Consider the following 57,671-nt stretch of genomic DNA (forward strand, 5'->3'; position numbering starts at 1 on the left):
GTGGCCAGCACCGCGACTGTCGTCGCGCTCGACGTGGTGCCCAGCGGCATCGGCGCGAGCAGCGGCGCGGGGTCGACCAGCTGCCCGAGGGCGGCGGATCCGCGCCCGTACGTCAGGTTGCCGTGCGGGTTGGTGAACGGCTTCGCGGGGCCGGTGGTGCCGGAGGTGTAGAGGATGTCGGAGATGTCGTCGGGGGTGACGCCGGTGTCGACAGCGCCGGTGTCGCCCTGGTCGAGGTCCGCGACGACCACCGACCAGCGCCCGGCGTCGTCGCGCCACGGCGGAAGCGCCGCGCCGCGGATCACGCCGGCCACCGCGCACTGGTCGAACCGGCGGCGCAGCTCCACCGCCGGCATCGTGTCGTTCACGTGTACGGCGGTTGCGCCGGCCTTGAGCACGCCGAGGTAGGCGACCGCGTAGTCGATCCAGTCGTCGCCGCCGAACAGCAGCGCCACCCGGGCGCCCCGGCCGGTGCCGCCGAGCCGGTCGAGCACCGCGCGGGCGACGGCGTTCGAGCGCCGGTCCCAGTCGCCGTAGGTGATCGCCGTCTTGCCGCGGACGTTTATCGCCTCCTGCTCGGGCATCAGGCCGGTGCGGTGCCGGAGCAGGTCGGGCACGACGACCGCGGACGTGGGCACACTCATGGGTCCTCCCTCGGATGGCGCGCTCAGCTCCACCGGTACACGCGGTGGAAGTCTTCGATCCGGTCGAGCAGCAGCAGGCCCCGGCCGGCCACGTGGCTGTCCAGCACGGACCGGTAGGGGCCGGTGTCCAGGACGGCGTCGCGGACACCGAAGGCACGGTCGGCGGTGTGCCGGCTCCACTCGTCGAACTCGGCGACGGTGAGCCGGCGGCGCTCCTCGACGGCGCGGGCGAGCGGGCGGGCCGCGAGCCGGCCGGCGGCGCGCTCCGTGACGACCCCGCTGAAGAACTCGGACCCGCAGCCGGAGCCGTAGGAGAACAGGCCGATGCGGCGGGCCACTGTGAAGTCGGCGTGGTCGATCAGCGAGCACAGCGCGAGGTAGAGCGAACCGGAGTAGAGGTTGCCGATCTCGCTGGTGTACGACAGCGACGGGGCCACCCGCGCGGCGAAGTCCCGGTCGATGTCGGCCGGCGCCATGCGCTTGGTCTTGCGCAGCAGCGTGCGGTGGGCGCCCTTGACCATCCCGGCGAAGGGGATGTGGAAGACGAGGTGGTCGAACGTGGTGACGATGTCGGCGCCCTCGACGCGGTCCCGGTAGGCGGCGAAGCACCGTTCCAGGCAGGTGAGGTAGGCGAGCAGGGACAGGTCGGAGTTCACCACGTCGACGTCCGGCCGGGGCCGTAGGGTGTCCATCACCTCCTGGGTGTGGTACCCGCTGGCGCCCAGGTCGAGCCGCAGCACGTCGGGCGTCCGGCTGACCAGCATCGCGACCGCGCCGGCGCCCTCCGACGGCTCGAAGTAGCTGCCGGCCGCCGCGACGCCCGCGATGTCGGTGGCGACCACGAGCGCCCGCGCGTCCGGCGCCGGGCTCGCGGCGATGATCGCCGCCGCGCTCTGCAGGGCCGCGGTGCCGCCGTAGCAGGCGTGCTTGACCTCGAACGACCGGCAGCGCGGCGGCAGGCCGAGGAGGTCGTGGACGTAGGTGCTGATCGGCTTGCCGAAGTCCAGCCCCGACTCGGTGGCCACCACCACCAGTTCGATCGCCTCCCGCTGCTCCGGCGACAGCGCGTCGACCAGCGGCCGGGCGGCGTTGACGGCGTGGGTCACCTGGTCCTCGCAGGGCAGGCTCACCGACCGGCGGCGCATCATCAGGTTCGGCAGCCGCGACGGGTCCAGGCCGCGCGCCTCGAACAGGCCCGGCACGTCGACGTACGCCCGCCCGGGGTAGACGTGGAGATCCTCGATGCCGACCGCCGTGGTGATCATCCTCGGGCCTCTCCTCTTCGTGGATTCCCCACCGTCGCGGTCCCTGACGTTGTACGGCCCCGGGCCGGGCGTGTCTGCTCAGAGTTGAGCGCCCGCGACCGGCCCGGCCGGTTACCATCCCGGGTCATGACGAGATACGTCGCTCTGTTGCGCGCGGTGAACATCGGTGGCGGTAGCTCGATGGTGATGACGGAGTTGAAGGAGGTCTTCGTCTCCTGCGGCTTCGACGGCGTGGCGACGTACATCCAGAGCGGCAACGTCGTGTTCGGCTGCCCCGAGACCGACGAGGTCGCGATCCTGGCCGAGATCGACCGGGGCATCAAGCAGCGGTGGGGCCGTGACGTGCCGGTGCTGCTGCGCAGCCTGGCCGAACTCGACGCGATGATCGCCGCCAACCCGTACCTCGACGTGCAGACCGATCACACGAAGCTGCTCGTCACGATGCTCAGCAGCGATCCCGGCCCGGACAAGCAGGCGGCGCTCGCCGCCCCGCCCGGCGAGACCGGCACGCTGACGCTGCTCGGCCGGGACGTGTTCGTGCACGTTCCCGACGGGTACGGGCGCAGCAAGCTCAGCAACGCCTTCGTGGAGAAGAAGACCGGCGTGGTCGGGACGACCCGCAACTGGCGCTCGGTGCTGAAGCTGCGCGACATGGCGGCGGCCTGACCGCGTGCCCGTCATCGGGGGCTCACCACTGACGGGCCGGACACGGCGCCGGAGGCGCTGTCGCCGGCGTCGGCGCCCTGACCGAACCGGTCCGCCAGCGACAGCAGCGGGCCGGTGAGAAGCGTCGTGACCAGCGCCATGATGAGCAGGGCGAGGAACAGCGGCGGGCTCAGGATGCCGGCCTGGAACGCGACCTGGAGCACGATGAGCTCGGTGAGCCCGCGCGTGTTGAGCAGGATGCCGATCCGCGCGGCCTCCGCGGGCGCGCAGCCGCCGAGCCGGCCGCCGAGATAGCCGCCGCCGATCTTCCCGACCAGGCCGAGGACGAGCACGACGGCCACCAGCGACCACGGCGTGCTGCCGACCGCGCCGGTCAGCGCGGTGAGCCCGGCGCTCACGAAGAAGATCGGCAGCAGCGACCGCCCGAGCCGCGACACGGCGGCGGTCGGCGCGTCCCAGGGCTCGCCGGGCGGCACCGCCAGGCCGACCAGGATCGCGCCGAACACCGCGGTCAGCCCGAGGAGGTGGACGCCGAAGCCGACCACGAGAGCCACCACGCCGAGAACCACGGCACTGGCGGCCGGCCACCGGCCGCACCACAGTGCCGCCCGGCCGCGGCGCAGCACCCATCGGATCCCGCCGGCCAGCAGCAACGCTCCGGCGAGGACCGCCATCGCGCGACCGAAGGTCGCCGGGTCCCCGGCGCCCAGCCCGACAGCCAGGGACAGCAGCAGCCAGCCGATGACGTCGACGACCACGGCGGCGGCCAGCGCGAGCGCCCCGGCCGCCGTCTCCGTCAGGCCCCGCTCGGTCAGCAGCCGCGCCAGCACCGGTACGGCGGTGATGGACAGCGTCACCGCGACGCCGAGCACGAAGGCCGGCATCGGCGCGTCGCCGCGTACAGCCGGTCCGGCGGCGAACTGGACCCACAGCGCGACGAGCACACCGCAGGTCAGCGCCGGGACGAGCGCCCCGGCGGTCACCCAGGCCAGCCTGCGGTCGTCGCGCGCGGGCCCGACCCGTAGCTCACGCGCGAGGCCGACCAGGAAGAGCACCAGCGCGCCCTCGGCGACCATGCGCAGGAGCGCGCGTGCGTCCTCCGGCAGCACCGCCGCCAGCCCGTCGTGACCGGCGAACAGGACGAGGGCCGGGCCGACGAGGAGGCCGGCGACGATCTCCCCGATCACCGGCGGCTGCCGCAGCAGTCGCGCCGCGGCCCGTCCGGTCCCGCCGACGAGCAGGAGCGCCACGAGCAGCGCGGCTCCGTGCAGGGAGACCAGGACGGCGCTCACGCGGACAGCTCCCGTTCGCTGCGCAGCAGGCGCGCGCCGTTCACGGGCCGGATCGGGTCGGCGCCCCACCGGGCGGGCTCGTACTGCCCGCACTCCACGTACCGGGTCAGCGCCGGCTCGTTGATCAGGAGATATCCGCCGGGCAGCTGATCCACCAGCTTCGCCGCGCGGAAGTGCTTGAGGAACAGCCCGACGCGGGACCGGGTGGTGCCGACCATGCTGGCCAGCTCCTCCTGGGTGATTTTCGCGTCGATCTGCATGCCGAGGTTGAGCCGCCGGCCCACCTTGCGGGCCAGTCGCAGCAGGGTCGCGGCCAGCCGGTGTTCGCTGTCCATGGTGACCAGTTGGGTGATGGCCTGCTGCTGGTCGAGCAGCTTGGCCATGAGAAACCGGGTGAAGTGCCAGTTGAGCTGCTCGTCGCTGCTCAGCACGTCGAACAGCTTCACCGAGTTGACTCTCCTGATCACACTGTCGCGCATGGCCCGGGCGGTGTCGTGGCGTGGTCCGCCGAGCAGGCCGAGCTCGCCGAACATGTCGCCCCGCGTGTGGATCGACAGCAGGCACTGCTTGCCGTCGGCGGAGGACGCGATCGTCTTGAACTGCCCGACCTCCACGAGGTACATCCGCAGATCGTGGTCGCCGGAGTTGTACGCGGCCCCGCCTCGGGGGACGTGTGTGCGGACGGCGAAAGTCGGGTCGTCCCGGATCAGCCGATTCAGCTCGTTACGCAAACTGGTGGTGGCGCCGGCGATTCGCAAGGAGGCCTCCTGGCGCCCGATGTCGGTGCTCGGGCGTGTTGTCAGGTTCCTGAACATTCGCTGGTGAAATGCGTGACGCTATCAATCGTTGACAGTGCAGCCGCAGCGTCGGCAAGTAATTTTGTAGCCTGCTGTCGGAATGCTGTCAGAATTGCATTACGGCCCGTGCCGGCCGTTCGTCCCATTCGCCGCCTTCTGTGCGCCGTGTGTCCGGCGTAGGGGCGGCTTCGCCACATATCCGCAGGTGAAAAGCGTCAGGCCGGGTGGAGGCATGGCGCGACCTGCGATGCTCATCGATCCGTCGTGTCTGATTCCTTCCCCGTTCGGGACGCGTTCGTCCAGTGGAGCAAATGCATGCAAAGGGCCTTCCGGAGGGTGCGGGCGACGGTTGCGCATACTGCTCGATCGAGCGGTATTAATGCCCGCCGCCATCGTAACTAATTGGGTGACGGGTGTCTACGCGGAGCAATGACCAGGCATTTTGTGACCTCGGGTCGGTTCGTAGGGGGTGATTGTCAGCGGAATGGGAACCGGCTGGCCTTTTTAAGGATTTAGGTCAATTTGCCTCGCTGAACAGACGCTCGGTGACCAGCTCGGCGTGCCGGGCCCGCCAGTCGGCCAGCGGCTCCGCCGCGACGAGCCGGTTGAACGCCCCGACGTCGGTGGAGGCCGGCACCCGGTAGTTCAGCCGCTGACCCGGCGCGCCGCGCAGGGCCGCGGCCGTGGCCTCCCGGCAGTAGGCGGCGCAGACCGACGCGAGCACACCCCGGTCGTCCCGCCCCGCGACGCCGAGATCGGCGCGCAACTCGTCCAGCGGGCGGCCGAAATGCGTCCGCTCCAGCTCGGCCAGCCGCCGGGGACCGACGTCGGCCAGCCGGTCGTAACGCAGGAACATCCGGTACAGCTCCTCGGCACGGGCGGCGAACAGTGTGCCCCGGTGCGCCACCGGAGACCGCGCGCCGAGCTCGAACAGGTCCGGATCGGGCGCCTCGCGGACGTCGGTGACGTCGAGCGCGGCGAGCAGATCCTTCGCCGCGTCCGAGGTGGCGGCCTCGGCGGTGCACTGGTTCACCGTCGTCGTGACCACGAAGTCGGCACCGAGCGCGAAGGCGGCGGCGACGGCGGCCGGGGTGCCCACCCCGGCCATCCCGATCCGCGCCCCCGGCGCCTCCCGGTCGCGCAGGGCCACCAGGGCCGGCACCAGCGCGTGCGCGTCCCGTTCGACGGCCACGTCGGTGGCGACCGCCTCCCGTGCCGCCGCGCCCGCGGACGCGCTGTCCAGGTGCCCGGCGGCGGCCAGCGCCCGTACCGTCGCCGGGTCGGCGGGGCGCAGGAACCGGACCGCGGTGGCCAGATCCGGGGCGCGGACCAGGACCTGCCGGGGATCGTCGCCGTGCCGGAACCGCACGAGCTGCGGCGACACCACGGCGAGCGGACCGGTGACCTCCACATGGCGCACGTCGTGGGCGAGGTACAGGTCGCACAACGCCCGCTCGTCGCCACCGGGCAGCCAGGCCATGCCGTACCTGCGCACGTCGCGCAGCTCGGCGAGCGCGGCCCGGATCTCCGGCAGGGCCAGGCCCCGGGCGCCGAAGAAGCCGAGCAGCCCGGCCCCCGACAGCCGTCGCAGGAACGCCGGTGACGTGACGCCGAACGGTGACGACCCGGCCAGGCAGGCGTACCGGATGCCGTAGTCGGAGCGCAGCCCGGGCGAGCCCGCCGGGCGCGGACGCGACGCCGCGGCCGGCGGCGGCCCGGAAGCGGGACCGCGCGCCACCGGCACGGCCGGCGCGGACTGCGGCGGCGCGGCCGGGGGAGAGGCCACCGGCGCGGCCACCGGAGGCGCGACCGGCGGGACGGGCGTGGCCGGCGTGGACGGCGGGACGGGCGCGACCCGGGCGAGCGGCCCGCCGGGGGCGGGCGCCGGCAGGCTCCCGGCGGCCCGGCGCCACATCTTGGTCAGCACCTCACCGGGACCGACCTCGACCGGCTCGGTCACCCCCGACCGGGCCAGCAGGCACATCGTGTCCCACCACCGGACCGGCTCGACGAAGTGCCGCAGCAGCGTGCCCGGGATCTCGCCCGGGACGTGGGGCGCCCCGGTCACGTTGCTCACCACCGGGATCGACGGCGGCGCCGGTACGACGTCGCGCAGGGCCACCGCGAACGCCTCCGCGGCGCCGGCCATGAACCGGGAGTGCGCCGGCACGCTGACCGCCAGCGGCACGCACCGGCCGGTACCGTGCCGCCGCACGGCGTCGACGACGGCACGGATGCCCGCCGCGCTGCCGGCCAGCACGAACTGGTCGGGCAGGTTGTGGTTGGCGAGGTCGACGTCCGGGATCTCGGCCAGCAGTTCCGTCACCCGCGACAGCGGCAGGCCGAGCACCGCCACCATGCCGCCGCCGGTCACGCTCTCCATCAACTGTCCACGGCGGACGACCAGACTCAGCGCGCTGTCGAAGTCCAGGCAACCGGCGAGGTGCAGAGCGGCGTACTCGCCGAGGCTGTGCCCGGCCACCACCTCCGGCGGCGGCCGGCCGTCCGCCAGCGCGGCCCGGGCGGCCAGCACGCTGACCAGGAACACAGCGGGCTGCACGTACCGGGTGCGGCCGAGGTACTCGCCCCGGACGTCCCGGCACAGCTGCGCCGGTGGTACGCCGATGATCCGCTCGGCGGTGGCGCACTCGGCGGAGAACCGGTCCAGGAGACCCTCGCCCATGCCGGGGTGCTGCGAGCCCTGCCCCGGGAAGACCCACGCGCGCACGGCGGTCACCGTTCCCAGGGGTAGCGGCCGTGCGCGACGAACTCCGTGATCCGCTGCCGGACCGCGGGCGCCGACATCAGCCGGCCGAACTCGGTCACCGCGTGCTCGCGCAGCCGGTCGTCGACGCCGGAGAACGCCCGGAAGTACCGCTTGGCGTCGCCGACGACAACCGGGTCGAGGCGGTTGAGCCGGAACAGCAGCTGCCGCAGCACCGTCTCGGGACGCTCGGCCACCTCGTCGACGAGATGGATCCGGTACGCCTCGGCCACGGAGATCGTCTGCGTGCTCAACGTCGCGGCGTACGCCTTCTGGAATCCGACCCGCCGCACCAGGAACGGCAGCACGCAGCAGGGCAGCAACCCCCACAGCGCCTCCGGCAGCGCGAACGTGCTGCGGGCGGTGGCGTGCACGAAGTCGCTCGCGGCGGCCAGCCCGACACCACCACCGGCGACCTGCCCGTCCACCTGGGCGACCACCACCCGTGGCACGGTGGTGAAGCGTTCCAGCAGGGCGAAGAACGCCGCACCGCCGTCGGAGGCGCCACCGTCGCCGGCGGCGCTCTGGAAGTCCATGCCGGTGCTGAACACGCCGTCCCGCCCGGCCAGGACCACCGCCCGGCAGGCGGCGTCGCCCTCGGCCTCGTCGAGTGCCGCGTGCAGCTCGCGCAGTGTCTCGTCGTCGATGCCGTTGCGCCGCTCCGGCCGGGCCAGCGTGACGCGCAACAGCCCGGGCTCGCGCCGGAGCTCGATCGTGCGGTACGCCATCGGTGCTCAGGCCGCGCCGCTCGGCACCTGCGGCAGCAGCAGCGTGTCGCGGATGCTGCCCTCGATGAACAGCCGGTCCCAGGTGCCGCCGCCCTTGGACTCGTGCAGCCGGCGCCGGCCGAACACCTCGGTGGCCATCTCCTTGCTCCGCTCCAGGTCGGCCAGCTCGTGGTAGTCGTCGACGCTGCGCAGGTGGATCAGCTGGAACAGGTGGTCCTGCTGGCCCCAGGTCTGCTCGTACAGCGTCGCGGTGACCCGGCCGGCGAGCCGCTCGTTGACGAAGTGCTGCCAGTGGGCCGCGTACATCCGGCCCTCCTCGCGGAACTCGTACTTGACGTCCGAGGTCCGCATGACGATCGCGCCCGCGGTCGCGGAGTTGATCTGCTGCTCCGGCGGCTGGTTGAGCTGGGACGACGCGGGCGGTACGAAGGTCGCCGGCTCCGCGTCGTCGCCGTCGTGGTCCATCCCGTGCTGCGGTACGAGCACGTCCTCGTGCAGGCTGCGGTGGACGAAGATGCGGTCCCAGTTGCCGCCGCCCTTGTGCGGCAGCCGGTCCTCGTCGGAGATCCGGCGGAACTCCAGGTCGTGGTCGACCATGTTGAGCAGGATCCGGTAGTCCTGCGGGGACTTCAGGTGGATGAACCAGTGCATCCGGTCCCGGCCGCCGAACACCTCCTCGAAGGCGAACGAGGTCGCCACGCCCTCCTGCGAGGTGTTGATGTACTGCAGCAGGTCCACGCTGAACTGGCGCCCCTCGGCGGCGAACCCGTAGGCCATCTGGCCGACCCGGTGCAGGATGAAGCCGGAGTTGAGCGTGTGCAGCACCCGCTCCAACGGCAGCGACGATTGGTTCAGCGCGCGGTACGGCTCGACCGTCGTGGTCATCGGTTCGCTCCTCAGGTGAGATCGCCGGTTCCGGCCCGTTTCTACGGGGACGGCCGACGGCGTGTCTGCTCACGGTTGAGCGGGCGCCGCAAGCAACCGGCCTGCTCAACGTTGAGCAGGCGAAGCCGGTACGACTGCCTAGCGTGATGTCTCGGCCGGGATCCACGGCCGTCGACCCTTCCCAGGCGGGCAGGTGCCGTGACGCAACAGACCGATCCAGCCCACGCCGTTGTCCTCTCCGCCGCCGATCCGGAGCGGCTACGCCGGTCCGCGCACCGGCTGCGCGTGCACGTCTCCACCACGGAGCCGACGCTCGACCTCGCCGACGTGGCGTACACCACGCAGGTCGGCCGGATGCCGTTGCCGCACCGGCTCGCCGTGCGGTGCGCGAGCGTCGCGGAGCTGGTCGGCGGACTCGACGCCTATCTGCGGGGCGAGTCCCGCGACGGGGTGCTGCACGGCGTCGCCGGGGCGCCGTTCGCGCCGGCCGCCGCGCCGACCGCCGCCGACGCCGCGGCGGACTGGGTCGGCGGCGGCCTGGTCGACTGGCGGCGGTACTGGCCGGGACCACGCCCGCGGGTGCCGCTGCCCGGCTACCCCTTCGGTGCGCCGCCGCCGTCCCCGCCCGCCGCACGTCCGCGCGACCCGGCCGGGTCGCTGCGGGCCTACCTGGTCGAGGTGTACGCCGAGGTGTCCGGCCTGCCCGCCGAGTCCGTCGACCCGCTCCTGCCGCTGGCCGAGCTGGGCCTGTCGTCGTTCCTCGTCACGCGGCTGACCGCCCGGCTGGAGAGCGACCTGGGCGAACGGTCACGGACGCTGTTCTTCGAGCACGCCACGCTCGCCGAGGTCGCCGCGGCGCTGGCGGCGGCCGGCCGCACGGCGCCCGCCGGCGCGGTTCCCGCCGAGCCTGCCGAACCCGCCGCCGCACCCGCGGCACCCACCGATTCCGCCGCACCCGCCACACCGCCCGCCCCGGCAGTCGTGCCGGCCCCGGCCCTCGCCGTGGAGCGAAAGCCGGGGGAGGAGCGCGAGACGGAGATCGCGGTGATCGGAGTCGCGGGACGCTACCCGCGCTCGCCCGACCTCGACGCGTTCTGGGACAACCTCGCCGGCGGCCGCGACTGCGTCACCCCGCACCCGCCGGAGCGCGCGCGACCGGGATGGCCGACCCACCTCATGGACGGCGGGTACCTCGACGACGTCGACCGGTTCGACCCGCTGCTGTTCGGCATCACCCCCCGCGACGCCGCCCTGATGGATCCGCAGGAGCGGCTGTTCCTCGAAGTGACCTGGGCCGCGCTGGAGAGCGCCGGGTACACCCGCGCCCGGCTCCGGGAGCGGCACCACTCCTCGGTCGCCGTGTACGCCGGCGCGATGTGGAACGAGTACCCGCTGTTCGGGGCGGAGCGGACCCTGCGCGGCGTCCCGCAGGACTCCGGCGCGACGCTCGGCGGCATCGCGAACCGGGTGTCGTACTGCTTCGACCTGCACGGCCCCAGCCTGACCGTGGACACGATGTGCTCCTCCGCGCTCGTCGCGCTCGACCTCGCCGTGCAGAGCCTGCGGCGCGGCGACGCCGAACTGGCGGTGGCCGGCGCCGTCAGCCTGTCGCTGCACCCGAACAAGTTCATCCAGCAGCACCGGATGAAGCTCACCGCGAGCGACAGGCGCAGCCGGACCTTCGGCGCCGGCGGCGACGGGTTCGTACCGGCCGAGGGGGTCGGCGCGCTGATCCTCAAGCCGCTGCGGCGGGCGCTCGACGACGGCGACCCGGTGCACGCCGTGATCCGCGGCACCGCGGTCGTCCACGCCGGACGGACGAACGGCTACATCGTGCCCAGCCCGGTCGCGCAGGCCGACGTGGTACGGCGGGCGCTGCGCGACGCCCGCACCGGACCCGCCGAGATCGGCTACGTGGAGGCGCACGGCGCCGGCACGGCACTCGGTGACCCGGTCGAGATCGACGGCCTGACCCGGGCGTACCGGGACGCGGCCGGGACCGACCTGCCGCCGGGCGGCATCCCGATCGGCTCGGTGAAGTCGACGATCGGGCACACCGAGGCCGCCGCCGGGCTCGCCGGTCTCACCAAGGTCATCCTGCAACTGCGGCACGGCGTGCTCGCGCCGTCGCTGCACGCCGACGAACTCAACCCGAACATCCCCTGGGACGCCGTGCCGTTCCGGGTGCAGCGGCAGCGGGGCGAGTGGACCGGCCCCCGGGTCGCGGGCGTCAGCTCGTTCGGCGCCGGGGGCACCATCGCCCACGCGATCGTCGCCGCGCCACCCGCCCGTACCCGGCCGGTCGCGCCGCCCGGACCGCAGCTCGTCGTCCTGTCCGCCTACGACGAGGAGCGCCTCGACGAGATGGTGCGGCGGCTCCTCGCGTACCTGCGCCAGGACCGCGGACCGAGCACTGCGGACCTCGTCGCGGCGGTCCGGCGGATCGCCGCCGGGGAGCATGCCGGCTCGGCCGCCGACCACGCCGCCGCGCTGCTGGCGCACGAGGGGCCGGCCCTCGCCGACATCGCGTACACGCTCCAGGTGGGCCGGGAGCCGCTGCGGCAGCGGCTGGCGGTCGTGGTCGAGGACGTCGCGACGCTGTGCGAACGCCTCACCGCCTACCGCACCGACCCCGCCGTGCTGCGCGGGCGCGCCCCCGCGGCGCCCGACCCGGACGCCGCGCCGCCGGCCGGCGCGAGCCTGACCGACCTCGCCCGGCACTGGGTGAACGGCGGAGCCGTCGACTGGGCCGCGCTCCACGAGCCGGGCCGCACCGTCGTGGACCTGCCGGCGTACCCGTTCGCCCGCATGCGCTGCTGGGTGCCCGAGGACGTACCGGCCGGTGCCGGGCCCTCCGGCACGCAGACGCCGATTGCCGGGCCGTCGCCGGACGCCGTGCCGACGCCGGCAGCCGGGGCGTCGCCGGACGCCGCGGCGACGTCGATCGTCGAGCCCGCGCCGGCCGCCGACGTGCCGCTCTACGCCAAGGGGTGGGAACCGGACCCCGATCCCGGACCGGCCGAGGCGCCGGTGGCCGGGGTGATGCTGTGCGTCGGCGGCAGTCCCGATCTCGTCGCCCGCCTCGGCGGCCTGGCCGTGCACGACGTGGCGGACCTCGCCGCCGTGCTGTCCCGCGTGCCCGGCGTCGGCGGACTGGTCGGCCTGCCCGGCGGACCCGGCTGGGAGACCCGGGTACGGATGGTGCAGCGGCTGCTGGCCGAGCGTCCCACCACGCCGTTGCGGATCCTGGAGACGGCCGTCGACGACGTCCGCACGGCCGGCTTCGTCAAGGTCCTCGGCGCCGAGTACGCCCGCGTCACCGCCACCGTGCTGCACACCGACCGTCCCGGCGACGACACCGACCTCGCCGCCCGGGTCCTGGCCGAATGGGTACGGGCCGACGCCTACGGGGAGGTCCGGTACGCCGGCGGCCGGCGCTACCGGCCGCGCCTGGACCTCGTACCGGCGCCCCATGCGCCGCTGCGGTGCGACCCGGCCGGGGCGTACCTGGTGACCGGCGGCACCCGGGGCGTCGGCGCGCTCGTCGCCCGGCACCTGGCCGCGCGCGGCGCCCGGTCGATCGCCCTGGTCGGCGTCCACGCGGACACCGGGGTCGCGGACGACCTGCGCGCCCGCGGTGTGCGCGTGCTCCAGCACGCCGGCGGGTTCCCCGGTGTCGAGGAGTTCCTGCGGCAGGTCCGCGCCGAACTCGGCCCGCTGCGGGGCGTCGTGCACTGCGCCGGTGTGGAGAGCCGCGGCAACCCGGCGTTCCTGCACAAGGACCTGGCGGACGTACGTGCGGTGATGGCGCCCAAACTGGACGGGTTCGAGACCCTGGCGCCGCTGTGCGCCGCCGACCCGCTCGACTTCTTCCTGGTTTTCTCCTCGGTGTGCGCCACGGTGACCGGGCTGGCCGCCGGAGTCTCCGACTACGCCGCCGCGAACATCGCCGTCGACGAGCTGGTCCGCGCGCGGATCGCCGCCGGCCGTACCGAGTTCCGGTCGGTCGACTGGCCGCAGTGGGCACAGACCGGGTCCACGAGCGGACGCCCCAACCCGTGCGCTCCGGCCGGGCTCGCCCCGCTGGACGACGCCGCCGGACTACGCGTCGTCGACCGCGTGCTCGCCCTGCCGGCCGGCGCGGTGGTGCTGCCGTGCCCCCCGCTCGGCGACGCCCCCGACCCGGACGCCCTGCTGCGGCTGCGCCCGCGTCGTCCGGCGCCGGCGTCATCCGCCGCCGTGACCGGCGCTCCGCCTGCCGGCACGCCCGCCCCGGGCTCGACCCCGACCCCGACCTTGATCCCAGTCTCTCCCTCGGCCTCAGTCCTGCCCTCGGCGCCGGCCTTGCCTACGGACACTGCCGCGGCGGCGTCGGGCGGGCCGGCGGCTCCGCCGGGATGGCTCGTGGGCATCTTCTCGGCGGCGCTGGGCATCCCGGAGCGCGACCTCGACCCGACCGTCGAGTTCGGCGACCTGGGCGTGGACTCGGTGCTGCTCGGCGAGCTGCTGGTCCGCATCGAGGAACGGCTCGGCAACCACCTCGACCCGGCGACGCTGCTGCTGCACCCCACGTTGGAGCGGCTCACCGCCCATCTCGGCGTGCAGGCCGCGACTCCCGAGCCCGAGCCGGTGACCGCGCCCGTACCCGTGACTCCGCCCGAGGCGGTGGCCTCACCCGAAGCGGTGACGGCGTCGGTACCCGTGCCTGCGCCCGTACCCGTCGATGAGCCTGCGCCGACGGCGGCGCAGGCGGCGGGCGGCCGGACGCGGGCGGACCTGGACGGACGGGTGGCCGTGATCGGCATGGCCTGCCGGTTCCCGGGGGCGACCGACGTCGCGACGCTGTGGGACAACCTGTTGCACGGGCGCTGCGCGGTCACCGAGGTGCCGGCCGAGCGCTGGGACCACCGCCGCTGGTACTCGCCGGAGCCCGGCCTCGGGCGGTCGATCAGCAAGTGGGGCGGCTTCGTCGAGGGCATCGAGTGGTTCGACCCCGGCTACTTCGACATGGGCGACGACGAGGCCCGCTGTCTGGACCCGGCGATCCGGATGTTCCTGGAGGGCACCGCGGAGTGCCTCGCGGAGGCCGGGTACGCCCCGGACGAACTGCGCGGCCGGCGCGTCGCCGTCGTGGCCGGAGCGCGGCTGTCCGACTACGGCCGGCGCGTCCCCATCCGCACCGACGTCCTGCGCTCCGACCAGAACTTCATCGCCGCCCGCGTCGCCCACCACTTCGACCTGCGCGGCCCGAACCTGGTCGTCGACAGCGCCTGCTCGTCGTCGCTCGTCGCGGTGCAGGTGGCCTGCCGCAGCCTGCTCGCGGGGGAGTCGGAGCTGGCGGTCGTCGGCGGCGTCGAGGTGCTGCTGGACCCCGAGACGTACCTCGATCTGAGCGCCGCCCGGGCGCTGTCCCCGACCGGCCGGTGCCGGACGTTCGACGAACGCGCCGACGGCTTCGTACCCGGCGAGGGCTGCGGCGTGGTGCTGCTCAAACCGCTGGCGGCCGCGCTCGCCGACGGCGACCGCGTCCACGCCGTGATCGACGGCGTCGCGGTGAACAACGACGGGCACACCATGGGCGTCACCACCCCCAGCCCCGCCGCCCAGGCCGACGTGGTCCGCCAGGCGCTGGCCGCCGCCGGTCGCCGTCCCGCCGACATCGCGATGCTGGAGGCCCACGGCACCGGCACGCTCATCGGCGACCCGATCGAGCTGCGTGCCCTCAACGACGTCTTCGGCGACCGGCCCGGCGGCCGGATCGAGATCGGCAGCGTGAAGTCGAACCTGGGCCACCTGCTCAGCGCCGCCGGCATGGCCGGGCTGTTCAAGGTGGCGCTCGCCCTGGAACACGGCACGATCCCGCCGACGCTGTTCTGCGACACCCCGAACCCGCGGTTCGACTTCGACCGCTCGCCGCTGCACCCCACCACGGAACCGGTCGGCTGGCCCGCCGGATCCGAACGCGTCGCCGGGGTCAGCTCGTTCGGTCTCGGCGGCACCAACGCCCACCTCGTGCTCAGTGGCGCGCCACCCGGTCCGGTCCGCCGGGCGCCGCTGCCCCGGCCGGTGTTCCGGCGCCGGCGGCTGTGGCTCGACGGCGACGCGCCGGCCGGGGCGCCACCCCCGGCCCGGCCGGACGCGGACGAGCCGCTCACGGCGTCCCTGCTGCGACTGCAACTCGTCACCACCGACTGACCAGCGAACCGGAGGCAGGTTCCCGATGGCCGACGTCCAGAGCCGGTTCCGGCTCACCCACGACGACTTCGTCATGCGGAACCACCGGCTGCACGAGGTGTCGGTGCTTCCCGGCGTCGTCTTCTTCGACCTCGTCTACCGCACCGCCGTCGCGGCCGGCTGGGACCACCGCCGGCTCTGCGTCCGGGACACCGTGCTCGCCGAGGCGATCGTCACCAGCGACGGCTTCGACCGCGAAGTGGTGCTCACCATCGGCGAGCCGCAGGACGCCGGGCGCCCGTTCACCGTACGCAGCCGCTGGCTGCGCGGTGACGACCCGGTGTCCGGCTGGCACGACAACGCGCACGGGCTGGTCTGCTTCACCGACGAGCCGGTCCCGCCGCCGCTCGACCTGGCCGCGGTGCGGGCCGCCGCGGACCGGCACGACGACGTGGACGTGCTCTACCAGCGGGCGGTACGGGAGAACATCCGCCACGGCCCGGCGATGCGCTGCCGCGGCACCCTGCACATCGGCGGCGGCGCGCTCCTGGCCGACCTGACCCGCGAGCAGCACCCGGCGGCCAGAGCCGTCGGGTTCCACCTGCACCCGGCCTCGCTGGACGCCTCGACGCTGGCCGGGTTCGGGCAGGTCGAGATGCCGACCGACGACCCGTTCGTGCCGATGTTCGTCCGGGAGTTCCGCGCACCCGAGCCGCTGCCGCCGACGTGTCACGTCCACGTACCGACCCCGGAACGGCTCGCGCCGTCCGGCGACGTGATCACCACCGACTACACGATCCGCGACGAGCACGGCCGGTTCGTGGCCGGGTTCACCGGTCTCACCTGCAAGCGCATTCGCGAATCCGGGCTGGTACGCCGGCTGCTCGCCGACGTGTCGGCCGACGCCGCACCGGTCCGGCCCGCCGCCGGGTCGTCGGCGGCGACGCCCGGACGGCCCGCGGCGTCCTCGCCCGGTGCCGCGAACGGCTTCACCGACACGCTGCGCGCCGCCGTCGCGGACATGCTCGGCCGCCCGCCCGCCGAGGTGGCGACCGGGGCCGGGTTCTACGACCTCGGCTTCGACTCGGTCGCGCTGCTCCGGCTCACCGAGCGGGTCGAGCACCTCGTGGGCCGCAAGCTCTACCCGACGCTGCTGTTCGAGCACACCACCATCGACGCGCTCGCCGCGCACCTGTCCACCGGGCCCGCCCCGGCCGTCCCTCCGCCGTCCGACGCGCCGGTGGCCGGCGCGGCCCCGGCTCCGGCCGCCCCCGATCCGGCGGTGCTGTCCTTCGTCGACGCCTGGGTGCCCGCGGACCCGGTGCCGCCGGCCGCCCGTACCCCGGAGGCCCTGGTCGTGGGCGGCGTGCTCCCCGCCGGGCTCGCCGCCGCCCACGTCGACTCCGTCGACCGGCTCCGCGACACCAGTGACCTGCCGCCCGCCGTCGTCCTGCTGACCGGCGACCCGGCCGCCGACCTGTGGCGCGCCGCCACCGCCCTCGTCGACGCCGGACCGCGCGACCTGCTCGTCGTGCACGCCGGCGAAGCCACAGCCGAGCAGGCGGCGACCGCGGCGCTGGCCCGCACCGTGACCGCCGAGGTCCCCGGCCTGCGCTGCCGGTTCGTCCAGGTCGAGCACGCCCGCGACCTCGCCACCGCGGTACGCGCGGAGCTGCGCGCGGCCGACGCCGAGCCGGAGGTCCGCTACGTCGGCGGCCGGCGTCTCGTGCGGCGCTGGCACGAGGTGGACCTGTCCGTCGAGGCCACCGGCGGGGAGCCGTTCCGCGACGGCGGCGTCTACCTCGTCACCGGTGGATCCGGCGGTCTCGCCGCCGTCCTCGCGACGCACCTGGCGCGCCGGCACCGGGCCCGGATCGCGCTGCTGTCGCGCACCGCGCCCGCGGCGGCGCTCGTCGACCGGTGCCGCGCCGCGGGTGCCGAGGTGCACGTCGCGATCGCCGACGTCACCGACGCCGCCGCCGTGGACGCGGCGGTGGCCGGCGTACGGGAGCGGTTCGGCCGGATCGACGGTGTCCTGCACTGCGCCGGCGTCACCCGGGACGGGCTGTTCTTCCGCGGCGACCCGGGTGACCTCGCCGCCGTCGCCGCCCCCAAACTCGACGGCCTCCGCCACGTCGACGCCGCCACCGCCGGTGACGCGCTCGACTTCCTGGTCGTGTTCTCCTCCGCGTCGGCCGACGTGGCCAACCCCGGCCAGGCCGCCTACGCGTACGCCAACGCCGGCCTGCGGCACGTCGAACGCCGGGGCCGCGGCCGGACCGTCGTCATCGGCTGGCCGTACTGGGCCGAGGGCGGCATGCGTGCACCCGCCGACGCCCTGCGCCGCTCGACGGAGCGCACCGGCCAGGAGCCGATGCCGACCGGGACCGCGCTCGGCGTCCTGCGGGACGTGCTGCGCGGTCCGTACGACGCGGTCCTGGTCCTGCACGGGCAGGCGGACCGGTTGCGGGAACTCGTGCCGGCCGCGGGTGAGGCTGCCACCGAAGCCGCCACCGTCCCGGGCCCGGCCGTCCTGTCCGACCGCGGACCTGCCGTCGGTGAGTCGGCCATGGGCGATCCGACCGACGACCCGGTCGCGGTGGTCGGCATGGCCGGGCGCTACCCCGGCGCGGACGACCTGGACGCGTTCTGGCGCAACCTCGCCGGCGGGGTCGACGCGATCACCGAGGTGCCCGCCGGCCGCTGGGACCACGCGGCGCTGTTCGACCCGGAGAAGGGCACCCCGGGACGCACGTACGGCCGGTGGGGCGGCTTCCTCGACGGCGTCGACCGCTTCGCGCCGGCCTTCTTCGGGGTGTCCCGGCGTGACGCCGAGCGGATGGACCCCCAGGAACGGCTGTTCCTCACCACCTGCTGGCACGCGCTGGAGAACGCCGGGCATCCGCCCGAGAGCCTGCGCGGCGAGGTCGTCGGCGTCTACGCGGGCGTCATGTGGAACCACTACCAGCTCGTCGGCGGGGCCACCGACGGCGTCGCCCCGACCGCCATGCACTGCGCGATCGCCAACCGCGTCTCGCACACCTTCGACCTGACCGGGCCGAGCCTGGCCGTCGACACCGCCTGCTCCTCGTCGCTGACGGCCGTGCACCTCGCGGTGGAGAGCATCCGGCGGGGCGAGTGCACGCTCGCGTTGGCCGGCGGGGTGAACGTGACAGTGCACCCGCAGAAGTACCTCCAGCTCGCGCAGGGTCAGTGGCTGTCCACCGACGGCCGGTGCCGGGCGTTCGGCGCCGACGGCACCGGCTACGTGCCCGGCGAGGGGGTGGGCGCGGTGCTGCTCAAACCGTTGTCGCGCGCGCTCGCCGACGGCGACCACGTGTACGGCGTCATCCGCGCGACGTCGGTGAACCACACCGGACGTACCGCCGGGGCGACGGTGCCGAGCCCCGGTTCGCAGGCCGCGCTCGTCCGCGCCGCCCTCGAATCGGCCGGCTGGGCCCCCGCCACAGTGGGCTACGTCGAGGCCCACGGCACCGGCACCGCGCTCGGCGACCCGATCGAGGTCGAGGGCCTCCGGCAGGCGTTCGACGGTGCGGACCTGCCGGCCGGGGCGTGCGCCATCGGGTCGGTCAAGTCGAACATCGGGCACCTGGAGGGCGCCGCCGGCATAGCCGGGCTCACGAAGGTGCTGCTGCAACTGCGGCACCGCGCGCTCGTGCCGTCGCTGCACGCCGAGGAACTCAACCCGCACATCGACTTCGCCGCCTTGCCGCTGCGGGTCCAGCGCACGCTGGAGCCGTGGACCCCGCCGCCCGGCGTCCCACGGCGGGCCGGCGTCAGCGCGTTCGGCGCCGGGGGCACCAACGCGCACGTGCTGGTCGAGGAGTTCGCCCCCGCCGCCGCACCCGCGCCGGACGGGCCGGCGCTCGTGGTGCTCTCCGCGCCGACCGCCGGGACACTGCGGGCGTACGCGGGCGCGATGGCGGCCGGCCTGCCGGCGTCGACCGGCCCGACCGCGGCGGTGGCCGACCTTCTCGGCGTACCCGAGGAGGCGCTGGAACCGTCGGCGACCCTCGGCGACCTCGGGCTCGACCCGGCGCGGCTGGCCGACCTGGTCGGGGTGGAGGCGATCGGCCGGCTGAGCGTGGCCACGCGCCTCGACGAACTCGCCGGGGACCGCGGCGTCCGCGACATCGCCTACACGACGCAGGTGGGACGGGCGCCGCAGGCGGTCCGCATCGCCGTCGTGACGTCCGGCACCGACGCGCTGCGCACCGCGCTGGAACGCTTCGCCCGCGACGAGGACACCGGGGACGTGGTGACCACCGGCGCGCCCGCCACCGGTGATCCGGTGGCGGCGTTCCGGGCCGGTGACCTGCACGAGGTGGCCCGGCACTGGGTCGGTGGCGGCGCTGTCGACTGGTCCGCCTGCTACCCGCACGGGCATCCCCGTCGCGTCCCGCTGCCGACCTGCCCACTGCCCGAGGAACCGTGCTGGCTCGGCGGCTGGGACGCCGCCCGCGCCGGCTCGGTCGACGCGGTCCGAGCCGGGACCGGCGACGACGTCGCGTCGGCGGCGGGCCCGCCACCGGCCGTCGACGGCGACGTGGTCGTCCCGGACGGGCCGGAACTGGAGTTCCGCGTCCTGGACCAGGGCGTCGCGCTGGTGTCGATGCGCGCGCCGATGTTCACCGACGGGCTGCTCGCGGCACTGGGGGACACGTTCGCGGAGATCGAGCGGCGCGACGACGTACGCGCCGTGGTGATCACCGGCCACGGCTCGGTCTTCAGCATGGGCGGCACGCCCGAGGCCCTGCGGGCGCTGGCCGAGGGCGAGGGCACGTTCACCGACGCCGCGCTCGTGTACGAGGGGATCCTGCGCTGCACCCGGCCGGTCGTCACCGCCGCCGCCGGGCACGCCTCCGGCGGGGGACTGGCGTTCGCCTGCTACGGCGACGTGGTCGTCCTCGGCGACACGTCGGTGTACAGCGCGAACTTCACCCGCTACGGCTTCACCCCGGGCATGGGCGCCACCTACATCCTGGAGCAACGCCTCGGCCCGGCCCTGGCCGCCGAGATGATGCTGACCGGGCGGTCGATGACCGGCGCCGAGCTGAGCCGGCGCGGAGCCGGCGTGACCGTGCTGCCGCCGCACGAGGTCGTTCCGGCCGCGCTGGACCTGGCCCGGTCCATGGCGGACAAGCCACCGGCGGTGATCCGGTCGCTCAAGAACGAACTCGCCGGCCGCATCCTCGACCGGCTGCCCGACGTCATCGCCAGCGAGGTCCGCATGCACGGCAACGTCCTCGGCGCGGAGTCCGCCGCCCTGGTGCGGGAGCACTTCACCAAGGTCGACGAGTTCCGCAGCCGGGCGACGCCGGCCGCGCAGCCGGCGCCCGGCCCGGACGACGGGACGGTGAGCGACGCGGTGACGGAGATCGTGGGCGCCCTGCTGTACCTGCGCCCGGACGAGGTGCTGCCGTCGCGTACCTTCGCCGACCTGGGACTGGACTCGATCGGCGCCGTCGAGCTGGTGCGGGACCTCAACCGCCGGTTCGGCACCGACCTGGACTCGGCCGCCGTGTACGACCACCCCACGGTGCCCGACCTCGCCCAGGCGGTGCGGCGCAACCTGGCCGAGTCCGCCTCGCTGCGCGCCCAGGCCACCGCGCCCCCGGCACCGTCCGGCGTGGACGAACCGGCCCCGGCCGCCGCGGGCCCGCCGCCACTGGTCCTGACCGCGGCCACCGCGGCGCCCGCTACTGCCCCGACGCCCGCGACCGTGCCCGCCACGGCGTTCGAGCCGCCGCCGCTGACGTTCGCCGTCCGCCCGCCGTCGGTGCCGCCTTCCCACGCGGAGCCGGCGCCGACCGGGACACCGGCACCGATCGGGACAGCAACACCCTCTGCGGCAGCGACGACCGGGACACCGGCTGCTGCGGCGCCGGCACCGGACACGGCGCCGGCCTCGGACGCGCCCACCGCGATCGCGGTGATCGGCATGGCCGGGCGGTTCCCGGACGCCCCGGACCTCGACACGTTCTGGGACAACCTCGCCGCCGGCCGGTCCGCCATCCGGGAGGTTCCGCCCGGCCGCTGGGACCTGACGGAGCTCTACGACCCGGACCCCGCCGTACCCGGCCGTACCCGCAGCCGGTGGGCGGCACTGCTTGACGACGTGGACGCCTTCGACGCCGGGCTGTTCCGCGTCTCGCCGCTCGAGGCCGAGGCGATGGACCCGCAGCAGCGGATCTTCCTGGAACAGGCGTGGGCCGCCCTGGAGGACGCCGGGTACGCCGGGCGGCCGATGCGGTGCGGCGTCTTCGTCGGCTGCGGCGCGGGCGACTACCCCCGGCTGCTGGAACGGCACGGCCGCGGCGACACCAGCGAGGCGTTCCTCGGTGGGGCCAGCTCGATCCTGCCCGCCCGGATCGCGTACCTGCTCGACCTGACCGGCCCCACGATGGCGATCGACACCGCGTGCTCGTCGTCGCTGACGGCGGTGCACCTGGCCTGCGAGAGCCTGCGCTCCGGCGACTGCGAGACGGCGCTGGCCGGCGGCGTCGCAGTCATGTGCACGCCGCAGATGCAGGTCTGGACCAGCCAGACGGGGATGCTGTCGCCGACCGGCCGGTGCCTGCCGTTCGACGCCGCCGCCGACGGCATCGTGCTCGGCGAGGGCGTCGGCGTGGTCGTCCTCAAGCGGCTGGACCGGGCGCTCGCCGACGGCGACCACGTCCACGGGGTCATCCTCGCCGGCGGCGTGAACGGCGACGGCCGTACCAACGGCATCACCGCGCCGAGCGCGGTCTCCCAGGCCCGTCTGCTGCGTGAGGTCCACGCCCGGGCGGGCGTCGAGGTCGGGTACGTCGAGACGCACGGCACCGGCACCGCGCTCGGTGACCCGATCGAGGTCAAGGCGCTGGCCCAGGTCGTCGGCCCGCACTGCCGGATCGGCTCGGTCAAGGCGAACATCGGCCACACCACGATGGCCGCCGGTGTGGCCGGCCTGATCAAGGTGCTGCTCAGCCTGGGGCACCGGCAGTTGCCACCGACCCCGCACGCCACCGAGCCGATCCCCGGGTTGCCGGTGGTGCGGGAACTCACCGCCTGGCACGACGACCGGCTGGTCGCCGGCGTCAGCTCGTTCGGCTTCAGCGGCACCAACTGCCACCTCGTGGTCGCCGAGGCACCGGCCGCGACGGGCGGCACCGGCACCGGGCCGGTGGTGGTGCCGGTCTCGGCCCGGACCGCGTCCGCACTGCGTGACCTGACGGACCGGCTGGCCGAGCGCCTGCGTACCGAACCGGCCGACGTCCACGACGTCGCCGTCACCCTCGCGCGGGGCCGGGCGCACCTGGCGGTCCGGGCCGCGTTCGTCGCCGCCGACACCGCCGACCTGGTCCGGCAGCTGGCCGGCGGGCCGCCCCCGCCCGACGCGCCGGCCGAGCTGGTCGCGCTCGCCGAGCGCTGGGTGGCCGGCGCGGACGTGGACTGGACGGCGATGCCGGCCGGGCGTCGCGTCCCGCTGCCGACGTACCCGTTCGCCCGCGACCGCTTCTGGACCGGCCGCGACCGGCGGGAGACGGCCCTCACGCCGGCCGACCCGCTCGTGGCCGACCACACGCTGCACGGCGTCCCGGTCCTGCCCGGCGCGGCGTTCCTGCGCCAGGCCACCGCCGGTGGGTCGGCCGGCGCCGCCGACGTGACCTGGCTGCGGCCCGTCGTGGTCACCGGGCCGGTGACGGCGGTCGTCACCCGGGACGACCGGATCACCCTCACCGTCGGCGGGACGCCGCACGCCGTCGCCACCCGCCGCGCCGCCGACCCGGCCCCGCCGGGCCGGGTGGACCTGCCGTCGGTCGAGGCCCGCTGCCCCGGCCGCCGTCCGGTCGACGACCTGTACGCGGGGTTCGCCCGGGCCGGTCTGCGCTACGGGCCGTCCTTCCGGGTGCTGACGGAGCTGCGGCTGGGCGCCGGTGAGGCGCTCGGCACGCTCAGCGCGGACGGCGACGTCCAGCTGCTCGACGGGGCGTTGCAGGCGATCGCCGGGGTGGTCGATCCTGCGGACCGGATGCTCGTCCCGTTCGCCGTCGAGTCGGCCGTCGTCGCGGACCGGCTGCCCACGACCGCCCGCGTCCACGTGGTACGCCGGGACGGCGGACGGTTCGACGTGGTGGTCACCGACCTGACCGGCGACGTCCGGGCCCGGCTCGACGGTGTGGCGCTGCGCCCCTACGACCCGTCCGGCACCACGCCCTCCGTCGCCGAGAGCCCGCCGGTCGGGCCGGTGCCACCGGCCGCCGGGGAACCGGACCTGCTGTACGTGCCGGCCTGGCGGCCGGCCGCCGCCCCCTCCGGAGCACCGCCGGCCGGGCGGGTCCTCGCCGTGCACACCCCTGGCGACGCCGCGCTGGCGGCCGCCCTCGGCGCCGACGACACGCTGCCGCTCGGCGAGCTGCCCACCGGCCGGTACGACACCGTGTACGTGCTCGCCCGCACGGCCGATCCGGCCGCCCCGCCGCACCACGACACCGCGACGCTCGACGCGTTCCGCCTGCTGCGCCGGCTGCTCGACCTGGGCGCGGACCGGGGGCCGCTGACGCTCACCCTCGTCGTGTCCGGGGTGGCCGGTCTGCCCGGCGAGCCGGTCCACCCGCACGCCGCCGGCCTGGCCGGCCTGGCCAGCGCGATCGCCGCCGAGTACCCGCAGTGGCGGGTCACCTGTGTCGACGCCGGTCCCGGCGACCTCACCCCGGCCGACGCGATCCGCCGCGAACGCGGCACCGACCGGTTCGTCGCGCTGCGCGGTGACCGCCGCCTGGTCCGGCGTTTGGAGCCGGTGGCCGGGCCCGCGGGCCCGGCGCCGCTGCGCGACGGCGGTGTCTACCTCGTCGTCGGCGGCACCGGCGGCATCGGGTTCGAAGTCAGCCGTCACCTCGCCCGGACCCGCCGTGCCCGGCTCGTGTGGCTCGGCCGGTCCCCGGAGGACGAGCGCATCCGGTCCCTGGTGACGCAGATCGAGGCGCTCGGCGGGCAGGCCGTCTACCTGCGCGCCGACGTCACCGACGCGGTCGCGGTCCGCCGCGCGGTGGCCGAGGCGCGGCAGCGGTTCGGGCCGGTCGACGGCGCGTTCCACGCCGCGCTCGTGCTCCGTGACCGTGCCCTGTCCGCGATGGACGAGACGGCGTTCACCGAGGTGCTGCGACCGAAGGTCGCCGGCGTCGGCGTGCTCGCGGACGCGCTGGCCGGCGAACCGCTGGACTTCCTCGCGCTGTTCTCCTCGGCGCTGTCGTTCGCCCCGGCCCCGGGGCAGGCCAACTACGCCGCGGCGAGCACGTTCGAGGACGCGTACGGGCTGGCGCTGCACCGCCGCGGACAACCGGTACGCGTGGTCAACTGGGGCTGGTGGGGCAGCGTCGGCGTGGTCGCCGACCCCGGATACGCGGCCCGGTTCGCGGCGCTGGGCATCGGCTCCATCGAGCCGGCCGAGGGCGTCGCCGCGCTGGAACGGATCCTCGCCGGCCCGCACCCGCAGGTGGCAGTCCTCAAGGGCACCAGGGACGGGCTCGCCGCGCTCGGCGTCCACCCGCCCGCGCCCGCCGCCGACGCCGCCGTGGCGCCGCCCGCACCGGGAGGCGCCGCCGGGGAAACGGACCCGTCGCTGGACCTGTCCAGCGCGGCCTTCCGTACCCTCGACGGGCTGGCCCGCGACCTGCTGCGCGACCGGCTCCGGGACCGCCGCCCCGCGCCGGCCTCCGGGCCGCTGGCGGCCGCCGTCGCCGCCGCCGTGTCCGCGCCCCCGGCCGGTCTGTCCACCGCCGGCGTGCTCGCCCGGCATCCCGACCTCGCCCCGCACGTGGCGTTGCTGGCCCGGTGCGTCGACGCCCTGCCCGGCGTCCTGGACGGGCGGACCGCACCGACCGAGGTGCTCTTTCCCGGCGGCAGCACCGACCTGGTCGCCGCCGTCTACCGGGGACAGCGGGCCGCCGACTTCTACCACCGGCTGGTGGCGGCCGAGGCCGCCGCCGTGCTGGACCGGACGGGCGGGCCGGGCCGCGTGCTGGAGATCGGCGCCGGCACCGGCGCCGGCTCGGCCTTCGTCCTCGACGCCTGCCCGGGCGTACGGTACGACTTCACCGACCTCTCGACCGCGTTCCTCCGCGAGGCCGAGGACCGCTTCGGCGGACGCCACCCGGGCCTGCGGTTCGGTGTCCTCGACATCGAACGGGAACCGGCCGGGCAGGGCTTCGCGGCCGGCTCGTACGACGTCGTGCTCGCCACGAACGTGCTGCACGCCACCGAGGACGTGGTCCGCAGCCTGCGCCACGCCCGGTCCCTGCTGCGTCCCGGCGGTGTGCTGCTGCTCAACGAGGTCACCCGTGCCTCCGACTTCCTCACCGCGACGTTCGGCCTGCTGCCGGGCTGGTGGCGGTTCACCGACGCCCACCGGCGGCTGCCGCACTCCCCGCTGCTGTCACCGGCCGGGTGGCGCGCGGCGCTCGCCGAGGCGGGCCTGACCGGCCGGATCCTCGGCATGCCCGGTGTCCCCGGCGACGAGCAGGAGCAGTGCGTGCTCGTGGCGACGGCCGGTGCGCCGCCGGTGGGCCGGGTGCCGGCCCGCGCCGCCCGGGACTACGTCCGCGCGGTCTTCGCGGAGGTCCTCAAGTACCGCCCCGACCAGCTCGACGACGACGTCACGTTCGACAACTTCGGCGTCGACTCGCTGGTCGGCCAGCACCTCGTACGCCGGCTCTCGGCCGACCTCGGCGACCTGCCGGCCACCCTGCTGTTCGAGCACCTGACGATCGAGCAGCTCGCCGACCACCTGGCCCGGGAGCGGCCCGGACCGCTCGCCGCCACGCTCGGCGCCGCAGCGGTGGAGGCTGTGCCGGCGCCCGTGCACCCGGCGGAACCGGAGCGACCGGCAGCCCCGGTCGCCCCTGCCGTCCCGGCCCTCGCCGCCCGGGGCGACGCGGACGCGATCGCGGTCGTCGGCCTGGCCGGCCGCTACCCGGGCGCGCCGGACCTGGAACGGTTCTGGCAGAACCTGGTCACCGGCACCACCTCGATCACCGAGGTGCCGCCGGAGCGGTGGGACTGGCGCGAACACTTCGACCCGCGCCGTGGCCGGCCGGGGCACACGTACAGCCGGTGGGCCGGGTTCCTCACCGACGTCGACCGGTTCGACCCCGGCTTCTTCGGCATCCTGCCGAAGGACGCGGCCGCGATGGACCCGCAGGAGCGGCTGTTCCTGGAGACCGTCTGGCTGATGCTGGAGGACGCGGGCGCTCTCGGGGGAGTGCTGCCGCGCGACACCGGTGTCTTCGTCGGCACCATGTACGGCTCGTACGGCCGCATCGCCGCCGCGCAGGGCTGGCCGGAGGGCCGCTACACCGACGGGCACTCGGCGTACTGGTCGATCGCCAACCGGGTGTCGTATACGCTCGACCTGACCGGGCCGAGCTTCGCCGTCGACTCGGCCTGCTCCTCGTCGCTGACTGCGGTCCACCTGGCCTGCGAGAGCCTGCGCCGCGGTGAGTGCTCGGCGGCCGTCGCCGGTGGCGTCAACCTGGTCCTGCACCCGGCGCACCTGATCGCGCTGTCGTCGATGACCATGTTGTCGGCCGACGGCGCCTGCAAGGTGTTCGACGAGCGCGCGGACGGGTTCGTGCCCGGCGAGGGCGTCGGTGCGGTGCTGCTCAAACCCCTGTCCGCGGCCCTGCGCGACGGCGACCGGATCTGGGGCGTCATCGAGGGCGGCTTCGTCAACGCGGGCGGCCGGACCGCCGGCTACACCGTGCCCAACCCCACCGCCCAGGCCGACCTGGTGGTCCGGGCGCTCGCCGCGGCCGGTGTGACACCCGGTGACGTCGGCTATCTGGAGGCGCACGGCACCGGCACGGCACTCGGCGACCCGATCGAGATCGCCGGCCTCGGCCGGGCGCTCGGCGCCGCGCTGCCGGACGGCCGGCGCATCCCGGTCGGCTCGGTCAAGGCCAACATCGGTCACCTCGAAGGCGCCGCCGGCATCGCCGGACTGACGAAGGTGCTGCTGCAACTCGCGCACGGCACGATCGCGCCCTGCGCGAACCTGTCCACTGTCAACTCCCGCATCGACCTGTCCGGGTCGTTCCTGCTGCCGACGAGCGCGCAGCCGTGGACCGCGCCGCGCCGCGCCGGGGTCAGCTCGTTCGGGGCGGGCGGCGCGAACGCGCACCTCGTGGTCCGGGAGCATCCCGCGCCGGCGCCCACGACCGTCCAGCCGGGGCCGCACGTCGTCGTGCTGTCGGCGCGGACGCCGGAGCAGCTGCGGACGCTCACGGCCGCCGTGGCGGACCTGGCCGAGCGGACGCGCCCGCGCCTCGACCAGCTCGCGTACAGCACCCAGGTCGGGCGGGCGGAGTTCGACCACCGGCTCGCCGTCGTCGTGTCCGACGTCGACGAGCTGGTCCGCCGCCTGCGAGCCGGCGAGGTCACCACCGGCACCGCCGGCACCGATCCGCTGTTCGACGGCGACGGCGGCGCCGAGATCGCCGCCGACCTGCTGCGCCGAGGCCGGCTCGACCAGTCGGCGAAGCTGTGGGTACGCGGTGTCCCGGTCGACTGGGCGGGCCGCTGGCCGGTCCCGCCGGGACGGGTGTCGCTGCCGCCGTACCCGTTCGACAGGCAGCGGCTGTGGCTGCCCGAGCCCGCCGGTGCCACACGGCCACCGGCGCCGTCGTCCGTACCGGTCGATGACCGGACCGCCGACCGCCGAGACGCCGTGTCGCCGAGCCGGGCGTTCCCCGAGGCGGTGGCGCGGGCGAACGCCGTGCCCGAGGCGGCGGTGCCGGAGAACGCCGTGCCCGTGAGGACCGTGCCGGGGAGCGTCGTGCCGGAGACGGCGGCGCCGGAGTCCGACGTGCCCGGGACCGGTGCACCGGAGAGCGACCCGTGCGTGTACCTGCGGCCGCAGTGGCGGGCCGAGCCGCCCCCGCAGGGCGGGCGACCGCCGGCCCGCATCCGGGTCGTCGGCGAGGGCCCGACGTTCGGCGGCCGCCACGACCAGGCCGACCCGGACGTGGTCGTGGTGCACCTGCCCGCTCGTGCCGGCGGGCTCGCCGACGAGGTGCGCGAGAGCCTGCACACGGTCCTGCGGACCGCCGTCGAGGTGCTCGCCCCGGATCCGGCCGCGCCGCTGCGGATCGTCGTCGGCTGCCCGGACGAGCGGCCCGCGTACACCGCCGTGGCGGCGGCGCTGCGCACGCTCGCGCTGGAGCACAGCGGCTTCTCCGGCGCGGTGGTCCGGGGTGGCGTGACCGCCGAGGCGGACCTGTGGCACGTCTCCGGACCGCCGGAGCAGCGGGTGGACGAGGTCCGCTGGAGCGGCGGCGTCCGTGAGGTACGCCGGATGGTGCCGTTCCGGCCCGGCCCGGCCGTCCGGCGCACCGGCGGCGTGTACGTCGTGGTCGGCGGCACCGGCGCGGTCGGCCGGCACCTCGCCGTGCACCTCGCCGCGACCCGCGCGCCGTCGGCGGTGGTGCTGGTCGGCCGGACCGCGCCGGCCGACGACGCCTTCGCGTTCGTCCGCGCGGACGTGACTGTCGAGTCCGACGTGCGCGGTGCCGTGGCCGAGATCCGCCGGCGCTACGGGCGCATCGACGGGGTGGTCCACGCCGCGGGCGTGCACGACGACGCCCGCGCCCTGACGAAGCCGGCCGCCGCCGTCGACGCGGTGCTGGCCCCGAAGGTGTTCGGCCTGCGGCACCTGGTGGACGCGCTCGGCACGGAACCGCTGGAGTTCCTCGCGCTGTGCTCGTCGATCGCCGGGCGGACCGGCAACCTCGGGCAGGTCGACTACGCCTACGCCAACGCGTTCCTGGACGAGTTCGCCGCCGGCCGGCCCGGCACGGTGTCCGTCTGCTGGCCGCTGTGGGCCGACGGTGGCATGGCCGTCGACGACGCCACCCGGCGGTTGTTCGCGCGGCGCTGGGGGAGTGCCCCGCTGCCGACCGCCGAGGCGGTACGGGCGTTCGACCGCGTCGTCTCAGGCACCGAACCGGTGGTGGCGGTGCAGCGCCCCGCCGACGTGGCGCCGGAGGTACCGGAGAGCGGCCCGGACCCGGAGCTGGACCTGGACGCGGAGCTGCGTGCGCTCGCCGCCGGGTTCCTGCTCGTCGAACCGGACGAGGTCGACCCGGACATCCAACTGCTCGACCTGGGCTTCGACTCCATCTCGCTGACCGGCCTGGTGAACGAGACGAACGAGCGCTTCGGCGTCGACCTGCTGCCCACAGTCCTCTACGAGCACCCCACGCTCGCCGCCTTCGGCGCGTACCTGCGCACCGTACTCCCGGCCCGGCCGGCACCGGTCACAGTGGATGCCGGGCTCGCGGCGGACCGGCCCGGGGCGGACGCCGCCGAGCCCCCGGCGGACCTGCCGGCCGACGCGGTCGCCGTGGTGGGAATGGCCGGGGTGCTGCCCGGCTCGCCGGACCTCGACGCCTTCTGGCGGCACCTCGCCGCCGGGGACGACCTCGTCCGCGCGGTCCCGGCCGACCGCACCGACCTGCTCGGCGACCCCGCCACCGCGGGCGTCCGCGCCGGCTTCCTCGACGACGTACGCTCGTTCGACGCCGACCTGTTCGGCATCGCGCCGCGCGAGGCCGCGCTGATGGACCCCCAGCAGCGGCTGTTCCTCCAGACCGCCTGGCAGGCCGTCGCCGACGCGGGCTACCGGCCGGCCGACCTCGCCGGCACCGACACCGGGATCTTCGTCGGCGTGTCCGCCTGCGACTACGACGACCTGCTCCGCGCGCACGACGTGCCGGTCGAGGCCCACACCGCGAGCGGCCTCGCCGACTGCATCCTGGCCAACCGGGTCTCCTACCTGCTGGACCTGCGCGGCCCCAGCGAGGCCGTCGACACCGCCTGCTCCAGCTCGCTCGTCGCGGTGCACCGCGCGGTACGGGCGCTGCTGGCCGGCGAGTGCTCCACGGCGCTCGCCGGTGGGGTGAACGTGCTGCTGAGCCCCGGCCTGTTCGTGGCGTTCCAGTCCTCGGGCATGCTCAGCGCCGACGGCCGGTGCAAGACGTTCGACGCGTCCGCCGACGGGTACGGGCGTGGCGAGGGCTGCGGCGTCGTGCTGCTCAAGCCGCTGCGCGCGGCGCTCGCCGACGGGGACCAGGTGATCGCCGTCATCCGGGGCAGCGCGGTCAACCACGCCGGCCGCGGGCCGTCGCTGACCGCGCCGAACCCGCAGGCGCAGGCACAGGTCGTCAGCCGGGCGTACCGGGCCGGCGGCGTCGACCCGGCCGACGTCAGCTACATCGAGGCCCACGGCACCGGCACCCGGCTCGGCGACCCGATCGAGATCGAAGGGCTGAAGAAGGCCTTCGAGGGCGTGGACGCCACGATCGCGGTCGGGACGGTGAAGACGAACATCGGCCACCTGGAGGCCGCGGCCGGCATCGCCGGGCTGCTCAAGGTGCTGCTGAGCCTGCGGCACGGACGGCTGCCGCGCACGCTGCACCAGCACCGGCGCAACCCGTACCTGCGGCTGGACGGCACCCCGTTCACCGTGCTGGACCGCGACGTGCCCTGGACCGGCGACCGGGTCGCCGGGGTCAGCTCGTTCGGGTTCGGCGGCACCAACGCCCACGTGGTCGTGCAGTCGCCGCCGCCGCTGCCGGCGTCCCCGGCGCCGGGCCCCTGGCGCCTGGTGCTGTCCGCGTCCGGTCCCGCGGCCCTGGCCGAGTACCGGCACCGGGTCGCGGACCGCCTCGCGCAGGGCGCCGACCTGGCCCGTGCCACGTACACGCTCCAGGTGGGACGCGACGCCCTGGCCCACCGGTTCGCCGCCGTGGTCGCCGACGCCGCCGAGGCGGTGGCGGTACTGCGCGGCGAGGCGCCGCCCCGCCTCGACGCGGAGACCGAGACCTGGCTGGCCGGCGGTGACGTCGACTGGGCGGCGACCTGGGAGCACCGGCCGGCCCGGATCTCCGTGCCCGCGCCGCCGCTGGCGGCACGGCCGTTCTGGTTCGACGAGGGCCCGGTCCGAGCCGCCGCGGCGTCCCGGCCCGTCCCGGCCGAGCCGCCCGCCCCGCGTGTCCCGGCGGAGCTGCCCGCCCCGGTCCGGCGCACCGCCGCCGACCGGATCGTGCTGCGCGATCCGTCGGCGTTGCGCCGCAACGGCGCGGGCCGGCGCGCGACCGCCGGCGCGGAAGCGGTGAACGGCGGGCACACGCCGAACGGCGCGGCCCCGGTGGGCGTCCTCGCCCGCCCGGCCCCCCGCCCGGCCGGAGCCGGTCCGGCCGCTACGGCGCCACCCGCCGCCGCTGCGCCACCGGCCGCACCCGCGCGGACCAGCCCCGCGCAACCGCACGACCGCGTCGACCGGCCGGCCGCCACCGTCGCCCAGGAGCCCGCCGGTACGGTCCCGGCCGCGCCGGCGGACGTGGCCGAGGCGGTACGGGACTGCGTGGCGCGGGTGCTCGGCGCGGACCGTACGGAGATCACGGCCGACCGGGCGTTCGCCGACCTCGGCCTCGACTCGATCTTCCGGATGGAACTGGCCCGGCTGGTGGTGGCCACGTTCGACGTGGAGATCACCGCCGCCGACCTGTACGAGCACGACACGGTCGAGGCGGTGGCGGCGCTCGTGGCCGCCGGCACGCGGGCACCACGCCCGGCCACACCCGGCGACGGCGTCGAGGAGATCGTGGCCGGGGTGCTGGAGCGTCCCGTCGAGCCCGGGCGGACGTTCGCCGACAGCGGCCTCACCTCGTTCGACATGCTGCGGGTCGTCGGCGCCCTGGAACAGCGCTACGGCGCGCTGCCCAAGACCCTGCTGTTCGACCACCCGACGATGGCCGACCTCACCGCGTTCCTGGCCGGGCGGTCCGCCGGGACCGGCGCCCGGACCGACCCGGGCAACGGTCCGCGGGCCACCGGCCGGACGATCGAGAGCGGCGCCGAGGTCGACGGCGAGCCCGTCGTCGTCCGCAAGCGGGCCCTGCCCGGCCGCCCGGCGCTGCGTGACCTCCTGGCCGACCTCGACCGCCGCCACGCCAAGGAGGGCGGGCTGGCCGGCCGGGACATCGCCCCGTACGCGTTCGTCGACTCGGCGCGGGCCGGCTACGTCAACTTCTCGGTCCGCGGCGACGACGTGTTCGCCTGGAGCTTCGTCGGGCACCACGACCACTTCCACGACCTCGTCGCGGAGTGGATCGCCTGGGCGCGGCGCCACGGCCTGCGGCCCAACTTCCTGTCCCTGGCCCACCTGACCGAGGTCGCCGGGGAACCGGTCACCGCGACCCCGTTCGGGGCGGTGCAGCGCCTGACGGACCTGGCCTCGTTCACCGTACGGGGCGGCCGGATGCAGCGGCTGCGCAGCCTCCTGCACCGGTTCGAGCGCGCCGGTGACTGCCGGATCGAGGAGTACCGGGCCGGCGCGTCGCCGGAGACCGACCGGCAGATCGTCGGCCTGATCGACTCCTGGGGGCGCCGCAAGCAGATGGTGAACCCGTACGTCGGCGTGGTCCGCGAGGAGATCGGCGGCGGCACGCTCGACCCCCGGCACCGGGTCTTCCTCACCCGGGTGGACGACGTCCTCGTCAACGCGGTCATCGTGACCCGGATCCCGTCCGAGCGGGGATACCTGCTCGACCTGGAGTTCTACGCCGACGAGATGCCCGCCGGGGGTCTGGAGTGGGCGATCGTCCGGATCATCGAGCTGACCGCCGCCGAGGGATGCACGTCGTTCAGTTTCGGGGCGAGCTTCGGTGTCGCCATCACCGAGTCGCCGAACGCCGACCCGGCGGTGGCGGACGCGCTGGCGGAGCTGCACTCGGTGGGCGTGTTCGGGCCCGGCAACTTCCAGTTCAAGAACAAGTTCCGGCCCGAGAACACGCCGATCTACCTGTGCCAGCCGGCGACCGGTGACCGTACGTCGGTCACCGACATCATCCTGATGATCGCCAACCCGGACCTCGTGGACGGCGCCCCCGCCGGTCCCGCACGGCCGGACGGCCCCGCGCGGCCGTCGGACGCCGCCGCGACGCCGCCGCGCGCCACGGTGGCGCCGGAGAGTGCCCCGCCGTCGCCGCCGGAGGACGCGGGACCGCCGCCGGACCCGGCGCTGCGGCCGGGACGTGCCGGCCTGCTGGCCGCGCACGGGTACAACGCGCTGGCCGTGCCGACCGAGCTGGTCCCGTTCGACCTGCTCACCGACTCCTGGGCGGAGCGGGCGGACGGCTTCGTCGCGGCCCGGGCGCGGCTGCTCGCCGAGCGGCCCGCCCCGCCCGAGCTCACCGCGCACGACTGGCTGCCCATGCCCGAGGTGGTGCCGACCCGGTCCGGGCGGGCGGCCGAGGAACTGCTCTGCCGCTGCCGCCCCGGCCCGCGCGGTGTCGTGCTGCACGCCGCGGCCTTCCCGACCTGGCTGTCCACGCTCGCCGACCTCGGCTACGAACCGGTGGCCGTCGGAATCGGCCGGCTCGACCCGGAGACGATCGAGGCGTTCGCGGCGGAGCTGACCCGCCGGACCCCCGGATCGGTGTCGTTCGTGGTGGTGGAGGCGGCCAGCAACGCCGCCGGTGGCGTACCCGTCGAACCCGCCGCCCTCCGGGAGTTGCGCCGCGTCACCGCCGCGCACGGGGCGCCGCTCGTCCTGGACGCCAGCCGCGTCGTCGACAACGCCGTCCAGCTCGCCGGCCCCGGCGTTGATCCCTGGACCGTGGTGCGGGACATGCTCGCCGTCGCCGACACGGCGACGCTCAGCCTGTCCAAGGACTTCGGCGTCACCGCCGGCGGGCTGGTCGCCACCCGCGACCCGGAGCTGGCGGCGCGGCTGCGCGAGCACGTGGCGCGGCGCGGCGCCGAGGTGGACCGGGCCACCCGGATGACGCTGCGGGCCGCGCTCGCGGACCGCGACGGCGTCACGGAACTGGTCCGGCGGCGCGTCGCCGCCGTCGCGGTGCTCCGCGACGGCCTGCGGGCGGCCGGCCTGCCGGTCGTGGACGTCGACGGCGCCCACTGTGTCCTGCTCGACCTCGCCCGGATGCCCGGACTGGCCGGTCAGGAACACCCCACGATGTCCGGGCTGGCCTGGCTCTACGCCGGCGCCGGCGTCCGGGGCGGCCCGCACCTGGCCGTCGGCGGGCCGCTCGCCGGCACCGTCCGGCTCGCCGTGCCGGTCGGCTTCGGGCCCGACGACGCCGAGGCGGTGGTGGCCGCCGTCGCCGCGCTCGCCGCCGCACCGGGCGAGGTTCCCGAACTGGTCACCGGCGGGATCCGCACGCCGGGGGAGGCGGCCCGGGCGGTCTACCAGCCCGCCGACCGGGTGCCCGAGGACGTCCGGCAGGCGCTGCGCGACCAGGCTCCGGCCGACGACAACGGCACCGTGCTGCGGGAACACCAGCCGGCCGTACGCCGGCGGGTGGTGCCGGCGGCCGGCGCCCAGGTGGAGGTCTTCACCGCCGGCGACGGCCCGCCACTGCTGCTCGCCCACCCGTTCAACATCGGCGCCGGCGTCTTCGCGCGGCAGTTCGAGGCGCTGGCCGGGCGGTACCGGGTGATCAGCGTCCACCACCCCGGCGTCGGGGCGAGCACCGCACCGGCCGACCTCACCCTCGACGGGATCGCCGCCCTCCAACGGCGGGTGCTGCGGGAGATCGGGGTCGACGGGCCGGTCCACGTCGCCGGCGCGTCGTTCGGCGGGCTGGTCGCGCTCACGTTCGCCCTCAACCACCCGGAGGACACCGCGTCGCTGATCCTGCTCGGCAGCTCCTACAAGATCGGCAACCGGGTCGGTGAGATCAACCGGCTGGCCGTGGTGGCGGCCCAGGACCTCGACCGCACGATCGAGGGGTCCGGCGCCGACCGGCTGCGGCACGAGCGGGCCGCAGTGGAGGCGCTGCTGCTGCGCTGCGAGAGCATGGACCCCCAGACGGGGCTGCGCTACCTCGACGTCTTCGCGGCCCGGCCGGACCTCCGCGACCGGCTCGCCGAGCTGGACCTGCCGGCGCTCGTGGTGCAGGGCCGGCACGACACGGTCATCCCGTCGGAGACGGCGCGGCTGCTGCACCAGGGCATCCGGGGCGCCCGCTACGAGGAGATCGCCGACGCCGGCCACTTCCCGTATCTGACCAGCCCGCAGGAGTGCAACCGGATCCTGACCGACTTCCTGCGCGGCGCCGGAGGGGAGGGGTCGTGACCGTCCTGACTCCCGAGCTGGAACTGCTCGGTCCCGACGCGACGACGCGGACGACTGTGGTGCGGCCCGGCATGTGCGGCCCGGGGTCGCTGTTCGTCGGCCAGGTCGGCGACTGGACCTGGGACACCGTCAGCGCGCTCTGCGACACCAACGTCTACACCGCCCGCGACGCCGACGGGATGCCGACCTACCTGGCGTTCCACTACATCCACCTGCGCGGCGGCGCGGACCTGCACGTACGCGGCATGACCTTCGGCGACGTGCTGCGGGTCGACTCGCGGTCCTTCGCGTCCGGCAGCGAGTCGGTGCTGACGCTGCACGAGATCCGGCGCGGCGACCGGCCCGGACGGGTCGTCGACCCGGACGTGTTCTACGCCCACCCCGACCCGGCATGCCTGTACGCGCAGAACTTCAACCGCTGGGTGGTCCGGGGCCCGTCCGGCGGCAACGGCGACCTGCGCAGCGCGTCCCCACCGGGGTTCCGCCACGCGCACCTGCCCGTGCTGCCCGCGCAGCACTCGCCCCGGCGCGCGTACGCCGAACTGCGCGCCCTCGGCGCCGAGCCCGACCCGCCCGACCCGCTGGACCGGCTGACGCTGGACTACCCGGTCGACCCGAGCCGGGACCTCAACGGCGTGGGGCTGCTCTACTTCGCGTCCTACTTCTCCATCGTGGACTGGGCGTCGCTGCGGCTGTGGCGGCACCGCGGCGGCACCGACGCCGGTTTCCTGCGGCGGATCGTGCTGGACCAGCGGATGAGCTACCTCGGCAACGCCGACGTGGGCGCCGTGCTGCGGGTGCGGGTGTCCCGGCGGCCGGGCGGCGACGTGACCGGCGCCGACGAGACGGTCCGGGTGGTGCTCGCCGACCGCGACACCGGACGGCCGCTCGCGGTGGCCCTTGCCCAGACCCGGACGGAGGCGACGACGTGAGCGCGAACGACGAAGCGGTCCGGCGGGTGGTCCACGAGGTGATCACCGAGATCCTGCCGGCGGTCCCCGGCGACCGCATCCCGGGCGGCGCGCACCTGCGCGACCTGGGCGCCGACTCGATCGACCGGGTCGAGATCATCCTGGCCCTCCGGGAGCGGCTCGGCGTCGACGAGCCGCTCGGCAGCTTCAGTGACCTGCCCGACATCGACCACCTGGTCGCGTACCTCTGCGAGGTGACGGCATGAACGTGGGCATCGAGGCCCTGAACGTGTACTGCGGGGTGGCCTCCGTCGCGGTGCCGGTCCTGTTCGAGGGGCGCGGTCTGGACGCGACCCGCCTGGGCAACCTGATGATGACCGCGAAGTCGGTCGCGCTGCCGTTCGAGGATCCGGTCACGCACGCGGTGAACGCCGCCAAGCCGATCCTCGACGCGATGGACGAGGCCGACCGCGACCGGATCGAACTGCTGGTGACCTCCAGCGAGTCCGGCCTGGACCTGAGCAAGTCGATCGCCTCGTACGTGCACCGGCACCTCGGGCTGAGCCGCCGCTGCCGGATGCTGGAGGTGAAGCAGGCCTGCTACGCCGCGACCGGGGCGCTCCAGCTCGCGTGCGGCTACCTCGCCGCCGGCCTGTCGCCGGGCGCCAAGGCGCTGGTGATCGCCACGGACGTGTCACTGGTGAACGAGAACGCCTCGTACACCGAGCCGGCCATGGGCACCGGCGCCGCCGCGGTGCTGCTCGGCGACGACCCGCGGGTGCTGGACGTGGACCTCGGGGCGTTCGGGACGCACAGCTACGAGACGTTCGACTCGGCCCGGCCGGGCCCGACGTTCGACGTCGCCGACGCCGACCGCTCGCTGTTCGCCTACCTGGACTGCCTGACGAACGCCTACGCCCACTACGCGGAGAAGGTGGCGGACGTCGACTTCGGCGCCACCTTCGGCGGGCTGGCCATGCACACGCCGTTCGCCGGCATCGTCCGCGCGGCGCACCGCAAGCTCGCCCGCGAGCACCGGCTGCCCGATGCCGACGCGGACTTCGCCCGCCGCGTCGCGCCCGGGCTGGAGTACCCGCGGCTGGTCGGCAACCTCTGCTCCGGCTCGGTCTACCTGGCCCTGGCCAGCCTGATCGACCACCTGCGGCCCGACGAACCGGTACGGGTCGGGATGTACTCGTACGGCTCCGGCTGCGCCGCCGAGTTCTACAGCGGCCTGGTCGACGCGCGATCCACCGCCGAGGTGGGCCGGATGCGCATCGGCGAGCACCTCGCCGGCCGGTGCGAGCTGACGTTCGACGAGTACAAGCGGATCCTCGCCGACAACGCCGACTGCCTCGTGCCGGTGGCGGACAAGCGGATCGACCCGGGGCGGTACGCCGAGGTGCTGGACCGGGTGGCCGGCCCGCGCACGCTGCTCGCCTGCACCGGCGCCCGCGCCTACCACCGCGCCTACGAGTGGATCGGGGCGGGCGCGTGACGTCGGGGCTGGACACGGCCGCCGCGCTGCTGGCGGCGGGCCCGCTGCTGCGGGTGCTGCCGCCACCGGTGCGGGTGCGGTGCGCCGACCCGGCCACCGCCGCCACGCTGGTCCGGCTGTGCGAACGGCTGGACGTGCCGGCGCCGACTCCGGTGACCGACGCCGCCGATCTCGGCCCGTTCGAGCGGGTGCTGAGTGACCTGCTGGACCTCGACGCGAACCCGGCACCGCCGGCGGTGGACGAGCCGCGGGTGGTCGCCGAGGCGCGCGAGCGGGACTTCACCTGCCGCTTCCGGCGCACCGACGTGCGTACCGGCGACGGGGCGGTGCTGCCGACGTACGCCGGCGGCGACCCGGACCGGCCGCCGGTGCTGCTGGTGTCCGCGTGCGGGATGCCCGCCCGGCTCGCCGAGGGCTGGGCCGACCGGCTGTCCCGCGACTTCCACGTGCTCGTCCCCGAGACCCGGGGCCTGTTCGCCGACGTGGACGGGTTCACCGGCGACACCGGCGTGGTGGCCCAGGCCGACGACCTCCTCGCGGTGCTGGACCGGTTCGGGCTGCGCCGCGCGCACCTGATCGGCCTGTGCGGCGGCGCGGTGCTCGCGGTCGTGGCGGCCGCTCGGGCGCCGGAGCGGGTGTCGTCGCTGAGCCTCTGGCACGGCGACTTCGACCTCGGCGGCGAGAGCCCGAAGACCGACCACCAGCAGAACCTGCAGGCCCTGATGGCGATGGCCGCCCGCAGCCCGCAGCAGGCCGCGGCGGTGCACGCGGTGCTCACCAACACCATGCTCGGCGTCGCCCCGCCACGGCTGGCGCACCTGGTCACCTACCCGTACGCGACGCCCGAGCTGCTGCGCCGGTACTGCCGCCTCAACGGCGCCATCATGGGCACGGACCTGCGCCCGTACCTCGCCGGTCTGGCCACGCGCGCGCTCGTCGTCACCAGCGAGGACGACCACACGGCGCATCCCGCCGGGTCGCGGGCCGTGGCCGCCCGGATCGCCGGGTCCGTCCTGCACGTCGCCCCGCACGGCGACCACCTGGCGCTGTTCCACGCCGAGGACAGCCTCGTCGACCTCGCCGCGCGATTCGTCGCCGGCGACGACGCCCTCGGCACACGATCTCCCGCCGAAGCCGGCCGGCGGGTGCCCCCCGTCCCGACGAGAGGTGGAGAGGAGGTGTTCCCATGACCAAGGAGACCGCGCCCAAGAAGTCGCTCCCGGTGCGCAAGCTGGAGTCCATCAAGGCCAGCACCGTCGCCCCGTGCGCGCCCGCGCTGAACTGAACCCGGTGACACGGGGGCGGGGGTCCGGCTGCCGGACCCCCGCCCCTGCGCCCAGTCCCGCACCTCAGAGGAGAGGTCCCACAGTGACCGAGTTCGCCCTCGACGCACCGGTCCTGGTCCGGCCGTACACCGCCCGCAGGGACGGTGACTTCGCCGTGATCGGTGACGACAGTCGTCAGGTCTACCTGTCCATCCCGGCCGAGGGCCTCGACCTGCTGGAGTGGCTGCGCGACGGCGCCACGGTCGGTGAGGCCGTCCGCCGCTTCGAGGCGACGCACGCGGCCTCACCGGACGCCGACGCGTTCCTCCAGGCGCTGGCCGACGAGGGGTTCCTCGCCCCGGCCGGCGCGCACGACCCGCCGCCGGACGCCGAACCGGCCCGGCCGCCGCGCGCCGGGCATCTGGAGTGGCTGTCCCCGCACGCCGCACGGCGCCTGCTGAGCCGGCCCGTGCTCGCCGTCTGCGGCGTGGTCGTCGGAGTCGCGGTCGCAATGGCCGTCGACCGGCCCGGGCTGGTGCCCGGACCGTCCAGCCTCATGTTCCACTCCCACTTCTGGGCCTACCTGCTGGTCGTCCTCGGCATCGCGGTGATCGGCGTGTGGCTGCACGAGCTGGCCCACGTCGTGGGTGCGCGCGCCGCCGGCACGTCGGCCCGCATGACTGTCGGCAACCAGATGTACGCCATCGTCGCGCAGACCGACCTGTCCGGCATGTGGATGGCGTCCAAGCGGGAGCGTTTCGTCGCGGTGCTGGTCGGGCCGCTCGTCGACGTGATCGGCGCGGCGCTGCTGTTCATCACGCTGTGGCTGAACGACGTCGGCGTACTCGGGCTGCCGGAGCCGGTGCGGCTGGTGGTGGCCGGCGTGCTGTTCACGTCGTTCATCCGGCTGCTCTGGCAGACGTTCCTGTTCCTGCGTACCGACTTCTACTACCTGATCACGACGGCGCTGGACACCCGGAGCCTGATGGCCGACACCGGCGCCTACCTGCGCAACCTCGTCCGGCGGGTGCTGCGCCGCCGGCTCATCGACCAGTCCGGGGTCGGGCGCGGCGAGATGCGCACCATCCGGATCTACGCGGTCGTCTGGGTCCTGGGCCGCGTCGTGGCCCTGGCCGTCCTGTTCACCGCGACCATCCCGCTGCTGTGGTTCTACCTGGTCCGGGTCGTCGCCTTCTTCCGCGGCGACGAGATGACCGGCCAGTTCACCTGGGCCGACGTGCTCGCGCTGGCGATGCTGTCGTTCCTGCTCGACGGCGGCGGCACCCTGATGTGGCTGCGATCGCTGCGACGTTCCAGCCGGCTGCGCCGCCGCGCGCCGGACCGCGTCCTGGTGGAGTAGGCCCCCCACGGACGACGACTCCGCCCGACGGCACGGGCGGAGCCGTCGTCCGGCTGGCGTCTCAGCGCCCGGCGGACCTGCGGAACTGGGCGATCGCCAGCGGGATCGACAGGGCCAGCAGAGCGCCGATCCACAGCGCTGAGGCGGCGACCGGGTGTTGCAGCGGCCAGACGTCCGGCGCGGTGGACGGGTCGACGTTGCCGAACTGGACCCGGACCGCCTGGACGATCGCCGAGACCGGGTTCCACTCGGCGACCGGTTGCAGGACGCCCGGCATGGAGCCGATCGGCACGTAGGCGTTGGACAGGAAGCCCAGCGGGATGGCGATGGTGAAGCCGGTGCTGCTGACCGCCTCCGGCGCCCGGGACGCCAGCCCCACCACGGCCATCAGCCACGACAGCGCGTACGCGAACGCCAGCAGGATCAGGAATCCCAGCGCCGCCTCGGTCACCGACGTGCGGCTGCGCCACCCGACGACCAGGCCGAGCAGCGCGGTGACGGTGATGACCACACCGCTGTTCACCAGGTCGCTCGTGGTGCGGCCGACGAGCACCGCCGACCGGGAGATGGGCATCGACATCAGCCGGTCGACGATGCCGTTGCGCAGGTCGGCGGCGATCGCGGTGCCGGTGTTGACGGCGCCGAAGAGGACCGCCTGCACGAAGATGCCGCCGAGCAGGTACTCGCGGTACGGCACCCCCTGTGCGTCGATCGCGCCGCCGACGACGAAGCCGAACAGCAGCGTCATCATCGCCGGCGCGATGGCCGCGTTGAGCAGCATCTCCGGTACGCGCAGGATCATCCTCAGGTTGCGCTTCGCGACGACGACGCCCTCACCGAAGGCCAGTACGACGGCGTTCACTGCTTCTCCTCCACGGTCTCCTTGGCGGGCTCGTCGCCGGTCCGCCGGCCGGGGCCGGTGAGGGCGAGGAAGACGTCGTCCAGCGTCGCCGTGCGCAGCGCGGCGTCCCGGACCGGGATGCCGGCCTGGCGCAGCAGCCGCGCGCCGGCCAGGAGCGTGTCCACGCCGTCGCCGGCCGGCACGGAGATCCGGCCGGCGGCCTCGTCCACGCTGGCCGGTCCGGTGCCGAGCGAGGTGAGCACCGCCTGTGCGGCGGTCAGGTCCGCGTCCGGCCCGAGGGTGATCTCCAGGCTGGTGCCGGAGACCCGCCGCTTCAGCTCGTCCGGCGTGCCGCCGGCGACCACCCGGCCGTGGTCGATCACCACGATCTGGTCGGCCAGCCGGTCGGCCTCCTCGAGGTACTGGGTGGTCAGCAGCAGCGTCATGCCGCCGGAGACCAGCTCACCGATGGTGTCCCACAGCGCCGTCCGGCTCCGGGTGTCCAGGCCGGTGGTCGGCTCGTCCAGGAACAGCACCCGCGGCGTACGGATCAGCGCGGCGGCCAGGTCGAGGCGCCGCCGCATGCCGCCGGAGTACTCCTTCGCCCGGCGGCCCGCGGCGTCCACGAGGTCGAAGCGTTGCAGCAGCTCGTCGGCCCGCTGCCGGCTCTGCCGGGAGCCCAGGTGCAGCAGCCGGCCCAGCATCTCCAGGTTCTCGAACCCGGAGAGGTTCTCGTCGACGGCGGCGTGCTGCCCGGACAGGCTGATCACCCGGCGTACCTCGGCGGCCTGGGTGACCACGTCGAACCCGGCCACCTCGGCCCGGCCGCCGGTCGGGGCGAGCAGTGTGGTGAGCAGCCGGACGGCGGTGCTCTTGCCCGCGCCGTTCGGCCCGAGGATCCCGGTGATGGTGCCCTCCGGCACCACCAGGTCCAGGCCGTCCAGCGCGGTCACCTTGTCGAACTGTCTGCGTAGCCCGTCAGCGACGATGGCGTTCGCCACGTCGTCTCCTCCCTCTGCGGTTCGGTCGGGATGCTCACCGGCCGGCCGGCCGAACCGCAGTGGGAGCCGGTCGCGCCGGCCCGGTCAGAACTCGACCGTGAGCGCGGTCAGCCCGCGCAGCGTGAGCCCGGGCCGCCAGGGCGTCTCGTCGAGGCTCTCCGCCGGGCGCAGGTCGGGCATCCGGGCGAGCAGCGTGGTGATGGCGACCTGCCCCTCGACGCGGGCCAGCGGCGCGCCCAGGCACATGTGGGCGCCCCGGCCGAAGGCGAGGTGCCGGTTCGCGGTCCGCTCGATGTCGAGCCGGTCCGGCTCGGAGTAGCGGCCCGGATCGCGGTCGGCGGCCGCGAGGACCCCGATCACCATCTCGCCGCGGCTGATCGGCACGCCGCCGATCTCGGTGTCCTCGGCGGCGAAACGCGGGAAGCTGATCTCGATCGGGCCGTGGTAGCGCAGCATCTCCTCGACGGCGCCCGGCGCCAGCTCGGGCTTGTCGCGCAGCAGCCGCAGCTGGTCGGGGTTGCGGAACAGCGCCAGGACCATGTTGCCGATCAGGTGCTGCGTGGTGCCGAGGCCGCCGACCACGAGCAGCGCCACCATCTTCAGCAGCTCGTCGTCGCTCATCCGCTCGCCGTCGGCCTCGGCCAGGGCCATCCCGGAGATCAGGTCGTCGCCGGGCTCGGCGCGCTTGCGCTGGATCAGCGCGTCCAGGTAGCGCACGAACTCCTCGATCTCCGCCATCACCTGGGCCGGGTCCATGCCCTGCGGCGCGGACTGCGCGGAGGTCGGGTCCAGCGACAGCAGCAGCTCGGACCAGAGCCGGAACCGGTCCCGGTCGGCGCGGGGGATGCCCAGCATGTCCGACATGACGGTGAGCGGCAGCGGCACCGCGAAGTCCTCGACCAGGTCGAAGGTCCGCCCCTCGCGTTCGAGCAGCCCGTCGACGAGCTGGTCGGTGATCTGCTGGACGCCGGGCCGCAGCCGCTCGACGTACTGCGGCGTGAACGCCTGCTGCACCAGCCGGCGCTGCCGGGTGTGCTCGGGCGGGTCGACGCTGCCCATGCTGCCGCCGAGCAGCCGCACCACCGCCTCGGGCAGCGCCGGCGCCTCCATGCCCTCGGGCGTCACGGTCGGGCTGGTCTTGAACCGGTGGTAGTCGGTGAGGAAGCTGGTGCACTCGTCGTAGCCGGTGACCAGCCAGACGTCCTGGCCGGTGGGCATCCGGACCCGGGAGACCGGGTTGGCGTCGCGGAGGGCGGCGTAGGTGTCGTAGGCCGTCTCCCGTGCGGCGGGCGACATCAGGTCCGGTTGTTCGGAGGTCGTCACGTCGGCGTCCCCTCTCCAGCGTTCGGCCGCACCGGTCGGCGCCGGCTCCGGATGAGCATTTCCGGGCCCTGGCGACACCTCTGCTCAGAGTTGAGCACCGGCCACCCTGCGCACTACTGCGCAGACGTCACCGGCCCTCTTCCGGTGGACTGCGTGCTGTTGTCCTGGTTCCCTTCGATGACGGAGCGCCGACGCATGGACCTCGAAACCACGGAGACCGAACGCCTGCGCACGCTGGACCAGCAGCGCGTGTGGCACCCGTACACCCCCACCGACGCCTACCTCAACGCCAAGCCTCTGGTGATCACCCACGGCGAGGGTGTCTACCTGGTCGACAGCGACGGCAACCGCTATCTCGACGCGGGTTCCTCGCTGGGCGTGAACATCCACGGCCACCAACGTCGGGAACTGAACGAGGCGCTGGCCGCGCAGGCGGCGAAGATCGCGCACACCACGCTGTACGGCATGACCCACCCGGGCGCCGCGGAACTCGCCGACCGGCTGGTCCGGCTCGCCCCGGAGGGCATCGACAAGGTGCTGTTCCTGGAGTCCGGCTCCAGCGCCGTGGAGACGGCGATGAAGATGGCGTACTCCTACTGGGTCTTCAAGGGATCGCCGCAGCGCAACAAGTTCGTGTCCATGGGCGGGGCCTTCCACGGCGACACCATCGGCGCGCTGTCGGTGGGCCAGATGACGATCCTGAAGAACTTCTACCAGCCGCTGCTGCGCGAGACCAGCTCGTTCGCCCAGCCGTACGCGTACCGCTGCGGGTTGTGCAACAACAACTGCAATCTGGCCTGCGCGGACACGCTGGAGGAGGTGCTGGAGCGTGAGGGCGACGAGGTCGCCGCCGTGCTCGTGGAGCCGCGCGTGCAGAACGTCAGCGGCATGATCGTGGCGCGCGACGGTCACCTGGCCCGGGTCGCCGAGATCGCCCGCCGTTACGGCGTCCTGCTCATCGCCGACGAGCTGGGTGTGGGCTTCGGCCGTACCGGCCCGATGTTCGCCTGCCAGGCCGACGGCGTGTCGCCCGACATCCTCTGCGTCGGCAAGGGCCTGACCGGCGGGTACATGCCGTTGACGGCGACGATGGCGTCCGCGGAGGTGTTCGACGCGTTCCGCGGCGACGGCAAGATGCTGCTGTCCGGGCACACGTTCTCCGGCAACCCGCTCGCCGTCGCCGTGGCGCTGGCGAGCCTGGACCTGTTCGAGAAGGACGACCTGATCCGGCACGGCCAGGCGCAGGCCGTGGTCCTGGCCGAGGAGCTGGACAAGTTCCGCAGCGTCCCGCACGTCGGCGACGTCCGCCAGTGCGGCCTGCTGGCCGCCGTCGAGCTGGTGGCCGACGTGGAGACGCGCGAGCCGTTCCCGATGGAGCTGGGCGTCGCGACCCGCATCACCGAGCGGTGCCGCGAGCTCGGCATGATCATCCACTCGGCGCCGAGCGACACCATCGTCATCGTGCCGCCGCTGGTGATGACCGAGGAGGAGCTGCGCACGATGTCGCGGATCCTGCTCCAGGCGACGCAGGAGGTCGTGGCCTCGCTGTCCGCCTGAGCGCGGGAGAACGGGAACGGGAACGGGACGGGCGCGGGCCCGTCCCGTTCCGTCGTCTTCAGGACCGGCTCAGGACCGCACGGCGAGATCGGCCAGGAGCGCCTCGGCCAGCTCGGCGGGCGGGCCGGCCAGATAGAAGTGACCGCCGCTGAACACCCGCAGGCTGAAGCCGGCCGACGTGACCTCGGCCCAGGAGCGCATCTCCATCACGTCGACCTCCGGATCGGCGTCGCCGGTGAACGCCGACACGGGACAGCGCAGCGGCGGGCCGGGCAACTGCCGGTACGTCTCGTTGACCGCGAAGTCGGCGCGCAGCCCCGGCAGGAACAACGCCATCAGGTCGTGCCGTCGCAGCACCTCGTCCGGCGTGCCGCCCAGCGCCGCGACGGCCGGCAGGAACTCGTCCGCGCCGAGCGTGTGGCGGTCCGGCCGGCGGGCGGGCAGGTGCGGCGCGCGCCGGCCGGAGACGAACAGCCGCGCCGGGCCGTTCGGCCCGGCCGACAGCCGCCGGGCGGTCTCGTACGCGACCACCGCGCCCATGCTGTGGCCGAACAACGCGTACGGGCGGTCCGCGTGCGCCCCGATCGCGGCGGCCAGCGGCGGCACGACGTGCTCGATGCTGGTGTACGGCGGCTCCGACAGCCGGGACTCCCGGCCGGGCAGCACAACCGGGCAGACGCCCAGGTGCGGCTCCAGCGCGGCGCGCCACGGGCGGAAGAACGAGCCACCGCCCCCCGCGTGCGGGACGCAGTACAGCAGCATCGGGGCGTCCGGGTCGGCCGGGCCCTTGATCCACCGGTTGCTCATCGTTCCTCCTCGTCGGACCGCAGCACCACGTGGCCCACGGTGCCGGTCGCGCCGACCGCTGTGACGAGCGCGCGCAGCGGGACGCCGGTCCACGGCTCGGATCGGCGGACGAACCGCACCGGCAGCGCGCCGAGGTCGACGAGCGGGTGGGGCGTCTCCGCCACCAGGGTCGGTACGAGCCGGCGGTGCCGCAGCTGGAGGAGCACCTTGGTCAGCTGCGCGAGCCCGGACGCGGCCTCCGCGTGGCCCAGGTTCGGCTTGAGGGTGCCGATCGGCACGCGTACCCCCTCGGGACCGGGCACGGCGGCGGCCAGGAACCGGCCCACGGCCTCGATCTCGGCGGCGTCGGACAGGGCGGCCCCGGAGGCCGCGCACTCGACGTACCCGATGTCGGCGGGGGTGAGCCCGGCCCGGCCCACCGCCTCGGCGAGCGAGCCGGCCAGGGTGGCCGCGTCGGGCGTGCCGAACCGGCTCGTCGCGCCGCTGTGCCCCACCCAGGTGCTCTCCACCACGGCGTCGACGCGGTCGCGGTCCCGGCGCGCGTCGCCGAGCCGGCGCAGCAGCAGCGCGCCGGCGCCCTCGCCGGGCGACCAGCCGCCGGCGGCGGCGTCCAGCGCCCGGTGCGGCGTCTCGGCGAGCAGGCCCAGCCCGCGCAGCACCGCCACGTGGTACGGATGCGCCAGCAGGTTCACCGCGCCGACCACAGCGGCGTCGCAGTCGCCCCGGTCGAGGCTCTCGGCCGCCTGACGCAGGGCGGTCAGCGCGGAGGAACAGGAGGTGTCCACGGCGACGCTCGGGCCGCGGAAGTCGAAGGTGTGGGAGATCCGGTTGGCGATCTCCGAGCCGGTGCCGGAGATCCGGGCCGGGTCGCCGTCGCGCCACCGGTCGGTGCCGGCCAGGCGGTGGTCGTGCCACATCACCCCGACGAAGACACCGACCCGGCCGAGGGACGCCGGGGTGTGGCCGGCGTCCTCCAGGCACGCCCACACCACTTCGAGCAGGACGCGTACCTGCGGGTCGAGGACGGCCGCCTCGGCCGGTGCGATGCCGAAGACCATGCTGTCGAACGTCTCCAGGCCGGACAGGTAGCCGCCGGCCGGTCCGGCGCCCCGCCCGGGCGGGGGTGGCGTGATCGCGCAGTGGCCGGCGTCGAGGTTGCGCCAGAGCGCCCCGACGTCGTCCGCGCCGGGGTAGCGGCCGGCCACCCCGACGACGGCGATCTCGTGCGGCCCCGCGGTGGGCGGTGGACCGGCGGCGGGCGTCTCGGTCTCGTCGTCGCGCGTCACCGGACCGCACAGGAACGCCTGCTGGAACACGTGGTCGTCGTCCAGCCGCAACGCGGCCCGCACCGGCGCCTCGGCGACCGCGCCGACCGGGCACAGCCCGAGGCCGTGGTCGGCCTGGGCGCCCAGCAGCACCTGGCCGAGGTAGCCGGCCTCCAGGGCGAGGTACCGCTCGGCGTCGTCGCCGTAGAGCGGGCGGATCGCCCGCGTCTGCCCGACGAGCAGGATCTGGAACGACGCCCGGTCGTACACCGGCCGGTTGTAGACGAAGTGGGCGGTGCGTTCCAGGGCGGCGCCGTCGCCGATGCGGCGCAGCGTGTGCTCGTCGGGGTGGTGGTAGTAGACGCCGGCCGGCAGCCCGGTGACCCGGTCGCCGGGCACGTGGACGTAGACCTGCACGCCGTAGGTGTCGCCGGCCGACGGGTACAGCCGCCGCGTCCGGTCGCCGTCGGGCAGCGGGCGCAGCAGGCCCAGCAGACCCGCCACCGTGGACAGCGGCACCGGCCGGTCGAGGAAGTCGCGGCGCGAGGCCCGCCGCCGGTACCGCCGCCGCGCGGGGCGCTCCCCGGACAGGGGCACCGCCTCGCCGTCGTCGCGCAGGTCCAGCCGGGCCGCGGCGAAGGCGGACCGTTCGGTGGGGGAGAGCACGTCGACCGTCCGCGGCGACGGCGCGGCGGCCGGGGGCGGGTCCGCGGGTACGGGTCCCGGCGGGCCGGACGACAGGTGCGCGGCGATGCCGTCGATCGTCGGGTTCTCCAGCAGCGCCGCCACCGGCACCCGGGTGCCGAGACGCTCGTGCAGCCGGGCCGATACCTGGACCATGGTGAACGACGTGGCGCCCTGGTCCCACAGGTCGGCCACCGGGTCGACGGTCTCGCCGAGCAGGTCGGCGAACAGTTCCGTGAGCACCTGGCGGACGCCCGGCTCGCGCGGGGCGTCCGCCGGTTCCGGCGGCGCGACCGGTGTGTGTGCAGCGGGCGGCGTGACCGGCGGCAGCGGCCACGGCAGGGCGGCGCGGTCCAGCTTGCCGTTGTCGGTGGCGGGGAACTGCTCCAGCACGGCCAGGTGGCTCGGCACCATGTAGTCGGGCAGCGTCTCGGCGGCGAAGGCCCGCAGGTCGCGTACGGCCGGGGCGGTCCCGCCGGAGGACAGCAGGTACGCCACCAGCTTGCGCTCGCCGCCCTCCTCGCGGGCGACCACCACCGCGTCCTTGACGCCCGGATGGCCGCGCAGCCGGTGCTCGATCTCGCCGAGTTCCACCCGGAACCCGCGGATCTTCACCTGGTGGTCGGCCCGGCCCAGGAAGGTCAGGTTGCCGTCCGGCAGGAACGCCGCCCGGTCGCCGGTGCGGTACATCCGGTCGCCGGGCGGCCCGAACGGGCACGGCACGAACCGGTCCTCGGTGAGGTCCGGCCGGTTGTGGTAGCCGACGGCGAGCACCTCCCCGGCGATGTGGAGGTCTCCCTCGACGCCGGGCCGGCAGGGGCGCCGGTCGTCGTCCAGGACGTAGTAGCGGGCGTTGTCGATCGGCCGGCCGTAGGGGATGCTGCGCCACCCGGGGTCGACCGTCCCGACCCGGTAGAAGTTCGACCACACGGTGGCCTCGGTCGCCCCGCCGAGGTTGACGATCTCGGCGGCGGTGAAGCAGGCCCGCAGCTCGTCGGGCAGGGACAGCGGCGTGTGGTCGCCGCTGAGGAACACCAGTCGCAGGCCGGTGGTGCCGGGCCCGCCGCGGTGCGCGGCGGTCAGCGGTACGACGTGCGCCAGGGTGGTCGGCGCGGAGTTCCAGAACGTGACCGGCTCCCGCAGCAGGACGTCCAGCAGCAGCGCCGGGTCCTTCTGCTGCTCGGAGTCGGCCACGTAGATCGAGGCGCCGTAGCCGAGCAGCCCGAGGATGTCGAACACGGACAGGTCGAAGCCGAGCGACGTCACGCACAGCCCGGTGTCCTCCGGTCCGAAGCGGAACGTCCGGCGCGCCCAGTGCAGGAGGTTGTGCACGGCCCGGTGGGTGACGGCTACCCCCTTGGGCCGGCCGGTGCTGCCGGAGGTGAAGATGACGTACGCGAGGTCGTCCTCGCCGGTGCACGGCTCCGGGTCCGGTACGTCGGCCGCACCGACCCGGTCGGCGTGGACCACGGCGATCCCGTCCGGCCGGCCCGGCGCGGGCAGGTCCAGGTCACCGGTCGTGACGAGCGCGATCGCGCCCGCGTCGGCGAGCATCAGCGCGGCCCGCGCCGGCGGCAGTGACGGCTCCACCGGCAGGTAGGCGCCACCGGCCTTGAGCACGCCGTACACGGCGGCGACCATGAGCGGCCCCCGGGCGACGCTGATCCCGACCACGGATCCGGCGCCGACGCCCGCGGCGCGCAGCCGGACCGCGATCCGGTTCGCCACCGCGTTCAGCTCACCGAAGGACGTGGTCCCGCCGCGCCCGCGTACGGCGACCGCCTCGGGCCGGGCCCGGGCCTGGGCCTCGAACAGCAGGTGCACCGGGCCGGCGTGCGGGAACTCGACGGCGGTGTCGTTCCACCCGTACAGGACGTCGCCGAGGTCCGCCAGCTCGGCCAGCGCCGACCGGTACGCGTCGAAGATCCGGTCCAGGTCGTCGTCGCCGATCGCGTCCTCGGTGGCGTCCCAGAACAGCCGCAGCGTGTCGTCGCCCTCGTCGATCGCGATGCAGTCCAGCGCCACGTCGGGCGTGCACGTCAGCCACGGGCCGGCTGTCACACCGTCCGGCAGCGGCACGTCGCCGAGTTCGAGCAGCCCGGTGCACACGACCGGGTACCCGGCGCCGCCGTCGCGCATCCGCCGCAGCACCAGCCGCCGCAGCTCGGCCAGGCCCGAGGCGCCGTCCGCCGCCGCGTCGGCGGTGATCTGCCGGTCGTAGCGCTCGGCGAGGTCGAGCAGGCCCTCGCCCGGCTCGCCCGCGGCCAGCCAGCTCAGCGCGGTCAGCTCGGCGGGCCGGAACGGCTCGGACCGCGGCGTCCACCGCACCAGCGGCACCGCGAAGCGGTCGTGGTGGCAGGTGCCGAGCGCTGTGGTGAGCGCGGCCATGAGCAGCGCGTTGAGCGCGAGACCGCGTTCCCGCGCCAGCCGGCGGATCCGCGTCCAGCCCGGCACCCGGGCGGTACGCCGCCGCCGCGGACCGGTCCGCGCCTCGATCGGCGGGCCGGGCGGAAGGTCGGCCAGGCGGTCCTGCCAGTACCGGCGGGCGTGCGGGTCCGGCGGTGCCTGCGGCGCGCGGGGCGGCCCGGCCACCGGCGTGCCCGGGTCGGCGTAGCGGCGCATCAGCTCGCGCAGCAGCAGGTGGATGCTGCGGCCGTCGGCCACCAGCAGGTCCAGCGCCACGTGCACGGTCGCCGCGCCGGCCTCGTCCACCTGGACGCGCAGCTCACCCTGGGGGAGCCGGCCGAGCGGGAAGGCCCGCCCCACCATGTCCCGCTGCACCGCGTCGGACGGCGGCCCGCCGGGTCCGGTCACCGGGATGTGCCACCGGTCCGGCACGTCGTCGCGGGTGACCAGCCGGCCGTCCGGGGTGACGACGGTCCGCAGCGGCTCGTGCGCGGCGAGCAGGTCCAGCCACGCCGACTCCAGCCGGGACAGGTCGAGCCGGTCGACGGCGAAGGCGTGCACCACCTGGCAGCCGCTCCACGGCCCGGTGCCGCCCGTGGTCCGGGCCACGAAGTACGCCTGCTGGAGGTCGTTGAGGGGGCGGCCGGCGTCGTCGGGGACGGGCCGCAGCCAGCGCAGCGTGTTGACGAACCAGGCGAAGGTCGCGGCGACCACGCCCGGGGCGAAGGCGTCCTCCGCGACGTCCCACCGCACGCGCAGCTCCCCGTCGCGCTCGCCGATCTGCGCGTCGAGCGTGACGCCCGTGGTCTGGCTGACCGCGTACCGGCCGTCGGCGCCGGTCCCGCCCACGTCGAGCAGGCTGGTGAACACCACCGGCAGCTGCGCCGGGACCGGCAGCCGGCGCGACCGCAGCTCACGGAGCGCGGCCACGCCGGGCACGTCGGCGTGTTCGAGGTCGCGGCGCAGCCGGTCGTGGACCGCCCGGGCGGCCTCGGCGAACGGTCGCCCGGCCGCCGGCTCGGCGACGAACACGGTGGTCGAGGTGAACGGCCCGGGCACACCGGCGGCGTCGACGGGCAGCCACAGCCGGTTGCTGGTGGTGAGCACGAGCGAGAACGCCGCGTCGGCGCCGGCCCGCCGCAACGCCTCGGTGAAGGCGGTGAGCACCACAGCGGTCGGGGACACGCCGAGACCGCCCGCGTACGCGGCCACCGCGGCCCACTCGCGCCGCGTCAGCGCCGCCGTGTACGGCACCCGGACCGGGCCGGGCTCGGCGCCGGAGGTGGGCAGCGCGGGTCCGGGCGGCAGGTGTCGCAGCGCGTCGGCCCAGTACTCCAGGCCGGCGCGGTACCCGTCGCCGTCGCGGTGGGCGGCGAGCGCCACGCCGAGGTCCCGCAGCGAGGCGCCGGGGGCGGGCAGCTCACGCCCGGGGTCGTCGTAGAGCGTCCGGAGCTGCTCGACGAGCAGCTCCAGCCCGGCGCCGTCGACGATCGCCGCGTCGACGCTGAGGTGCAGCACGCCGCCGCCGTCCGGGGCACGGGTCACCTCGACCGTCCACAGCGGCTCGTCGCCCGGGCCGTAGGAGTGGTGGGAGAGGCGCCGGCGTACCTCCTCGGCGTCGGTGCCGACCGGCATGGTCCAGTCCGGCGGCCGCTCGGCCACCCGCTGACGCCCGTCCGCGGTCAGCACGAGCCGCAGCGCCTCGTGGTGCCCCACGAGCCGCCCCCACGCCGTGCGCAGGCGGTCCACGTCCAGGTCGGCGACGTCGTACTCGCGGTAGAGGTGGCAGCCGGGCCCGCCGGTCGCCTTGGCCAGCAGGTAGCCCTCCTGGAGCGGGGTGAGCGGGAACGGCTCGTGCCGCCGCCCGGGCTCGGCGCGTACGTCGGGACGCAGCCCCGCGCCGGCGGGCGCAGCCCGGGCGGCCAGCTCGGCCAGTTCCCGGGCGGTGGCACAGCGGCGCAGCGCGTCGGTCGGCAGCTCGGTGCCGAACGCGGCGCCGACCTCCAGCAGCACCCGCGCGGCGGCGAGGGAACCGAGTCCCAGGTCGCCCAGGTCCGTGTCGGCGTCCGCCGTGACTCCGGCCGGCAGCACGCCCGACAGGACGTTCAGGACGATCTCCACGCGGTCCGGGATGGCGGTCTGCTCGTTCATGCGCTCCCCGCTCCGAAGGCCGGCCCTGTCGCCGCAACCTAAGCGGCGCCGGACCGGGCGTGCTGCTCAACTCTGGGCAGCCGGTGCGTCCGCCGGGCCGGACAGTCCAAGTCGTGTCCACCAGACCGAAGTCCGCCTGGGTGTTCCCGGGGCAGGGCGCGCAGCGCCGGGGCATGGGCGGTGACCTGTTCGACCGCTTCCCGGCCGAGTGCGCCGCGGCCGACCGGATCATCGGCGTACCGGTGGCCCGGCTGTGCCGCGACGACGCCCTGCTCGGCGACACCCGGTACGCGCAGCCGGCGCTGTTCGTGGTCGGCGCGCTCGCCTACCTGACGGCACGCGACCAGGAGCCGCCGCCGGACTACCTCGCCGGGCACAGCCTCGGCGAGTACGCGGCGCTGTTCGCGGCCGGCTGCCTGGACTTCGAGACCGCGCTGCGCCTGGTGTGCCGCCGCGGCGAGATCATGGCGCGGGCGGCCGGCGGCGGCATGCTCGCCGTGCTCGGCGAACGGCTGGACCGGCTGCCCGGTGTGCTCGCCGACGCCGGTGTCGACGACGTGGACGTGGCCAACGACAACGCCGACGGCCAGGTGACGCTCTCCGGCCCGCGCGAGTCGCTGTCGGCGGCGGCGCGGGCGGTCACCGCCGCCGGTCTGGGCCGCTGCGTCCCGCTCCCGGTGGCCGCCGCGTTCCACTCGCGGTACATGCGCGCCGCCGCGGCCGAGTTCGCCGACGTGCTGTCGGAGGTCCGGTTCGCGCCGCCGCGGGTGCCGGTGATCTCCAACGTCACCGCCCGGCCACACGACCCGCTGCTGCTGCCCGACCTGCTCGCCGTGCAGCTGCGCCGCCCGGTGCGGTGGCGCGAGACCATGGCGTACCTGGTCGACCGGGGCGTGCGCACGGTGCGTGAGCTGGGTCCGGGCCGGGTGCTGACGGACCTGTTCCGCCCCGTGCTCGCGGCGGCGCCGGCCGTGCCGGACGGCGGCGAGCCGGGACCGGCGGCGCTCGGCTGTCAGCGGTTCCGCGCCGACTACGGCGTCACGTGGGCCTACCTCGCCGGCTCGATGTACCGCGGCATCAGCTCGGTGGCGATGGTCGCCCGCCTGGGCAGGGCGGGCCTGCTCGGATTCTTCGGCGCGGGTGGCTTCGACCGCGACGAGGTCGAGGCGGTTCTGCGCTCGCTCACCGCGGATCCCGGCCCGGGCCGCTTCGGCATGAACCTGCTGGCGATGCCGGACAACCCGGCGCTGGAGTCGGCGCTGGCGGAGCTGTACGTCCGGCACGACGTCCGCTACGTCGAGGCGGCCGGGTACACCGGCGTCACCGCGGCGCTGGTGCGGTTCCGGTTCGCCGGCGCGCACCTGAGCGCCGACGGCACCCCGGTCGCCGTCCGGCACGTCGTGGCGAAGGTGTCCCGGCCCGAGGTCGCGGCCGCGTTCCTGGCACCACCGCCGGCGTCCGTGCTCGCCGCTCTCGTGGCCGAGGGCGCGCTGTCCGCCGGGGAGGCCGCGGCGGCGGCGCGGCTGCCGGTCAGCGGCGACCTGTGCGCCGAGGCCGACTCGGCCGGGCACACCGACGCGCGGTCCGCGCTGACCCTCGTGCCGGACCTCGTCCTGCTGCGTGACGCGGAGATGCTCCGGCACCGCTACCCGGAGCGGATCCGGGTCGGCGCCGCGGGCGGGCTGGGCACCCCGGAGGCGGTCGCCGCGGCGTTCGTGCTCGGCGCCGACTTCGTGGTCACCGGGTCGGTCAACCAGGCCACCCCGGAGGCCGGGACGTCACCCGAGGTCAAGGATCTGCTGGCGCGCGCCGGGATCCAGGACACGGCGTACGCGCCGGCCGGTGACACGTTCGAGTTCGGTTCCCGCGTGCAGGTGCTGCGCCGCGGCACGATGTTCGCGGCGCGGGCCACCCAGCTGCTCCAGCTCTACCACCGCTACGGCACCTGGGACGAGGTGCCCGCCGCGATCCGCGACGCCGTGGAACGGACCACCTTCCGCCGGCCGTTCGCGCAGGTGTGGCGGGAGACCGAGCGGCACTACCGGGCCACCGGCCGGGCCGCGGAGGTGGAACGGGCCGACCCGCGCCGGCGGATGGCCCTGGCGTTCAAGTGGTACTTCGCCCACGCCACGGACGTGGCGCTGCGCGGGGACACCACGGAGCGGGCGAACTTCCAGGTCCACACCGGACCGGCGATGGGCGCCTTCAACAGGTACGTCCGCGGCACCGAACTGGCCGACTGGCGGCTGCGGCATGTCGACGTCATCGCCGAACTGCTGATGCGCGGTGCGGCCGACGTCCTGCGCCGGCACTGTCCGCCGGTGGCCATTAGTGAGCAGAGCGGCTGCTCCGATGCTGACTAGCGTGTCCGGGCGCCCACCGAACCAGCCGAAGCGAAGGAGTCTCCGATGACCACCACATCGAGTCCGCCGTTCGTGTTGCCGACCGCCCAGGCCCAGACCTCGATCGACCGGGCCGCGATCCTGCACTCGGGCAACGCCGGCGTGATCGTCGAACGGGTCGGTCAGTTGCGTGCCGAGTTCCGCTCCGAGGCCCGGCAGTTCGCCCGGGAGCTGTCGGAGTACCTCAACACCAACTACGCCGGCATCATCACGGTGTTCGTCTACGAGGAGACCTTCGGCACGAAGGACCGCCTCCACTGGCTGATGCACCTGAAGTCGCTGCACGCGTACGAGACGCTGATCGAGATGGGCAGCCGCGACGCCGGGTGGCGGGACATCATCATGCGCCAGCGCATCGACCCCGCGCGCGGCGGCGGCACGTGGGACCGGATGTTCCTCGACGGGGACCTGCACGAGACGGTGCTCATCCCGTCGGCCTTCGGCATGTACGGCACGTCGGACGAGACGCCAGACTCGGTGCGGACCACCGAGGGCGCGGCCACGTTCACCGTGCCCACCGCGCAGCTCCAGACCGACGTGCCGGTCGAGGACCAGCTCAACTCCGCCACCTGCGGCATCCTCATGCACCGCACCGGCGAGCTGCGCTACGAGTTCCGCGCCGAGGGGCGCGCGTTCGCCCGGGCGCTGTGCGAGAGCTGGAACCGGGCGCTGGCCGGCCACGCCACCATCTACCTGTACGAGGAGGCGTTCGGCCGGTCCGACCGCATCCACCACTTCATCCACCTGAAGTCGCTCAGCTCGTACTACACGCTGATGGGCGTCCGCGCGATGAGCGACCCGGCCACCCGCGAGGTGTTCACCCGCCAGTGGATCCCGGAGGAGAAGGGCGGCGGGGGCTGGGAGCGGATGTTCGTCCAGTCCAGCCTGTCCGACCTGTCGCTCACGCCCCAGCACTGGGGCATGTACGCCACCAAGACGGAGCGGTGACCGATGCCCGTGACTGACTGCCTGCACACGATCTTCGCCCGGCGGGCGGCGGAACAGCCGCACCGGATCGCGGTGACCTGCGGCGACCACCGGCTGTCCTACAGCGAGCTGGACCGGCTGTCCGGTGAGCTGGCCGAGCGGCTGCGCGGGTACGGGGTGCGCCCCGGCGTCCATGTCGGAGTGTGCGTCGACCGCTCGGTCGACCTGGTCGTGTCCGTCCTGGCGGTGGTCAAGGCGGGTGGCGCCTACGTGCCGGTGGACGCCGAGCATCCGGCCGCGCGGGTCGCGGCGGTGCTGGCCGGCAGCCGGGTTCCGGTGACGGTGGCGGTGACCCGGACCGCCGACTCGCTCGCGGAGTGGTCGGGCCCGGTGCTGTGGGCCGACGACAGCGAGGACGACGACGCCGCCGACGACGGGGACACCGACGGCGAGGACCCGCAGGGCGAGGTCACGGCGGCCGGGGTCACGGCGGCCGGGGTCACGGCCGCCGACGGTACGGCGGAGCGGACCGGCGGCACCGACGCCGTGCGGGAGCCCGCCGCCGAGGCCGGGCCGGACGACCCGGCGTACGTCATCCACACGTCGGGTTCCACCGGGGCGCCGAAGGGCGTTGAGGTGACCCACCGCAGCGTCGTGGCGCTGCTGGAGCACGGCATCGGACGGTTCGGCTTCGGCAGCGACGACACGTGGACGCTGTTCCACTCGATCGGCTTCGACTTCTCCGTCTGGGAGCTGTGGGGCGCGCTGCTGTCCGGCGGCCGGCTCGTCGTCGTACCGGGGCGCGTGGCCCGGACCCCGGCGCTGATGCTGGACCTGGTGCGGCGCGAACAGGTAACGGTGCTCAACCAGACCCCGTCGGCGTTCCGCCAGCTCGCCGCCGCCTACCTGGCCGACGAGGGCCCGGACGAGCTGCGCCTGGTGGTGTTCGGCGGCGAGCGGCTCGACGTCGGGGTGCTGGCGCCGTGGATCGCCCGGCGCGGCGACGACCGGCCGGAGCTGGTCAACATGTACGGCATCACCGAGGTGACGGTGCACGCCACCGCCCGCCGGATCGTCGCGGCGGACCTCGACCGGCCGTCGGTGAGCCCGATCGGCCGGCCCCTGCCCGGCGTCCGGATCGAGCTGCGCGACGAGACCGGCGCGGCGGTGCCCGACGGCACACCGGGGGAGCTGTACGTGGCGGGCGCCGGGCTTGCGCGGGGCTACCTGCACCAGCCGGAGCTGACCGCCGAACGGTTCGTCACGTCCGGAGGTGAGCGCTGGTACCGCTCCGGCGACCGGGCCGTGCGGACCGACGGCGACCTGGTCTACCTCGGCCGGGTCGACAGGCAGTTGAAGGTCCGCGGCTACCGGATCGAGCCGGGTGAGGTCGAGGCGGCGGTCCTGGCCCACCCCGGCGTGGGCACCGCGCTGGTGACCGCCCAGGACTTCGGCGAGGGCGACGTACGCCTGGTCGCCTACGTCACGCCCCCGCCGGGCGCGGACCCGGACACGCTCACCGAGGCGGACCTCGCCGCGACCGTGGCGGACCTGCCCGGCTACCTGCGGCCGTCCCGCTTCCACGTGGTCGCCGACATCCCGCTCACCGTGCAGGGCAAGGCCGACGTGGCGGTCCTGGACCGCCTGACCGAACCGGCCGGCGACGACGCCGTGTCCGGGGTGAAGGCGATCGCCGACGAGGTGCTGCGCCGTGACGTGCCGGTGGACGGCGACCTGTTCGACCTCGGCGCCACGTCGCTGGCCCTCACCCGGATCGTGGCCATGGTGAACGACCGGTTCGGCATCGCGCTGACCGGCGCGGAGATGGAGGAACCCACGGTCGGGTGCCTCGCCGAGGTGGTGGACGCGTCCCGACGCCACCATTCCCTGCAACAGGTAG

24 protein-coding genes (2 of these 24 running past the window's edge) are annotated in these 57,671 nt (G+C 75.0%); 12 read left to right on the plus strand and 12 right to left on the minus strand.

Annotated features, from left to right (window positions below):
• Both Q3W68_RS22175 and Q3W68_RS22180 read right to left on the minus strand, forming a co-directional pair.
• A protein-coding gene (locus Q3W68_RS22175) for a class I adenylate-forming enzyme family protein (RefSeq protein WP_302907272.1) crosses the window boundary here: on the minus strand, positions 1-644 show its start. 841 nt of this gene lie to the left of the window's left edge; 644 of the gene's 1,485 nt are visible here — the first part of the coding sequence; it begins with the start codon at positions 642-644; the stop codon falls past the left edge of the window.
• A 23-nt stretch (positions 645-667) separates the two neighbouring features.
• A complete protein-coding gene (locus Q3W68_RS22180; protein ID WP_302907273.1) occupies positions 668-1,909 on the minus strand; it encodes a hydroxymethylglutaryl-CoA synthase family protein in 1,242 nt (413 codons plus the stop codon).
• A gap of 126 nt (positions 1,910-2,035) precedes the next feature.
• On the opposite strand from Q3W68_RS22180, the gene Q3W68_RS22185 reads away from it, so the two are divergent.
• Complete coding sequence (locus Q3W68_RS22185) at positions 2,036-2,575, plus strand: DUF1697 domain-containing protein (RefSeq protein ID WP_302907274.1); 540 nt, start codon at positions 2,036-2,038, stop codon at positions 2,573-2,575.
• A gap of 11 nt (positions 2,576-2,586) precedes the next feature.
• On the opposite strand, the gene Q3W68_RS22190 is transcribed toward Q3W68_RS22185, so the two are convergent.
• From Q3W68_RS22190 to Q3W68_RS22210, 5 genes are all read right to left on the minus strand, one after another.
• The gene (locus Q3W68_RS22190) at positions 2,587-3,867 is read right to left on the minus strand and encodes a cation:proton antiporter (RefSeq protein WP_302907275.1); all 1,281 of its coding nucleotides are present in this window, start codon (positions 3,865-3,867) and stop codon (positions 2,587-2,589) included.
• Positions 3,864-4,682 carry a Crp/Fnr family transcriptional regulator gene (locus Q3W68_RS22195; RefSeq protein WP_302907276.1) on the minus strand — a complete coding sequence of 273 codons (819 nt, stop codon included), beginning with the start codon at positions 4,680-4,682 and terminating at the stop codon, positions 3,864-3,866. Before Q3W68_RS22195 ends, Q3W68_RS22190 begins: the two co-directional genes overlap by 4 nt.
• 499 nt (positions 4,683-5,181) lie before the next feature.
• Complete coding sequence (locus Q3W68_RS22200; RefSeq protein WP_302907277.1) at positions 5,182-7,401, minus strand: acyltransferase domain-containing protein; 2,220 nt, start codon at positions 7,399-7,401, stop codon at positions 5,182-5,184.
• On the minus strand, positions 7,398-8,156 hold the full coding sequence (locus tag Q3W68_RS22205) for an enoyl-CoA hydratase-related protein (RefSeq protein WP_302907278.1): 759 nt from the start codon (positions 8,154-8,156) through the stop codon (positions 7,398-7,400). Before Q3W68_RS22205 ends, Q3W68_RS22200 begins: the two co-directional genes overlap by 4 nt.
• A 6-nt stretch (positions 8,157-8,162) precedes the next feature.
• Positions 8,163-9,041: a DUF6039 family protein gene (locus tag Q3W68_RS22210; RefSeq protein WP_302907279.1), complete on the minus strand. Its 879-nt coding sequence runs from the start codon at positions 9,039-9,041 to the stop codon at positions 8,163-8,165.
• Positions 9,042-9,239: 198 nt separating this feature from the next.
• Between Q3W68_RS22210 and Q3W68_RS22215 the strand changes: the two genes are divergently transcribed.
• From Q3W68_RS22215 to Q3W68_RS22245, 7 genes are all read left to right on the plus strand, one after another.
• Positions 9,240-15,236, plus strand: a complete 5,997-nt coding sequence (locus Q3W68_RS22215) for an SDR family NAD(P)-dependent oxidoreductase (RefSeq protein WP_302907280.1) — start codon at positions 9,240-9,242, stop codon at positions 15,234-15,236.
• A 25-nt stretch (positions 15,237-15,261) separates the two neighbouring features.
• Positions 15,262-35,373, plus strand: coding sequence for an SDR family NAD(P)-dependent oxidoreductase (locus Q3W68_RS22220; RefSeq protein ID WP_302907281.1), 20,112 nt, complete (start codon positions 15,262-15,264; stop codon positions 35,371-35,373).
• Positions 35,370-36,305, plus strand: a complete 936-nt coding sequence (locus tag Q3W68_RS22225) for an LnmK family bifunctional acyltransferase/decarboxylase (protein WP_302907282.1) — start codon at positions 35,370-35,372, stop codon at positions 36,303-36,305. The genes Q3W68_RS22220 and Q3W68_RS22225 overlap by 4 nt, the downstream gene beginning before the upstream one ends.
• Positions 36,302-36,550 (plus strand): acyl carrier protein, encoded by a 249-nt coding sequence (locus Q3W68_RS22230; RefSeq protein WP_013476299.1) that lies wholly within the window; start codon positions 36,302-36,304, stop codon positions 36,548-36,550. Before Q3W68_RS22225 ends, Q3W68_RS22230 begins: the two co-directional genes overlap by 4 nt.
• Complete coding sequence (locus tag Q3W68_RS22235) at positions 36,547-37,782, plus strand: hydroxymethylglutaryl-CoA synthase family protein (RefSeq protein ID WP_302907283.1); 1,236 nt, start codon at positions 36,547-36,549, stop codon at positions 37,780-37,782. Before Q3W68_RS22230 ends, Q3W68_RS22235 begins: the two co-directional genes overlap by 4 nt.
• Positions 37,779-38,972 carry an alpha/beta fold hydrolase gene (locus Q3W68_RS22240; RefSeq protein WP_302907284.1) on the plus strand — a complete coding sequence of 398 codons (1,194 nt, stop codon included), beginning with the start codon at positions 37,779-37,781 and terminating at the stop codon, positions 38,970-38,972. Before Q3W68_RS22235 ends, Q3W68_RS22240 begins: the two co-directional genes overlap by 4 nt.
• Positions 38,973-39,150: 178 nt before the next feature.
• The gene (locus tag Q3W68_RS22245; RefSeq protein ID WP_302907285.1) at positions 39,151-40,407 is read left to right on the plus strand and encodes a hypothetical protein; all 1,257 of its coding nucleotides are present in this window, start codon (positions 39,151-39,153) and stop codon (positions 40,405-40,407) included.
• Between the two features lie 61 nt (positions 40,408-40,468).
• On the opposite strand, the gene Q3W68_RS22250 is transcribed toward Q3W68_RS22245, so the two are convergent.
• From Q3W68_RS22250 to Q3W68_RS22260, 3 genes are all read right to left on the minus strand, one after another.
• On the minus strand, positions 40,469-41,269 hold the full coding sequence (locus Q3W68_RS22250; protein ID WP_302907286.1) for an ABC transporter permease: 801 nt from the start codon (positions 41,267-41,269) through the stop codon (positions 40,469-40,471).
• Positions 41,266-42,249: an ATP-binding cassette domain-containing protein gene (locus tag Q3W68_RS22255; protein ID WP_121684466.1), complete on the minus strand. Its 984-nt coding sequence runs from the start codon at positions 42,247-42,249 to the stop codon at positions 41,266-41,268. The genes Q3W68_RS22250 and Q3W68_RS22255 overlap by 4 nt, the downstream gene beginning before the upstream one ends.
• A gap of 84 nt (positions 42,250-42,333) precedes the next feature.
• The gene (locus Q3W68_RS22260) at positions 42,334-43,572 is read right to left on the minus strand and encodes a cytochrome P450 (protein ID WP_302907287.1); all 1,239 of its coding nucleotides are present in this window, start codon (positions 43,570-43,572) and stop codon (positions 42,334-42,336) included.
• A 195-nt stretch (positions 43,573-43,767) separates the two neighbouring features.
• Here Q3W68_RS22260 and bioA point away from each other — a divergent pair, with 195 nt between their 5' ends.
• Positions 43,768-45,129 carry an adenosylmethionine--8-amino-7-oxononanoate transaminase gene (gene bioA / locus Q3W68_RS22265; RefSeq protein ID WP_120569405.1) on the plus strand — a complete coding sequence of 454 codons (1,362 nt, stop codon included), beginning with the start codon at positions 43,768-43,770 and terminating at the stop codon, positions 45,127-45,129.
• A 69-nt stretch (positions 45,130-45,198) separates the two neighbouring features.
• Here bioA and Q3W68_RS22270 read toward each other — a convergent pair whose 3' ends face one another.
• Positions 45,199-45,936 (minus strand): thioesterase II family protein, encoded by a 738-nt coding sequence (locus tag Q3W68_RS22270; protein WP_302907288.1) that lies wholly within the window; start codon positions 45,934-45,936, stop codon positions 45,199-45,201.
• Complete coding sequence (locus Q3W68_RS22275) at positions 45,933-52,442, minus strand: non-ribosomal peptide synthetase (protein ID WP_302907289.1); 6,510 nt, start codon at positions 52,440-52,442, stop codon at positions 45,933-45,935. Before Q3W68_RS22275 ends, Q3W68_RS22270 begins: the two co-directional genes overlap by 4 nt.
• Before the next feature lie 113 nt (positions 52,443-52,555).
• Here Q3W68_RS22275 and fabD point away from each other — a divergent pair, with 113 nt between their 5' ends.
• The 3 genes in view from fabD to Q3W68_RS22290 are tightly spaced (at most 45 nt apart) and all read left to right on the plus strand, a layout consistent with a single transcriptional unit that may run on beyond the window.
• Positions 52,556-54,805: an ACP S-malonyltransferase gene (fabD, locus tag Q3W68_RS22280; protein WP_302907290.1), complete on the plus strand. Its 2,250-nt coding sequence runs from the start codon at positions 52,556-52,558 to the stop codon at positions 54,803-54,805.
• 45 nt (positions 54,806-54,850) lie between these two features.
• Positions 54,851-55,792: a DUF6039 family protein gene (locus Q3W68_RS22285; protein ID WP_013476308.1), complete on the plus strand. Its 942-nt coding sequence runs from the start codon at positions 54,851-54,853 to the stop codon at positions 55,790-55,792.
• 3 nt (positions 55,793-55,795) lie between these two features.
• Positions 55,796-57,671, plus strand: partial view of a non-ribosomal peptide synthetase gene (locus Q3W68_RS22290; RefSeq protein ID WP_302907291.1) — the 5' portion only. It continues 8 nt past the right edge of the window; only the first 1,876 of its 1,884 coding nucleotides appear in the window; it begins with the start codon at positions 55,796-55,798; its stop codon lies off the right edge, out of view.

Source organism: Micromonospora sp. C28ISP2-4 (assembly GCF_030519385.1).
GTDB classification, from domain to species: Bacteria; Actinomycetota; Actinomycetes; order Mycobacteriales; family Micromonosporaceae; genus Micromonospora; species Micromonospora tulbaghiae.

Excerpts from the sequence above, each read along its gene's own strand:
- Q3W68_RS22180 (WP_302907273.1), bottom strand. The coding sequence starts at position 1,909 with ATGATCACCACGGCGGTCGGCATCGAGGATCTCCACGTCTACCCCGGG.
- Q3W68_RS22185 (WP_302907274.1), top strand. The coding sequence starts at position 2,036 with ATGACGAGATACGTCGCTCTGTTGCGCGCGGTGAACATCGGTGGCGGT.
- Q3W68_RS22195 (WP_302907276.1), bottom strand. The coding sequence starts at position 4,682 with ATGTTCAGGAACCTGACAACACGCCCGAGCACCGACATCGGGCGCCAG.
- Q3W68_RS22205 (WP_302907278.1), bottom strand. The coding sequence starts at position 8,156 with ATGGCGTACCGCACGATCGAGCTCCGGCGCGAGCCCGGGCTGTTGCGC.
- Q3W68_RS22210 (WP_302907279.1), bottom strand. The coding sequence starts at position 9,041 with ATGACCACGACGGTCGAGCCGTACCGCGCGCTGAACCAATCGTCGCTG.
- Q3W68_RS22220 (WP_302907281.1), top strand. The coding sequence starts at position 15,262 with ATGGCCGACGTCCAGAGCCGGTTCCGGCTCACCCACGACGACTTCGTC.
- Q3W68_RS22235 (WP_302907283.1), top strand. The coding sequence starts at position 36,547 with ATGAACGTGGGCATCGAGGCCCTGAACGTGTACTGCGGGGTGGCCTCC.
- bioA (WP_120569405.1), top strand. The coding sequence starts at position 43,768 with ATGGACCTCGAAACCACGGAGACCGAACGCCTGCGCACGCTGGACCAG.
- Q3W68_RS22270 (WP_302907288.1), bottom strand. The coding sequence starts at position 45,936 with ATGAGCAACCGGTGGATCAAGGGCCCGGCCGACCCGGACGCCCCGATG.
- Q3W68_RS22275 (WP_302907289.1), bottom strand. The coding sequence starts at position 52,442 with ATGAACGAGCAGACCGCCATCCCGGACCGCGTGGAGATCGTCCTGAAC.
- Q3W68_RS22285 (WP_013476308.1), top strand. The coding sequence starts at position 54,851 with ATGACCACCACATCGAGTCCGCCGTTCGTGTTGCCGACCGCCCAGGCC.